Raw genomic sequence first — 57,546 nt, 5'->3', positions numbered from 1 at the left:
GCGCGCGCATGCCACGTTCGGACCGTCACCTCCGCTCAACCCCAGGCAATATCCCTCGGACCGCTCGGGGATCAGCACGGTCCCACGGGTGTCGCCCGGCGCGACGGCGACGGCCCCGGGTGTACCGCAGGGCAAGGAGAACTCCGGCGCGAACACTCCGCGCGCCCCTGTCTCCTCTTCGCTGAACTCCGCCCACCGCCGCCACGGCGCACCGAAGTGCTCCGGGTTCACCGCATAGGTCCCCGGCTCGACGAGCAAGGGCATCAGCTCGTGCCCGTAGTGCTGGTGGGTGTGCGCGGGCAGCGCGACCCGCGACACCGGAACGGTGAGCACCGCATCGCAGCGTGCGCACGCGAAGACGACCATGCGTCCTCCCCCGGACACACGAATGATCCGGTCTCGGTGGCCGCTTGCCAACCCCCTTTCGAAAAGGATTGGTCGGCGATATTCCTCCGCGCGCGGTACCAGGTATGCGAGCAACCCTGTCCGCATTAATGTGGATTGCCGTTGCCCCAACGGTTTTCGCTGGCCGCGGGCCGTCGAGAATGGGTCGGCGGGTCCGGTAACGTGGGGCCGCGCGCGAACGACAGGGTGGGTGATCACCGGCCGCCGAATTCGACGGCGCGGGGGTTTTCCAGCGTTCGCACGACCGCCGCGGAGGAATCCTTTTCATGGGTGGTGCCTTGTCCGCTGTGTTCGGCACGGGCGGGATCAGCCGGCTGCTCGTGCTGACCGGGCTCGTGCTCGGCGTGGTGGGCGCGATCGGGTTCCTGCGCGGGTCGGCACGGCTGCGGGTCTCGGCGGTGGGATCGATGGACCCGACCGCGGTGTGGTGGCGGCGGTGGGCGACCGGGCCGGGGCTGGTCCTGGTGTGGCCGTTGTTCCTGGTGTGGGCGGGTTTCTGGGTCGGCTCGGACACCAAGAACCTCCCCTACAGCACGGCCGTGGGCCTCCCGCTCGCACTGCTGGTGGTGTGCGCGGTGCAGTTGCTGCGGCGGGCGCACGCCCGTCGAGGGGATCACCACGTGGCGCCGGCCGCGTTGGCCGCGGTGCTGACCGGCGGGCTGCTGTTGGAGTTCGGGCTGCTGCTGGCGGTCCGGCTGGTCGTCCTGCGCGACCCGGACGCGGAGTTCGGCACGGCACTCGGGGGCGACGCCTTCACCGCAGCGCGCAGCGCGGTGCTGTTACCCCTGGTGCTGCTGCTCGTGCTGCTGGCCGTGCCTCTGGCGGTCGGTGTCACAAGGCTGTCTGGTGCGCGGCGCGCGACCACCAATGCTCTCAAGACCACGACCGGGTGGATCTCGGCCATGCCCTCGCGGCTGCGGTGGTGGGGCTCGGTCGTGCTGGTGTTCGGGGTGTTCTTCGTGGCCTGGTTCGACCGGCCGGACCGCCTGGTGTTCGCGGGGATCGCCGCCTCGGAGTACGGCAAGGTCGTCTACCTCGGGCTGCTCGCGGTCGTGCTGGCCGGGTTCGCGCACCGGTTCGGGCGGCCCGAGCAGCATTTGCGCAGCCAAGAGCACCTGCTGTTCCCGATCGCCCTGTTCGCGGCGGTGTGCGCGGGCAGCGTGTTCCGCAGTGACCTCGGACCGTTGATCGGCCTGTTCGCGGTGACCTTGGTCCTCATGCTGTTCCTGGTCGCCGACGGCGTCCGTCGCTCCTCGTTGCGGCACAGCGGCAGCCGGTGGCGGCGGTGGGCGGAACTGGCCGTGCACACCCGCTGGTACCTGGTCGCCCTCGCGGGCACGGTGCTGGTCGGGGTCTTCGCGCTGACCGTCGTGGACAAGGCCACCGACCGGGTCGAGGGCATGGTGCGGCCGTGGGAGTACGGGTGGACGCCCACGTGCGTCGAGCCGCCCGTGGGCACGGTCCTGGAGGACGCGCCCGAAGGTGCGGCGGTGTGTCGGCTCGCGGTGGACGGCGGCGCGGCCAACCGGCGTTCGCAGATCGCGCAGGGCATGGCCGCGATCGCCGACGGCGGGCTGTGGGGCCGGGGTCTGGCCGACACGGCGTCCGGTCAGGTGCCGCTGGGGGAGAGCGACCTGGTGATCGCGGTGATCTGGGCCAAGCTCGGCGGGGTCGTGGTGCTGCTGCTGGGCGTGCTGCTGGCGCTGCTGGCGACCGCGCTGACCCTGGTGGCGCGCGACGCCGAACGGCGGTCCGGGGCGCGCGGGCCGACCGCGGCGCGGCTGTTCGCGATCGGGGTGGCCACGCTGCTGGTGGCGCAGTTCGGGTACGTCTTCCTGGCCACGATCGGGTGGGTGCCGCACTCCGGTTTCACCGTGCCGTTCCTGTCGCGCGGCGGGCAGTCGACGGTGGCGTTGGGCGCGGCCGTGGTGCTGGCGCTGTGGTGGAGCTACCGCCCTGCGGACACCCACACCTCGCGCCGGACCCGACCGGCCCCGCCGGCTCCCAAGGCACGCGTGCTGTCCGCGCCGGTCGTGCTGGTGGTGGTGCTGTGCCTGGCGGGCGGCACGGTGATCACCGCCTGGCCCTACCGCGGCTACCCGACCGACCGCCCGTACTGCCGGGCCGAACAGCCGCGCGCGAACCCGGATGAGTGCTCCACCGACCGGATCGCGATGCGCCGCAACACGGTCGTCCTGAGCGTCGGTGGCGTTCCGCAGTACAAGCGCAACCGCGCGGAGGGCCGGTGGGACAAGATCGTGGAGGACCCGGTGATCTCGCTGGAAGACCTCCACGGGCTGGTCCAGAACGACGCCGGGTCCGGCGCGGTGGACGGCGCGCTGGGTGAACTGGTCTCGGGCGGCAGCGGTCTGAGCAACCCGTTGCTGCCCGCCGGCGAGGCCGAACCCGGTGTCGTGGAACTGACCGTCGACCCGGAACTCCAGCGCGCGGCGACCGCCGCGTTGCGCACCGAAGGCGGCGGGAGCGGGCCGCTCGCGGGCGGGATCGTGGTCCTCGACCCGGCCACCGGGCGCGTCCTCGCCGCCGCGACCGCGCCGGGCCACTTCGCCGAACCCGAGACCGAGGCCCCGAAACCCGACCCCGCCCAGCGCGCGGAGTTCGAACGGCGACACCCGCCCGGCGTCCTCGACGGGGACCGCATCGACGAGGGCCGCGCGGCCGAGTGCCGCCCGGACGACGAGGTCGACAACACCTGCTGGCAGTGGGTGATCGGGTCCGGTCGCGACCCGGAGTCCGAGGAGTCCGAGGACGACCGGCGGCGCTACGTCGACGGCCGTGACGACGTGGCGCTGCCGGACCGGACGAACAACCGGGTGTTGCGCGACTACGGGCTGGGCTCGACGTTCAAGGTCGTCGTGGCGGCGGCCTACCTGCGCCAGCCGGGCAAGCACATCACCGACCGGGTCCGGGCCCCCGCCGAACTCCCGGTCCGCGGGCGTGCCGAGCCGGTGAAGAACTCGCCGCGCGGCACGTGCGAGCGCGGCGAGTCCGGGGTGATCACGGTGGCCGACGCGCTGGCCGTGTCCTGCAACACCGCGTTCGTGCGGCTGGCGATGGACATGCCGTGGGAGCTGATCCGGGACACCGCCGAGGACTTCGGCTTCACCGCCGCGCCGGACCCCGACCTCCCGGCGTGGGTGGCCGGCACGGAGTTGGGCGTGGCCTCGCGGGTGCCGGCCGAGTCGTCGGGCGCGGAGCTGGCCAACAGCGTCCTGGGCGGCGGGGCCGTCGAGGGCACCCCGTTGCACCTGGCCGCCGTGCTGGGCGGCATCGCCCACGGCGGCCGGCTCGTCCAGCCGCGCCTGGTGGACGCCACGACCCAGCCGCTCGGCCGGCCGCGCACCGAGGTGGTGCCGGAGGTCCGTCAGGTCCTGACACCGGAACAGGCGGGGGAGCTGATGGTGGGACTGGCGGGCACGGTCGAGTTCGGCACGGCCGACCGGCTGACCGAGCGGCCCGGTCACGACCTGCGGGTCAAGACCGGCACGCACGACATGCACGGCGGGGACGACCCGCCGCCCGGCGAGTTCGCCCGCCAGATCGCGTGGCTGGTGGGTTCGGTGTCCACGGCGAGCGGGCCGGTGGCCTTCGCGGTGGCGGTGGAGACGGCGGACGAGGTGCGGGGCGCGGCGCGGGCCCGGTGGCTCGCCGACGCGGTGATCGGCGCGATCGTGGAGGGACGCGGATGAGCGACCATGCGCGCGAGGACGACCGGCGGGAGGCGGCGCTGGGCCGCGAGGTGCGGCGGGAGTTGAGCAGGTGGTTGGCGCACCACGCCTCGGGCGCGCCGACCGCGGTGGACGTGGTGGTCCGGGTGGCCCGGTCGCTGTCCGCCGTGGCCGAGGACGAGCTGCGCGCCTCCGTGGACGACCAGCGGCGCGAGTACCCCGGCGCGATCCCGCGCCTGGCGATCACCGTGGACCGGGACCTGCCCGCGCCCGGCTTCACCGTGGAGATCGTGCCCGTGGTCGCCGCCGCCGAAGAACCCAGCGCGCCCATCACCGATGAAGAACCCGACGAGGACCAGGACGAGGACCAACTCGTGCTGACCCTGAAGCTCGGCCGGTTCCGGTTCCCGCACGTGCTGCGCCCGTCGGCGGGCTGGGTGCCGGTGTCGCGGCGCGGCCCCGGCGGCATCGTCTTCCCCGACGAGGCGGAAGCGGTGCCCAGGGCGGCACTGGTCGAGCTGCGCAACGTCGCCGGCAACCTGCACGTCCGGCGCACCGGCCAGGACCGCCGCTACATCGTCGCCGTGGGCGGCCAGCGCGTCGAGCACGGCCGGCCGACCGGCATCGGGGTCTCCCCGCGCGGCCGGATCGTGATCCGCGAGGCGACCGGCGACGCGGTCGCGACCATCGACTACGAGCTGCACGACCGGTTCACCGAGCTGCGCACCGGCGGCGCCACCGACACCGGCGACGGCACCGGCATCGCGGCGTGGGTGACCGGCGGCGGCTCCTTCAAGCGGATCCACGTCGAAGCCCCGCCGGCGGGCGTGGTGCCCAGCGCGCGGGAGTTCACCGGCCGCTCCGCGCGCGGCGAGCCGCACCAGCTCCGCGTGCGCGTCCTCTACACCCGGGCCGAGGCGCTCGAACCCGGCGGCGAGGAGGTGTGGCACGTCAAGGTCTACCGCTGCGACACCCCCGAGGACGCGGCGATGCTGCGCGCCTTCCTGGAAGCCCAGATCGGCAACGTCGAGCGGGCCAACGGCGCGGTCGGCGGGTCGAACCGGGTGCCGCCGTGGGTGATCGCCCCGGTGCACCTGCTGTCGCTCGCGCGGCCCGCGGCCCCGCGGACCCGACTGGCGGACAAGGGCGAGCGCATCCCCGAGGGCGTCGCGGCGCGGCTGGCGGGCTGGTTCGGTGTCGCCGACCAGCCCGACGTGGACACGTGCGTCCTGGTCGCCTCCCCGTGGGTGAGCGAGGTCGGCTGGGTGCGCCAGGAGATGCGCCCGGTGCCCGGCCGCGGCCCGCTGGAGCACCTGCGCAGGCTCGCCCGGGGCCTGGACCTGATGCACGGCCCGCTGGGCATCGCGCACGGCGACATCAAGCCCGCCAACGTGTGTCGCCTGGCCCGCGCCGACGGGCACGACGGCTACGTCCTCATCGACGCCGACTCGATCGGCCCGGTGCGCTGCCCGGCGCGCGACGCCCGCCCCACCGACGAGTACACCTCCGCCGACTACCGCGCCCAGTGGGAGAACGGCGACGTCGTCGACCTGAGGGCGTTGGACCGCTTCGGTTTCGTGCTGGTCACCATCGCCGCGGTGGCCAGCCCCGACCGGTTGCGCGGCCTGCTGGACAAGCAGGGCGGCCGGGAGCGCGTCGTCGACTCGCACCCGCGGGTGGTGGAGTACCTGACCAACTGGTGGTCGCGGTCGCCGCGCTGGCAGCCGTTCGCCGAGGAGTTGGCCGCCCCGTTCGCCAAGGGCGTGTTCGCCGACCCGGACTTCAGCCTGGAGGAGTGGGTCGACCGGCTGATCGCCGCCCACGACCGGCCGGGCCCGCAGTGCGGGCACCCGGGGTGCCCGCCCGCCGAGTGCGTGGCGGGCCGGCCGCGGGACGACCACTACGACCCGCCGTACGCGGAGCAGTTGCGGCGCATCCGCGACGAGGTCCGCAGTTCGCACCACATCGCCGGCGGCACGCGGGAAGCGGTCATCCGCGAGCTGCGCGCGCAGCAGGCCGCGCTGGCGCTCGCCGCCTACCGCGGCGCGTCCCGCTCGGTGCTGGCCGCCGTGACCGTGTTCCTGCTGATCGTCGTCGTGAGCCTGAAGCTGGGAGGGGTGCTGTGAGCGATCCCGAGGTGGCGGCGTCCCTGCCCCGGAGCCTGCGGGCGCGGATGCGGCCGGTGTGGCACGGCGACACCGTCGTCGACAGCGCCGAGCAGGAGAACCTGCCCGTGCTGGTGGCGGACTGGGGTTCGCACGCCCAGCCGCAGAGCAGGCGCGCCAAACCCGTCGCCGAGCCCTACCTGCGCCGGCACCTGGCCCGCGCCCGCGCGGTGGGCCGCGAACAGGGCCTGCGGGCCGGCCTCCTGTGGTCGGTCCCGGTCGCCGTCGGGCTCGTGGTCCTCGCCCTGCTGCTCCCCGAGATCGGATGACCCCGCGATGACCGAACCGCGCAACCTCGGCCCGTTCGACGCCTGCCCGGCGTGCGGCCACGACTTCGGCGTCGCGCCCACCCAGGGGCCGCCGAGCCTGCACCTGGCCATCGCACCCGGCCCCGCCGGCCGGCCGCAGTGGCGGCTGAGCCTGTTCGACGACCACGGCGCGCCCGGCAAGCACTGGCAGTCCCCGGACTACGACCCCGCGCAGGCGCAGGACGTCTACTGGCTGTGCGGCGACGGCCACCTGTTCTTCGACCACCACCTCCAGGGCGTGCGCCGCACCACCGCCCGGATCGACCGGTTCAGCAGCGCGGCGGCGGTCGGCGCGGTCGCCGCGGGCAAGAGCTACCTGCTGCTGCGCACCCTCAACCAGGACCTGACCCTCCCGCCCGCGAGCCGGGACGCCGGCACCGGCGCGCCGCCGGTGAAGATGAGCGGCACGGCGTTCGAGGAACGGCCGATGAAGGCGCTGCGCCGCGAGTACGACTCGACCGTCTACGACAACGTCCCGCTGGACCCGACGAGCCTCCAGGAGATGGTGCCCGCGCAGTTCCTCGCCGAGGTGCTCGGCGGCGACCTGGTGGACCAGATCCGGCAGATCCACGTGGAGCTGCTCGGCGCCGGCCCGGCCCGCTGGGGCACCGTGGTGCGCCAGCCGATCGTGCAGCGCTACAACGCGCGCGGCCGGGTCGTGATCACCTCGGTGGCCGACCTGCCCGGCGAGTTCTTCAACGCCGAGACCTACGACCAGGAGTACCGGCAGCGCGCGCTGGCCAAGTACGACAGCCTGGTCTGGACGATCGACCCGATCGTGGAGCCCGCGTTCACCCGGTTCCTGCCCCCGGCCGACGCCGAGCGGCTCACCATGAGCAGCGTCCGCCCCGACCAGCACACCCTGGCCGACCTCAACCGGGCCCGGTCCCGGCGGCGCGTGCAGCAGCGCGACATCGCCGACCGGCTCACCGCGCAGGGCGACTTCGGCAAGGACGACGGCGCCATGCGCAAGCTGCTGGTGTGCCTGACCAAGGCCGACCTGATCACGCACGCGGTGCGCGGCGGCAAGCGGCTGGCCGAACTCGGGCCGGTCGACGCGGTGGTGACCGGGGTGGCCGACTACCTGGTGGACGTGTCCAACCGGTGCGCCGGCCGCATCGGGCACGAGGGGGTGGTGGAGCGGTCGGTGTGGAACGGGCTGGTCCGCGACCTGACCCAGGACCTCGACGTGCCCGAGATCCGCGAGGAGATCGCCCGGCACGTGGCCCGCGAGGTGGTCGCCCACTACAGCGACGGCGAACGGCTGTGGAACCTCATCCACTTCGGCGGCGAGGACCGGATCTCGGTGGACGCGGGCAGCTCGGAGACCGAGCTGACCCGCCGGCTCGCGGTGCCCTCCATCGACCGGCACGTGGCCGCGTCGCTCACCCCGGGCGAGGGCGGTCTGCTGCGCCAACGCGACCTGGTGATGTCGGCGCTGACGTGCGGCCTGGTCTACGGGCTGGGCATGGGCCAGGTCGTGCGGCAGCTGTTCGAGCAGCGGTGGCGGGAGGTCCGGTTCTACCTGTGCTCGCCGTTCGGGGACGTGCCGGTGCTCTCGCCGGGCACGCTGGACCGGTTCGAGCTGGACGGCGGGCACGAGTTCCCGGCGGCCGGCGACCCGTCGGCCGCGCTCGTCCAGCTCAAGCTGGGTCTGCTGTCGGGGGTGCAGCTGTGATCCCGGTGGAGCTGGTGCAGTGGGGCGGGGTGGCGGGCAGCGGGTTCAGCCCGGTCGACGACGGCGGATTGCGGCGCGCGTCCAACGACTTCCGGTCCGTGGCGCAGGAACTGGTGCACGTGCCCGATGGCGTTCCGCAGCCCACGCCGGACCTGGAGGCGCGGTCGGCGCTGGGGCTGCGGGTGGTGCAGGTGCCCGGTTCGGGGCTGTGCTGGTGCTTCTCGGTGCAGGTGTGCGGCGGGCGGTTCGGGCGGACCGGGGTGTGCCAGTTCCTGTTCGCCCCGGTGGACGGGACCGAGGCGTGGCGGCTGTGGGAGAGCTGCGTGGCCGCCGTGGAGTCCGGTGAGGGGCTGCTGCCGTGGTCGCTCGCGACCACCGGGCTGGCCGGCGATCCCGCGCCGATCGGCGGCAACGCGGACACCGCGACCGTGGCGGAGGTGCTGACCGGGCTGGTCGAGGGGCATGACGCGGTCCGGGTGTCCGGGGCGGAGGCCGAGGTGGCCGCGGCGATCGCGGGCGCGCTGCGGGTGCTGCCGGACGCGGTGGCGCGGGAGCGGGTGTGGACCACGTTCCTGGCGGCGACCCCGGCGAACCCGCGCTTGCCCCGGGTCACCGGGGCGTGGCCGGAGTCGCTGCGCGGGACTCCAATGGCGGAACGGGTCGACCGGTGGCTGGACCGGAAGGCTGTGTCGTTCGAGGACGATGGCCTCGGCGACAAGGCTGCGGCCGTGCGGTGGCTGGCGGCACGCGTGCGCGAACCCGCTTCGGTGGACCGCTACCGCTCGCTGCCGACGATCAGGGCGTTGGTGTCGTCGGTGGTGGAGCACGAGTTGTGGCGGCTGGCGGCCGACCAGGTGTGGCCGGCGCTGCAACGGGGTGACGAGCGGGTCCTGCGTGCGGAGAACGAGCCGCTGCTGGTGTCGTGGCTGGTCGGGAACGCGGCGCCGGCCGTGGAGTGGTTGTGCGGGACGTCGGTGGGGTTGCCGGCGGAGTTCGCCGACACCGTGTTCGGGTTGCTGGTGCGGGAGAACGGCCTCGGGCTGCCGACCTCGGACCCGGTGTGGTTCGACCGGTCGGCGGAGCTGGCGCGCCGGCGCTGCCCGACCCGCGCCGACCTGGTGAAGCTGGCGCGGGCGCTCGCGGTGGGCGACGTGCGCGCGACGGGGCCGTGGTTCGAGGCGCTGGGCCTGGACCGGCGTGATCCCGACCTGGCGGACCTGTTCCCGGTCACCGAGGAGGCCGTGGTCGAGGAGGTCACGGCCGTCGGTGACCTGGGGCCGTTGGGTGAGCGGCTGCTGGCCGGGTCCGCTTCGCCCGCCGAGGTGTTGGCGCGCCTGGTGGCGGCTGTTCCGCCGTTGGCGCCGGCGGTGGCGGTGTCGTGGTTGGGTCGGGTGGGGGCGGAGTCCGAGCGGCGGCAGCTGTTCCGGGCGGTGCTGGGGCGGCACCGGTTCGCCGGGCAGGCTTCGGAGTGGCTGCTCGCGGCTGTCGAGTCCACAGAGGACGGTGAGATCCGGGACGTCGTCGCCTCGCTGGGAGCGAGCGCGTTCGGGCGCGAGGAGCGGCCGTCGCTGGAGTTGTCGTTGGTGTGCTTGGAGATCGGGGCGCGGTCGGTGGAGCCCGCGAGTTGTTTCGCGGTGTTCTGGGACGTGGTGCGGGCGTCGATCGGCGAGTTGCGGCGGCAGGTGGCCGAGCGGGACCGGTGGCCGGCGCGGGAGGCCGAGTTGCAGGAGGCCCTGGCCGGGCTGGCGGAGGAGCACGAGGCGCTGGAACGGGACCACCGGGCGTTGATCGAGGAACACCGGGCGGTCGTCAAACGGGCCAAGCGGCGCGCGGAGCCCGGGGAACGCCCGTCGCGCGACCGGAGGGCCAAGCACGCCGCGGACTACGGACGCCGGATCCTGCGGCGGCGCAACGCGACCATCGGGCTCGCCCTGGCCGCCTTCCTGGCGCTCGTGGTGGCCCTGATCGTGCTCGTCCAGCAGATCTTCCACCCATGAGCCGGGGGAACCATGGATGCCGCTGACGCCGCCCGCCAGGTCGAGTACCTCACCGACCGGGCCGTGATCGAGTTGACCGGGGTGCATGGGGCCAAGGGCGTGCGGCCCGCCCACTTGGCGCACCTCGTGGCGCTGTTCGGCGTCGCCAAGCAGCAGGCGGCGCAGGTGGTGGCCGGTGAGCCCGTGGAGCGGGACGCCGAGCTGTGGCGGCTGCGCGAACCGGGGGTGTTGCGTGCGGTGTGCGATGTGCCGGTCCCGCAGCCCGGCGGGGTGCTGGCGCTGCTGCCGGTGGCGTTCACCTGGGGCCTGCTGGGCGTGGCCGAGGTCATGTACCTGACCGGCGACCTCAGCTCCGACGTGGGGCAGCGGCCGCCGTTCTTCGCCTACTGGCTGAGCCTGCCGCCGCTGCTGAGCCCGCTCGTGCTGTCGGTGCTGATCGTGGTCACCGTGCTGGTGCTGATGTTCCGGTACGTCGGACCGGCCCGGATGCGCCGACGCGCCGACCGCACCGACCGGATCGTGCACCGGTTGGAGGCCGACCTGGTGGAGCCGGTGGCCGCGCTGTGGGCCGCCCGCACCCTGACCGACCAGGGCGAGCAGACCCGGCGGCTCGCGGTGGAGCTGACGTCGGCGGCGCGCCGGTTCGGCGGGGCGGCCGAGCGGTTGGACGCGGCGGTGTCGACCGTGGAACGGCTGGGTGACGCGGTGTCCCGACTGCTCGACGGCCTGCCGCACCTGGGCGCGCACGTGACCCGGCTGGCCGACGTGGAGCAGCGCATCGGGCGGGGCGCGGAGGTGCTGGAGGTCGCGGTGCGGCCGGTGGCCGAACTGGTGGACGAGGTCGAGCGGGCGGTGTCGTCGGCGGGTGCGGCGGTGGTGCGGGCCGAGGACGTGCTGGCGCGGGCGGACGCGGTGGCGGGGGAGGCGCGCGAGGTGTCCGCGGTGACGGCGGGGCAGCGGGAGGCGGTCGGGGCGGCGGAGAAGCCGTTCGCCGAAGCGGCGGCGCTGGTGGAGTCGGCGGCGCGCGACCTGGGTGCCGCCACGGGGACGTTGCACGACACCAGCACGCACCTGCGGGCCGCGATCCGGGAGGCGAACTGGATCACGATGGTGGTCGACGGCCTGCGGGCGACGAACGGGGCGGACGAGTTCCCGCCCGAGGCGCCGACCGCGGAACCGGCCGAGCCGACGCCGGCCGGCGCGGGGCAGAGCGGCGCAGGTCAGGGCGGGCCGGGGCAGGGCAGTGAGCGGCCGGCAGGGGAGCGTCCGGTTGGGGAGCGGCCGGAGTGAGGCGGCGGTATCGGCGTGAGGGGGATGGCGGGCTCGGGTCGGCGGGCTGGTTGTTCGCCGAGCTGGCGCTGGTCCTGGTCGTGATCGCCTTCGGCTCCGAGCTGCACCCGTCCCGAGATGCGCTCCCGACACCCTCGCCGACACCAGCCAGTACGACTCCGCCGACGACCGGGGTGCAGCAAGAGGGTCTGGTGCTGGAGTCGGTGGTGTTCTTCGTGGACGTCCCGGCCGGCGGCGCGGGCGTGCTCGAAGCGTTCCGGAATCAGATGGACGCCCGCGTGCTGCCCAACCAGCGAGTCGGCCTGGTGCAGCTGTTCGGCGTGCCGAGGGGCGCGACCAGCGGCCCGGACGTGTCGCGCGAACTCATGCGGGCCGTGGTCGGGCAAGTTCCGAAGCTGCCGCGTGAGCAGCAGATCCGGCCGTTCCTCGGCGACGAGGGCGGCCCGGGGACGGTCAAGGTCGAGCTGTTCCTGATGACGGGGTCCGCGTGATCGGCGTCCTCGACGGCTACGGCGGGCCGCTGGCCGGTCGCATCGTCGCCGCCCTGGGACCGCACGCCCGCGCCGCCGCGCCCCGCGAGATCACCGCCGGGTTCGACTGCCTCGTGGTCGTGCTGCCCCTGGGCACCCGGGAGGTCGACGACACCACCTCGACCGCGTTGTCGACGCTGGGCTCGGTGGCGGCCGACCGGTCGATGGCATCCTCGTTCCGGACGGGGATCGTGCTGGTGTGGGCGGCGCTGGCCGAACACCGGGTGGAACTGTCCGCGCCCCGGGTGGTCGCGGGCTCGACCCTCGTCGAGGCGTGGAACGCCGCCCCGCTGCTGCTGGGCACCGCGTGGTCCCGCGAACGCGCCCGCCACCCCGACGACCTCTCGGCGGCCCGTGCCCGCGGCGACGCCATCCGCCGCATGATCCACACGACCACCCACCAGAACGTCGACGGCGTGTCCCTGCCCGACGTGTGCACCCAGGTGGCCGTCCTCGACCCGCACCACGTGCACGCCCTGGCCGTCCGCCTCGACGACCGGCGCTGGTCGGGTGCCGCCTCCGTTGCCGCCGCCGTGGCACTAAGATGTTCCCTCTGACGCACCTGGCACCCGGCGGCTCGTACACCGACCCGGGCAACGGCAAGATCCTCACCGGCACCAACTTCGGCGCGGTCGGCGTCACGGTCAGCGACGCGGGCACCTACCAGGAGATCGAGACGTCCTCGGTCGTGCTCCGGGCCTACAAGACCCCGCTGAAGTTCGCCCTCTACAAGAAGGACAACACCACGCTGATCTGGTTGGAGTCGTCCGGCCTGTCGTGGGGCGACGGCCAGGCCCGCCAGCGGCTGACCCGCCAGACCGACGAGCAGTTCTACGGCACCGGACTGCGCCTGGGCACGTGGGCGCTGCGCGACCTGACCGTCCCGGTGGCCATCGACAACAGACGGTGACCTCGTTGAAGGGCAAGGGTTTCCAGACCGGTCTGTGGACGCAGCGGTCGTTGTCCAACATCGCCTGGCAGGTCGGCACGGCCGGCACCCGGATGGTCAAGACCGACGTGGCGTGGGTCGGCGGCGGCTACCAGGGCGCGTTCGACGGCGTGAACTCCGCGGTGCAGGGCATCGAGAACAAGGCGTGGACAACCAGAGGTGGCGGATCAGCGGGACGGCCGATGGCTACGCGGTCAAGGCAAAGCACAGCGGGCTGAGCATGGCGCCCACCGGGACCGGGTCGACCAACGGCCTGGTGCAGGTGGTCGACGGCGGGGTGGCACTGCAGAGGTGGACCCCGCGGTGATTGATCGGACGGCGGGCGGTCCCCCGTCCCGCCCGCCGTCCTCCGGGGCGTTGCCGGCGGCCGATACCTAGAAGTACTATGCATCAGACATCTAGGGTGGAGGTTTGGTGAAAGTCGCCAAAGATCTTGTGGCTGCGTCGGCGACGCCGATGGTGTTGGGCATCCTCGCCGAGGCCGACAGCTACGGGTACGCGATCCTGCGGCGGATCAACGAGCTGTCCGGCGGGGAGTTGGACTGGACGGAGGGGCTGCTCTACCCCCTGCTCCACCGGCTGGAACGGCTGGGGCACGTGGAGTCCAGCTGGCAGTCGGTGGCCGGTGAGCGGCGGCGCAAGTACTACCGGATCACCGACAGCGGGTTGGCCGAGCTGGCCGAGCAGCGCCGGCAGTGGGACACGGTGGTCGGTGCTTTGAAGGAGATCTGGCGCGGGGACTCGCAGGCGGTCGTCCTGGGGGTGCCGGGATGAGCGAGGGGCTGGAGGCGCAGTTCGCGCAGTGGCGGTCCTACGTGCAGCGCCGGAAGGAGTTGCGGGGGACCGACGTCGAGGAGCTCGAGGACCACCTGCGGGGGTCGGTGGAGGAGTTGGTCGCCGCCGGGCTCCGGGACGACGAGGCGTTCCTGGTCGCGGTCAAGCGGATGGGCAGCCTGGACGAGTTGTCGCGCGAGTTCGCGCGGGAGCACTCCGAGCGGCTGTGGAAGCAGTTGGTGCTGACCGGGGACGTCGACGGGGCGGCGGATCCCGGCAAACGGCGTGAGCTGGTCGCGTTGGTGGCGTGCGCGGTGGGCGCGGCGCTCTCGGTGAAGCTGCCGGAGGTGTTCGGGCTCGACCTGGACCGGGACGGCGCGTTCTACGCGACCAACGCGAGCCTGTTCGCCCTGCCGTGGCTGGCCGGGTTCCTGGCCTGGCGGCGTCGGGCGGGCGCGGCGGTGATCGGCGTGCTGGTCGGGTTGTTCGCGGTCGGCGCGGTGGCCGCGAACGTGTACCCGTTGGCGGAGACGTCGATGTCGGTCGTGCTGACCAGCATCCACCTGCCGATCGCGCTGTGGTTCGCGGTCGGGCTCGCCTACGTGTCCGACGACCTGCGCTCGCCGCGCCGGCGCATGGACTTCGTGCGGTTCACCGGCGAGTGGTTCGTCTACTACGTCCTCATCGGACTCGGCGGCGGTGTGCTGATCGCGTTCGTGTTCGGCACGTTCGAGGCGATCGGGACCTCGCCGGAGACCTTCGTCTCGCAGTGGCTCGCGCCGTGCGGCGCGGCGGCGGCGGTCGTGGTGGCGGGGTGGCTGGTCGAGGCCAAGCAGAGCGTGGTGGAGAACATCGCGCCCGTGCTGACCCGGCTCTTCACCCCGCTGTTCACCGCTGTGCTGCTGGGTTTCCTGATCACGCTCGTGGTCACCACGTCGGGCATCGACGTGGAGCGCGAGGCGCTGATCCTGTTCGACCTGCTGCTGGTGGTGGTGCTGGGGCTGCTGCTCTACTCGATCTCGGCGCGCGACCCGCTGGCCCCGGCGGGGTTGTTCGACAAGCTGCAACTGGCGCTGGTGGTGAGCGCGCTGCTCATCGACGTGCTGGTGCTGCTGGAGATCACCGGGCGGATCAGCGAGTACGGCACGACGCCGAACAAGGCGGCGGCGCTGGGCGAGAACGTGATCCTGCTGGCCAACCTGGCGTGGTCGGCGTGGCTCCTGCTGGGCCAGGTGCGGCGGAAGACGCCGTTCGCGGCGCTGGAGCGGTGGCAGACCAACTACCTGCCGGTGTACGCGGGGTGGGCGTGGGTCGTGGTGCTGATCTTCCCGCCGATCTTCGGCTACCGGTAAGCGCCGGTCATCAAGGCCCGCGTCCACTGGGCGCGGGCCTTCTCGGTCGTGCGGCATGATGCGCGGGTGGGATTGGACGACGACCCGTTCGACTGGCGGGTGACCAAGGACGGCCAGGTGCTGGTGTCGAGGGGCGGCCGTGTGGTGACGACGGTGCGGGGCCGGTCGGCGGCCCGCCTGATCACCGCCCTGGACCGCGCGGACGACGAGGGCGCCCAACAACTCCTGGCCCGCGCCACCGGCAACTACAAACGCGGCAACGAACGCTGACCGCCTGCCGCCGGTCGGGACCCGGCGCGGAAGCGGTTCCGCCTGGACCGCGCGGGTCGGTTGCCGGCTCGCCTGCCGACCTGCGTGATCGTGTTCGCGTGACCAGCGCCGCCCGGACGGCCCGCCCGATCGGGTGACTCATGTACTCCGGGGGCCGTGGGCCGCACTTGTCGTGGTGAAGACCGAGGGGAGAACGGCCGATCGGGGGACCGGCCGTCGGTGGTGGTGAACCGGGCGGGGTCCGGGCCGGCTGGGGGCGGTCCGGACCCCGTGCGCGTCCTCGCCGGTCCGGACCTCGTGCGCGTCCGGGCCGGCGACAACAGGCCCCGGGCTGTGCGAGAGTTGCCACGCGACATCGACTACCACGACCGGAGTCCGAGCCGATGGGGGACACCTGGCCGAGCCGCAGCCTCCTGGGCCGGCTCACGGAGGGCACGCGCCGACTGGTGCTGACCCTCGGGACGCCCGTCACCTACCCCGCGAACCACCTGGTGATCCGGGAGGGCGACGACGACGGCTTCGCCGTGCTCGTGCTCGACGGGGCGGTCAAGGTGCTGGCCACCGACACCGCGGGCGACACGGGCCTGCTGAGCCTGAAGGCCCGAGGCGACCTGGTGGGCGAGATGGCCGCCCTGGACGGCAAGCCCCGTTCGGCGAGCGTCGTGACCTGCGGCCCGGTCGACGGCCGCCGGATCCCGCCCGAAGACCTGACCCGCTTCCTGACCCGGCACGACGAGGTGCTGGTCGAGCTGGTCAGGATCGGCAACGAACACCTCCGGTGGGCCAACGACCTGCGCCGCGAGATGTCACTCCCGGCGGCCGCCCGGGTCGCTCGCGTGCTGCTTCACCTGGTCGACCTCCACGGACTCCACACCCCGCGCGGTTGGGCCTTGGGTTATCCGTTGACCAAGATCGAGCTGGCGTCGATCGCGGGGATGAAGCCGCGGACGGCGGAGAAGGCCTTCTCGGAGCTGCGGACGGCGGGAGTCGTCGAGACGAGCCCGCGGCGCGGCGTCCTGATCCCGGACCTGCAACACCTCCACGACTTCGCCGACGACTCCATGCCCACGAGCCGCCCTTGACCCACCACGCCACCGGCGCGGCGTCGTCGGGGCTCAGCGGCGACCGCTGCCCTCGGGTTCGCCGTCCAGCGGTGCCGACCGGGGGTCCAGCTGGATGTGCACGTGGCCCTTGCCCGCCTCGATGTTGATCACGTCCAGCTGCAACGCCGCCACCGACCAGGCCTGCAACGCCAGCGTCCGCTGTTCCGCCGCCAACCCGACCAACCGCCCGCGCTGCGGGTCCGGCGCGTTCAAAGCGGCCTCGAATCCACCCACCGCCACCGCCAACTGCCGCACCGACGTGGTCAACGCGGTTCGGGCCACGTTCACACCGTTCCCCGCCGACGGCGTCTCCGAGTACCGGCGCAGTTCGGCCGTCACCACGTCACGCCACCCGGCGACTTCCTCCGCGGTCGGCACGGCCCCGCTCGACGCGTCCGCCGGAGCCGCCTTGGACATCCCCGTCAACACCGGAGCCAGCCGGTCGCGGCTGCCCCTGGCCAGATCGGTCAGCACGACGATCTGCTCGACGTCCCGGCGCGCCTCCGCCTCCCGCAGCTCGGCGATCCGCCGCTCGGTCTTGTCCGGCCCCGACGTCCAGGCACCCAGCAGGAACGCGACGGCCACCCCCAGCACGAACGCGGTCACGGCGCCGGCTGTGGCGGGTTTCCAGTTCGCTTCCGGGCGCTTCGGTTCCGGGCGTTTGACGGTCTTGGCCACGACACCTCTCGTTCCGCTCGACGCAAGCCCCCACCAGACTGCACCGATCCACCACGATCCATCGTGGCGACTACCGGACACACGACCGCACCACGGGGTCTTGACCTACTTCTTGCGGGCCCGGTATGCGGCGACGGCGACGCGGTTGCCGCACGTGGTGCTGCAGTAGCGGCGGGAGCGGTTGCGGGACAGGTCCAGGACTATGCCGTCGCAGGTCTCGTCGGCGCACACCGCGAGCCGGCTCATCTCGTCGGACCTGATGACGTCGATCATCGCCATGGCGGTCTCGGCCGCGATCCGGTCGGCGAACGGGGTGTCCGGGTCGACCACGTGGATGTGGTAGTCCAGCCCGTCGTGCCGCACCAGCTGGGGGACGGCGCGGTGGGCGGCGAGGGTTTCGTTGACCAGCCGAGCGGCGGTGTCGCGGTCGCTGGTCAGCAGGCGGCGCAGTGGGGCGCGCAGGGCGCGGACGGCGGCGAGTTCGGTGGCGTCCCTGGTGCGGGCACCCGTGTAGCCGTGGCGGGCGAAGAAGGCGTCGACCTGGGACTGGTCGGTCATGGTGTCCGGCTCGACGGCGGAGTTCACCAGCTCGACCGCCGCGAGCAGGGACGCCACCGTGTCATGAGTGAAAACCACGTTGACAGATTACCAAGCCGCTCCATAGTGTCATGAGTCATGGCCACCATGACTCATGACAGACGTGCCGCTCGACTCGGTCCCGGGATCGGCCTCGCGGTGCTGTCCGCGTCGTCGTTCGGCCTGTCGGGACCGCTGGGGCGCGGTCTCATGGAGGCGGGCTGGAGTTCGGCGGCGGCGGTGTCGGCGCGGGTGCTGATCGCGGGGCTGGTGCTGTTGCCGGCGGCTGTGGCGCGGCTGCGCGGTGACTGGGGGCTGCTGCGGCGCAACCTGCCGCTGGTCACGGCGTACGGGCTGGTCGCGGTCGCGGGGTGCCAGCTGGCGTATTTCAACGCGGTGGCGCGGATGGACGTCGGTGTCGCGCTGCTGGTCGAGTACACGGCACCGGTCGCGGTGGTGGTGTGGTTGTGGTTGCGGCACGGGCAGCGGCCCGGGCGGTTGACCGTGCTGGGGGCGGTGCTCGCGTTGGCGGGGCTAGTGCTGGTGCTTGACCTGCTGTCGGGCGCGGACGTCGACGCGGCGGGCGTGCTGTGGGCGCTCGGGGCGATGGTCGGTGCGGCGGTGTACTTCGTGCTGTCGGCGCGGGACCAGGACGGTCTGCCGGGTACCGCCCTGGCGGCGGGCGGGCTGTTGCTGGGTGGGGTGGCGCTGCTCGTGGCGGGTGCGCTCGGGGCGGTTCCGTTGAGGGCGACCACTCGGGACGTGGCGTTCGACGGGTTCACCGTGTCGTGGTGGGTGCCCGTGGTGGTCCTGGGCGTGGTGACGGCGGCGCTGGGTTACGTCACCGGGATCGCGGCGACGCGGCGGTTGGGGTCGCGGCTGGCGTCGTTCGTGGCGTTGACCGAGGTGCTGATGGCGCTGGTGTTCGCGTGGCTGCTGCTGGCCCAGGCGCCGCGGCCGGTCCAGTTGGCCGGTGGGGTGCTGACCCTGCTCGGCGTGGTCACCGTGCGGCTCGGCGAGCGCACGACCCAAACCACCGATGATTCACACGTCAAAACGACGTGAAATGGGAAAACTTTCTCGTTGCGCCGTTTCGGGTAGCCGGACCCGCCGCCGGTCGGCGGTCTTCACGGATTTCACGGAATCGCCTACGCCAATGGTGTGCGGTGCGAGTTTGCTCACCTTGAAAGCGCGTTGTCGGCATTTCTAACCTCGGCGGCGGACCCGGCCCGACCGGTCGGGTCGACAACAAGATTCCGTTCGAGGGAGAACCATGTCCCGCATGTTGCCAGCCCTGCTCGCGACCACCGCCGCGGCACTGGCCGGCGTGTCCATGCCGGCCTCGGCGTCCGCCGCCACGACCGCGCCGACCGTTCGACTGCTGCTGAGCGTCTCCCACTCCGAGGCTGACCCGGTGCACGCCGGCACCCGTTACGGCTACTTGACCTGCGAGCCCGTTGGCGGGCTGCACGACAACCCCGCCGCGGCCTGCGCGGAACTGTTCGCGGCGGACGGTGACCTGAGCGCGACCGACCACGAGAGCAGCGTCGCCTGCACCTTGCAGTACGCGCCCGTGACGGTCCGCGCGGTCGGGTGGTACGGCGACAAGCCGGTGAACTACACGACGACGTACGGGAACAACTGCGTTTTCGCGGCGACCGCCGGCGAAATCTGGAACATCTGAATCGAATGATTCGGCGAGGGGCCTGCTGAAGACCCCTCGCCGTCATTGTTCGGAAAGCATGCGGCCGATGACGCGGGTGCCGTCGGGGAAGCGGTCCGGGTCAGGACCGGCGAAGTTGAGGCGGATGTACGCGCCCGACGGCTCCGCCGGGAACCACTCCGTGCCCGCCGCGATCAACACGCCCGCCGCCTCGCAGTCGGCCGCCAAGCGCTCCAGGTCGGTCTCGTCGGGCAGGCGCACCCACAGGTTCAGCCCGCCCGGCGGCACGTGGTCCAGGTGGGCCTGCGGCACGTTTTCGGCCAGGCTCGCCACCATCAGGTCGCGGCGGGTGCGGAGCTGGTGGCGCAGCGAGCGCAGGTGGGTGCGCCAACCCGGGTCGGTGACCACGTCCAGCGCGGCGGCCTGCAAGAACCCGCTCACGTACATGGACTCCGCCCCGCGGTCGGCCAGGATCCGGTCCCGGGCCGGGCCACGGGCGATCACGGCGGCGACCCGGATCGACGGGGACACGTTCTTGGTCAAAGACCGCAGGTAGACGACGTGCCCGGCGTCGTCCTGCACCGCCACGGGCCGCGCGGTGCTGTCGATGCCGAAGTCGTGCGCCCAGTCGTCCTCCACCAGGAACGCCGCGTGCGCCCGGACCACGTCCAAGACCCGCTGCGCCACCTCCGGCGACCACTGCGCCCCGGTCGGGTTGGCGTAGTTGGGCTGGGCGTAGAACAGCCGCGCCCCGGTCTCCTCGAACGCCCGCGCCAGCTCGTCGGGGTCCGGACCGGCCGGCCCGCCGGGCACCGGCACCACCCGCACGCCGGCCTGTACGGCGGCCAGGATCGCGCCCCAGTATGTGGGCGACTCGACCAGCACGGGCTGCCCGAACCCGGCCAGCGCCCGGAAGATCGAGCTGAGACCGCTCTGGCTGCCGGGCACCACCACGACGTCGCGCGGCGCGGGCGGGGCGACGCCGACCGGGGTGGCGCTACCCAGTTCGGTGGCGAACCACGCCCGCAGCTCGGGGTGCCCGGCCGGCTCGGACCGGGCCAGCGCGGCCTCGGACCGGGCGGCGCGGGTGAGGGCGGTGCGGACCAGGCGTTCGGGCAGCAGGGTGCGGTCCGGGTAGCCGGAGTGCAGGGCGATCGCGTCGGCCGGACCGGTGCGCATCGCGGCCGACATGGTCGGGACGCGGGCGTGCGGGGCGCGCAGTGCGCCGGTCTGCCAGCCGAAGTCGGGCGGCCGGGCGGTGCGGGCCGCGCGGACGAACGTGCCGACCCCGGGCCTGCTCTCCACCAGCCCCAACGCGCCCAGCGCCCGCAGCGCCTTCTGCACGGTCACCGGGCTCGCCCCGTACTCGGCCACCAGCGCCCGCGTGGGCGGCACCTGCGCGCCCGGCGGCGCTTGGGCGATCCACGCGCGCAGGCCGGCCACGATCCGCCCGGTGCTATCGTTGGACATGTCAGAGAACAGTAGCGCTACTCTCGTCAGAGCGACACCGCTATCCACCGGGTTGGGGTGGGGACTGCTGGGGGTGGCGGCGTTCTCGTTCACCGTCCCGTTCACCCGGATCGCCGTCGGCGCGTTCTCGCCCCTGTTCATCGGGGCGGGCCGGGCGGTCGTCGCGGCGGTGCTCGCGGCCGGGGCGTTGCTGCTGACCGGCCAGCGCCTGCCCACGGGCGTGCAGTGGGCGCGGCTGGCCGTCGTCGCGGGCGGCGTGGTGGCGGGGTTCCCGCTGCTGACCTCGTTCGCGCTCACCACCGCCCCGGCCAGCCACGGCGCGGTCGTGATCGCCCTGCTCCCGGCGGCCACCGCGGTGATGGCCGTGGTCCGGGGCAAGGAGCACCCGCCGGTGTCGTTCTGGGTCACCGCCGGGCTGGGCGCCGTGGCCGCGCTGGCGTTCGCCTCGGTGCAGGCCGGTGGTTTCGGGCGGCTGCACTGGTCGGACGCGCTGCTGTTCGGCGCGGTCCTCGCCGCCGCGATCGGGTACGCCGAGGGCGGGCTGCTGGCGCGCGAACTGGGGTCCTGGCAGACGGTGTCGTGGGCGCTGGTGCTGTCCGCGCCGCTGATGGTCGCGTTGACCGTGGTGTCGGCGGTGCGGCAGCCGCCGTCCGGGACGCCGGTGGAGTGGGCGGCGTTCGCCTACCTAGCGGTGGTCAGCATGTTCCTGGGCTTCTTCGCCTGGTACCGGGGGCTGGCGATCGGGCCGATGGCCCAGGTCAGCCAGGTGCAGTTGGTGCAGCCGGTGCTGACGATCCTGTGGGCGGCCTGGCTGCTGGGGGAGGAGTTGACGTGGCCGACCGTGGTCGGCGGCCTCGCCGTCATCGTGTGCGCGGGCACCGCCGTCCGCCGCCGAACGTCCACGAAGGACACTCGATGAGGCGGCCCGGGCCGGTGTGGAACGGCCCGGGCGGGTCGGGTCAGGCTTCGTTGGGCTTGTAGCAGTCCTTGAAACCGTCCGGCTTGGGCTGGTTGCCCGCCAGCAGGGTCACCACGTCGGACTGCTTGAGGTTCTCCGGGTAGCCGGGCCAGTCCGGCTCCTGGCCGTTGACGTGCAGTTCGTCCAGCCAGTAGCCGGACTGCCCGGCCACCTTCTCGAACTCCAGGTCGCAGCCCTTGACCCGCACGGTGGCCTCGAGGATCTTGTCGGACGTCTTGACGGTGCGCTTGCCGACCTTCTTGGACTTCTTCTTCTTGCTGTCGGACTCGCTGCGCACCTCGCCGACGTTGCTGAAGCCGGCCGCCTTCAGCTCCTCGGCGAACTTGTCGTCACTGCTGGAGCACGCCGCCAGCGCGGCGGCGCAGCCCAGGGCCAGCAGCACGGACGTGACCTTCTTGTTCATGGCGCACAGCAAACATCGGCGACCGATACGCCGTGCCCGGCTCGGCCAACCGTTACGGCGCTGTGACCGACGCGAACCGCTGCGGAGGTCGCGAACGCCAGGATCTCGGGGGCTGTCCGAGGCGGCGTAGCGGGGGCTACGCGGCGACGGGCCGTCCACAATGGGCTTGAGCTTGACGTGACTGGAAGGTCTAGCTTCGCCGGCATGACGATCACGGTGCTGGACACCTACCCGGCCATGCGCGAGATCCTGCACGCCCCGCGCGAGCAGCGGGCCGCCCTCCTCAAGGACATGCTGGAGCCGGCCGCCGGCATGTACCGGTACTTCCCCGGCGAGGTCGACCTGGTCGCGATGCACGGGATGGGCTCGGGCTTCCCGCTCGACCGCGACGAGCAGCGGTGCCTGGAGGCGTTGGCGGCGCTGCACGACGCCGACGCGTGGGGACGGATCGAACGGGCGCTGGAACGGGCGGTGGCCGTGCAACTCGCTGCCACGCCGGGGATCGCGGTGCCGGACCTGACCGTGCTCATCGTCCTCGGCGACCCCGGTGACGACCACTTCATGGGGCCGGCCCTCGGCATGACGGCCAACGGCAGCGTGACCGGGTACCTGTACCTGAACTTCTGGCCCTACCCGGAGAACCTGGCCCGGCTGGAGGCCACGGCGGTCCACGAGCTGAACCACAACCTGCGCTACGCGCCCGGCGGGGTGGTGTGGAACCCGGCGACGGTCACGGTGGGGGAGCAGGTCGTGTCCGAAGGCCTGGCCGACGCCTTCGCCCGCCGGCTCTACGGCGACGAGTTGGGCTACGCGCGCCTGGGTGTGCCGCACCTGCACGACGACGCCGTCTTCGACAAGGTCCTTTCCGGACTCGACGTGACCGGGATGCAGAACTTCGCCGCCTGGGTGCACGGTGACGCGACCGCCCTGCGCTACGGCGGCACCCCGGTGGGCCTGCCGACCGGCGCCGGCTACGCCGCGGGCAACCGCCTGGTCGACGCCTACCTCGCCGCCACCGGCCAGACCGCGGCGCAGGCCCTGCTCGCGGACAGCCGTGAGGTCATCGACACCGCGCTCCGCTCCCTCTGACCAAGAGGTTTGCGCGTCCACGAAGGTCCCGTTGGAAGTCGCGCCGGAGTTCCTGGTATTCGCGCGAGAGCGCATCGACAAATGTTCGGGAGTCCGTACGAGAAGATTTTCACAGATTCTTCGCCGACCTGGAACGACCACCTGCCGAGAATGCTTCGTCGGGCCGAACGGGCCGTGTTGACACGGTTCGAAGTGCGCTTTTAGAGTCGCTGGCATCGGGGGAAATGCGACTCGCTGGGGGACATTGCGCAATGGCGCGTACACCGGAACACGGCCGCTCGCCCCGGCCTTTCGGTCACCTCCGGGGAACTCCCTCCTCCCGCGCCCACTGCCGCGGAGCTGACGCGGTGCCGTTGTCGGCGCGTTTATCGCGTCCGTGACCGCGCGGGTCGCACCGCGCCCAGGCAGCAGTTCCACTCAAGACCCGGAGGTCGGCATGTCACTGGACGAGTACGTGCTCTCGGTCCTCGGACCGGCGACGGACAGGGCGGGGTTCGCCAGCCACAGCTTCATCGCGCTCGGCGGTGACTCGCTGCGGGCCATGCGGTTGACCGCCCTGGCCCAGGAACAGCTCGGGCTGCGGCTGTCCGTGGCGGAACTGCTGTCGTCCACCCCGCTGGGCACCGTCCTGGCCAACGCGGTCGGCGACGCGCGGCCCGCGCCGGCGGCCGAAGCGCCGACAGCGGCGCTGACCCCGACGCAGCGCGGCATGTGGCTGATCGAGAACGTCCTGGGCGGCTCGACCTACAACCTGGTCTTCACGTCCCACGTGGACAGCGGCACGCTGGACCGCGAGGTCTTCGCCCGGGCCGCCCAGGCCACCACGGCCCGCCACGCCACCCTCCGCACCGTGCTGCGCGAGCAGGACGGCGAGGTCAAACCGGTCGTGCTGGACGAGACCGTGCCGGACATCGTCGACATCGCCCACGACGGCCCCGACTTCGCCGAGTTCGTCCGCGCCACCGCCGCCGACCACGGCCGCGTCCCCTTCGACCTCACCGCCGCGCCCCCGGTGCGCTACCTGTTCATCAGCGGCGCTCGGGAGCAGGCAGTCGTGCTGGTCGCCCACCACGTCCTGCTCGACGGCTGGGCGGTCGGCCTGCTGCTGACCGAGCTGTTCGACAACTACAAAGCCCTCAAGGCCGGCGAACCGCTCAACACGACACCCGCGCCGACCACGGAAGCGCTGCTTCGCCGCCACGAGCAGGACCGCGCGAGCGGCGAGTGGGACCGCCTCGCCGAGTTCTGGCTCAAGCACCTCGACGGCGTGCCCACCGTGCTCGAAGTCCCCACCGACGCGCCCCGCCCGACCGTGCAGGACCCGGCGGGCGAACGCATCCCGCTCGACCTCGACGCCGAGCTGAGCACCCTGGTCGAGGCCCGCGCCAAGGACCTGGGCATCACCACGTTCGCCCTGCTCCTGGGCTCGTACGGCCTCGCGCTGAGCCGCTGGACCGGCGTGGACCGGCTGCTGGTCGGCGTGTCGCTCTACGGCCGCGACACCGCCGAGCTGGCCGACCTGGTCGCGGTCGCGGGCAACCTGGTGCCGGTCCTGGTCGAGGTCGACGACGACGCGCCGGCGGCGGACTACCTGCGCGCGGTGCAGGACTCGCTGGCGCGCAGCATCGAGGCGGGCGCGCTGCCGTTCGACGAGCTGGTCACCCGGCTGGGCGTGGAGCGCGGGCTGAGCGCGCACCCGCTGGTGCAGGTGTCCTTCGGCATGCACGACCAGCTCGTGCCGCAGCGCGTCGAGGCCGGTGACGTGGTGCTGCGGGTCGAGGAGGGCCACGGCGGCGGCGCCCAGTTCGACCTGTCGCTGCTGTTCGGCCGGTCCCGCCCGACGCTGGGCGCGCAGCTGGAGTTCGCCACCGCGCTGTGGGACGCCGCCGACGCGCGGGCGTTCCTCGACGACTACACCACCGCCGTCCGGGAACTGGCCACGGCCACCGGTCGCCTGGAGGACCTGCGCTGCCTGTCAGCCGACCGCAAGGCCGTGCTCGACGCGGTCAACCAGACCCGCCGTGAGTTCCCGGAGACCACCGCGGACGGCCTGTTCCGTGCGGCCGTGCAACGCACGCCGGACGCCATTGCGGTCCGGGCAGGCGATCTGGAGCTGACGTACGCGCAGCTCGCGGGCGCGGCGGCCGAGCAGGCCCGGCGGCTGCGGGAACTCGGCGTCGGCCGCGGTGACCGGGTGCTGGTGGCGCTGGACCGGTCGATCGCCGAGGTCGTGGCCGTGCTGGGCATCGCGTGGGCGGGCGCGGCGTACGTCGGCGTGGACCTGGGGCAGCCCGAGGCGCAGGTCCGGCACATCCTGGCCAAGGCCGCGCCCAAGGCCGTCCTGGCCACCGCGGACGTCTCCCACTTGGGCGTGCCGACCTGCGCGACCTGGGAGCCCACCTGGGAGTCCTCCGACGCCGAGCCCGCCGAGACCGGGCCGGACGACCTGGCCTACATCGCCTTCACCTCCGGCTCCACCGGCCTGCCCAAGGGCGTCGCCGTGCCGCACCGGGCGGTCGTGCGGCTGGTGCACGAGCCCGACTTCGTCCACTTCGGACCCGAGGACCGGGTGCTGCGGCTGTCCCCGCTGGCCTTCGACGCCTCCACGCTGGAGCTGTGGGGGCCGCTCGCGGGTGGCGCGGCGCTGGAGGTGCACCCGGCCGGGCTGCCCTCGCCCAGCGAGCTGAGCGGGTTCCTGCTGGAACGCGGCGTCACCGTCGCGTGGCTCACCGCGGGCCTGTTCCGGCTGGTCGAGGAGTTCGCGCCGGCCGGGCTGGGCGGGCTGCGGCAGCTGATCACCGGCGGCGACGTCGTCCCGCACGCCCACGTGGCGCGGGTGCTGGAACGCCACCCCGGCATCGTGGTGACCAACGGCTACGGCCCCACCGAGAACACCACGTTCACCACCACGCACTCGGTGACGTCGCTGGCGGAGGTGGACGGCCCGCTGCCCATCGGCACCCCGTTGCCCGGCACGCGCGTGCACGTCCTGGACCGGCGCCACCGCGTCGTGCCGCCGGGCGCGGTCGGCGAGCTGTACGCGGCCGGCGAGGGCTTGGCGCACGGCTACGTGGACGACGAGGCCGAGTCGGCGCGCGGGTTCGGCCACTTCTCCCCGGACGTCCCGGACCGCCTCTACCGCACCGGTGACCTGGTCCGGATCGACCGGGCGGGCCGGCTGCGCTTCCTGGGCCGCCGCGACGACCAGGTGAAGCTGCGCGGGTTCCGGATCGAGCTGTCCGCGATCGCCGACGTGCTGGTCGCCGACCCGCGGGTGCGCGACGCGGCCGTGGTGGTCACTGACGGGGACAGCGCCGACAAGCGCCTCCTGGCTGCGATCGTGCCTGCTCAGGAGGTGGGCACCGACGTGCTGCGCGACCTGGTCGCCGACCGCCTGCCCGCGTACATGGTGCCCAGCCTGTGGGCCGTGGTGGACCGGCTCCCGGTGACCGGCAACGGCAAGGTCGACCGCCGCGCCCTGGCCGCCGTCGCCGCGCCCGCCGGGCAGCGCGTCGCCACTCCTGCCGCGAACCCGCTGGGCACCGCGCCGTCGCTGTTCGCCCGGGTGCTGGACAAGCCCGTCGAGCTGACCGCCGAGACCGACTTCTTCACCGTGGGCGGCAACTCCATGGGCGCGGTGAAGCTGCTCCGGCTGATCCGCGACGAACTGGGCGTTTCGGTGCGACTGCGGGACTTCCTGCTCGCGCCGACCCCGGCCGGGCTGAACGAGCTCATCCAGGCGGCGAAGTCGTGACCGGGGCGGTCCGGGACGACGTCCGCGGCATGGAGTGGGACGACGGGCTGGAGTGCTGGGTCGTGTCCGACCCGGCCGTGGCCCGCGTCGTGCTCAACCACCAGGGGTTCTCGTCGCAGACGTCCAAGCGGCTGGGCGAGTTGTACATGACCGAGGAGTCGAGGTGGGAACACCGGGCGCTGACCGAGTTCCTGCGCCTGTGGTTCGTGCACACCGACGGCGAGGAACACGCGGCGCTGCGCAAACCGATGCAGCGCCTGTTCTCCGCGTCCTTCACGCGCTCGCTGGCCGGGCGCGTGGAGGAGATCGTGGACGCGTGCCTGGAGGACCTGGCCGCCGACCCGGCGCACGATGCCGTGCCGACCGTGGCGGAGGGCGTGTCCGGGCGGGTGATGGGTCACATCGTCGGCGTGCCGCAGGAACCCGCGGTGCTGCACACCTGGTCGAAGACGTTGTCGGGCTTCATCGCCGCCATGTACCGGCGCGACCACGCCGAGGCCGCGCACCGGGTGATGCTGGAGATGACCGAGGCCCTGTCCACGTCACCGGCGCTGGACGGCTTCCCCCGCGACACTCCCGAGGACCGCGCCCGCACCACGGCGACCTGGTCGATGATCCTGTTCGGCGGCCTGGAAACCACCGCGTCCCTGATCGGCTCGTGCCTGCTGGCCGTGCTCGACGACCCGGCCTTGTGGGAACGCGTGGTGGCCGACCGCCCAGGCGAAGTCGAGTCGTTGGTCGAATCCGTGCTGGAGAAACGCCCTCCGCTGCGCAACGTGGGCCGTGTCGTCGCAGCGGACATGGAGTTCGAGGGCCTGTCGTTGCGGGAAGGCGACCTGGTCCTGGTCTCCCTGGCCGGCGGCGGCCTGTTCGACACCGACCTGAACGACCTGGCCCCCGTCGCCGAACGAGCCGACCGCCACCTGGTCTTCGGCCACGGCGCGCACTACTGCATCGGCGCACCCCTGGCCAGGCTGGAGGCGGCGACCGTGCTCCGCCGCTTCGCCCGCCGCTTCCCACGCGCCGCGTTGGCCGACAACGCCGTGGAATGGGGCCCGAACCTGGCGTACGTCGGCCTGGACCACCTGTTTTTGGCCGTGGACGGAAAACCGGCACCATGATCACGACCGTTCACGTGCACAGGGGAGAGGCATGAAGTATCGGAAGATCGGCACCGACCCGCAGCGCCGGCGCGAAGTCAGCGTGCTGGCGTTGGGCGCGATGCTCTTCGGCACGGTCGTCGAGGAGGAACGGGCCTTCGCGGTGCTGGACCGCTTCGTCGAGGCCGGCGGCACGTTCCTCGACACCGCCAACAACTACGCGTTCTGGGTCAACGGCACCCGGGGCGGCGAGAGCGAGGCGTTACTGGGCCGGTGGCGGCGCAGCCGGGGCATCACCGACGAGGTCGTGATCGCGACCAAGCTCGGCGGCCGGCCGAAGACCCCGGGCCGGGACTTCTTCAACCTGGAAGGCCTGACCCCCGAGGCGATCCGCACGTCGTCCGCGCGGAGCCGCGAGAACCTGGGCGTGGAGCGGCTGGACCTCCTGTACGCCCACACCGACGACCTCACCGTGCCGCAGGAGGAGATCGTCAAGACCTTCGCCGAGTTGGTGGCGGACGGGACGGTGTCCATGCTGGGCGCCAGCAACCACTGGTCGTGGCGCTTGGAACGCTGGCGTTCCCTGGCTGCGGAGGCCGGGTTGCCCTCGTACGAAGTCCTCCAGTACCACCACACCTACCTGCGGGCGCGTGGTGACATCCCGGGCCGGCGGTCGAAGGACGGCGACCAGGGCCTGTTCAGCGCGGAACTGATGACCTACCTCCGCGACCGGCCGGACCTGACCCTGGTGGCCTACACGCCTTTGCTGTCGGGTGCTTACGTGCGCGAGGACCGGCCTTTGGGCGAGTTGCACGACCACGCGGGCACCAAGGCCCGTTTGGCGGCCTTGCACGAGGTGGTCCGGGATACGGGCGCCACCGCCAACCAGGTGGTGCTGTCGTGGATGATCGGCGGGGACCTCCCGGTGATCCCGCTCATCGGCGCTTCCTCCGTGGAACAGCTGGACGAAAGCCTCGAAGCGGTCGAGCTGGAATTGACCGCGGACCAACGAGCCCTCATGGACTCTGCTCACTGACCAGCGCCGGCAAAGGCCGCCGAGGACTCCCCGGCGGCCTTTGCCGGCGCGGATCAACCGTTGATGACCACACTGTCCTCGAAGTTGAGCACGTTATCCACGACCACCGAAATCACCGAAACGCCGATGACGTTGTCGTTGAGCAACCGGCTGTTCTGGTCGGTGGCGGGTTGATCGGGGTCGGCGCCGGCGATGCCGGGGCCGGCGAGCAGGGCCAGGGCGGTCAGCCCCGTGGCCGCCGCCGTGGCGAGCATGCGTCGCATGTCAAGTCTCCTTCCCGTTGTGCCTGGCCCACCGATGGGGTAGCCGCCGGAAAGGTCGGGTATCGCCACCGACGCCTCGTCACCCGAAGGGGTACAAGAGTCGAACGCTAGCCCGGCCGCGTGTCCGTGAGCCGCGTTTCGATCGCGTTCAGCACGTGGGCCACGCCCTCGGGTGCGAAGAAGTGGCCACCGGCGATCAGGTCATGTGTGAAAGTCGAAACAGTTTCCCGGCTCCACGCCGCCATTCGTTCCGGCGACGCCTCTTCGTCATCCACGCCGGAGAACACGTGCAACGGCACGTCCAAAGCCGGCCGGGGCGGCGGTCCGGACGTGGCCACCACCGTCAGGTCGGCGCGCAACGCGGGCAGGAACAGTTCCAGCAGGTCCGGGCGCTCGAACACGATCGGTGGGGTGCCGCCCAGGTCCCGCAGGTACTGCACCAGGGCGTCGTCCGACTCGTCCCAGCCCCGCACCCGCGTCATCAACGCGGGCGCGGCACTGGACGCCACGAACAGCGACAGCGGCAGCGGGCCGCCCAGGGCGCGCAGGGCGTGGGTCAGCCAGAGCGACACCCGTGCCCCCATGCTGTGCCCGTAGAACGCGAAAGGCACGTCCAGCACGGGCGACAGCACGTCCACCAGTTCGGCCACCAACGGACCCATGCGCGTGTGCGGGTCCTCGTCCGACCTGGTGTCCCGGCCCGGCAACTGCACCGCCACCACCGACACGTCCGCCGGCAACCGCTTCGGCCAGTCGCGGAACATCGCCGTCGTGCCGCCCGCGTAGTGGAAGCACACCAGCCGGACCCGGCCCGTGGCGGGTCCGAAGTAGCGCAACGCCCGCTCCCGGCGGGTCAGCAGGTCAGGCACGGCGCTTCGCCGTGATCGGCACGTGCTTGTAGCCGGACACGAAGTTCGACACCAGGCGTTCCGGCTTGCCGGCGGGCGCGAAGCCCTCGTACTGGGCCAAAAGCTCTTCGAACAACGTGCGCAGGGTCACCCGGGCGACGCTGTGGCCGACGCAGTAGTGCGGACCGATGCCGAACGCCAGGTGCTTGTTGGGCTTGCGCCGGATGTCGAACGTCTCGGAGTTCGGGAACTCCGCCTCGTCCCGGTTCGCCGCGCCCAGCCACACCACGACCGCCTCGCCTTCGGCGATCTTGGTGTCCCGCACCACGACGTCCTGCGTGGCGTACCGCAGCATGTGGTTGACCGGCGAGGCCCAGCGCAGCGCCTCCTCGACGGCCGTGACGCCGACCTCGGGGTCGGCCGCCCACTGGGGCAGCACGTCGGTCTCGATGAACTCGGCCATCACGTAGTTCGGGGCGTGCGGGGTGGTGACGTTCGCGCCCAGCAGGAGGCTGTAGCAGTTCGACACGATCTCTGCGGACGACATGTGCCGGCCCTCGAACCGGGTGTTGATCAGCACGCTGATCAGGTCGTCGCCGGCGTTCTCGCGGCGGAACCGGACCAGGTCCTGGAAGTAGGCGAACAGCTCGCGGTGCGCCACGTGCAGGGTCGCGTCGCGGCTGCCTTCGTCCTGGTACTCCGGGTCGTCGGCGGCGATGCAGATCGTCGTGAGGCGGCTCAGCCACGGCCAGTCCTGTTCCGGCAGGCCCATCATGGTGCCGGTCACCGACATCGGCATGGCCAGCATCGCCTGGCCCCAGTCGAACACGCCGCCGTCGCCGATCGGCGCGATCAGGTCGCCGACCAGTTCGCGGATGGTGTCGCGCTGCCGGTCCACCGCCTTGACCGCCAGGGCCTTCTTCAGGCGCGCCTGCATGATCGTGTGCCGGGGCGGGTCGGTCACCGCGAGCTGCTGGCCGCCCGCCGGGTCGTCCATGCCGAGCAGTTCCAGCATGGTGCCGCGCTCGGAGGTGAACAGATGCGTGTTGCGCAGCACGAAATCGGTTTCCTTGAAGTGCACGACGTTCCAGAAACCGCGTTCGTCGTCCACCTGGTGCCAGCTCAACCCGTCCTGCGCGCGCAGCTCCCGCCACACCGCGTGCGCGTCGCCGTCGCTGTACAGGTGGGGGTCGACCAGATCGGTGTCGGCTGCGTGCACCGGGCATCCGGAAACGGTCGCGTTGTGGACGGGCATGACCGGTGTCCTCATCGTTCGGGAGACAGCCATCCGGCGGACTCCTGGTCGGTGGGCGGTCGGCGTGAGGGCCGGGGGCGGGGTTTTCGCCGCACGCCGGCAATGGCCCCGCCGAATCCGGCGGGCGCCGCAACGCGCGATTGTCGAGGTCGTTCCCGCACTTCGACGTGCGGGACCGGGTGAACGTGCACGGCTGGAGGCCGAGCGCCTATGGACAGGCGCCGGCCACTGCCACGTCAACCCCCATGTGAACCCCTGAACGAACGCCCCAGAACGAACTCCCCAGTCCCCTCGCCGCGGGCTCGACACGTGGTCGTGCCCCACGGCAAGCCAGTCAAGCACCACGTTCGCGAAAGCGTCAACCGGGCCGGGTTCGGTACCGAAGTGTGGACGTCCAAATAGGACTTGAATTGCCGAAGCAGTGCGCTTGACGGAACTCGGCGGCTCTGCCTACGGTCCATTCGGCGGCCCGCGGAACGGGCTCGCGAACGGCACCGGGCCATTCTCGCCCGAGTGGAATCCATTGGGGGAACTCATGCGATCGTTGCCGGATGCGCGCGCCCCGGAGGCGCCTGGCGCCTGGCACCCGGCGACACCCACGCAGCAGGGCCTGTGGATTCTCGACCGGATCGAACGTCTGCGACCGAGCTATCTGTTGCCGACCGTCCTCGAATTCACCGGACCCCTCGACTGTGAAATGTTGACTGCGGCGGTGGACCGCGCGCTGGGTCGCCATCCCGCGTTGCGCTCGCGGTTCCGGCTGGACGCGGCCGCACGGCGCGTGGAGTACCGCACCGACGGGTCCCCGCCCGAGGTCGGGTTCACCGACGCGGTCGCCGACGGCTGGACCGCCGAGGAGATCGAGCGCCTGGTGGAAGCCTTGTGCTACACGCCGTTCGAGCTGGCCGAGGAAGCCCCGGCGCGGGCCGAGGTGATCCGCCTCGACGCCGACCGCACGCTGCTCGTGCTGACGGTGCACCACATCGTGTTCGACGGCGTGTCCCGGCAGTTGCTGGTGGAGGAGATCGGCACCACCTACCGGGCCTTCGCCCGCGGCGCCCAGCCGGACCTGCCGACCCCGCCCCACCCGGTGCTGGTGCAGGACGGCCCGGCCGACGACGAGGGGTTCGCCGAGCGGGTCGCGGGTGTGGTGGACCGGCTGCGCGGCGCGCCGACCACGATCGCGCTGCCCTACGACGGCGACCCGGAAGACCCCGAACTCTCCTTGATCGGCGCCACGGCGGAGACCCTGCTGGACGCCGACCTCACCGCGGCCGTGCTCGAATTGTCCACACAGGAGGGTTGCACCGCGTTCATGACCGGTGTGGCGCTGCTGGCCGCCACGTTCGCCCGCACCACCGGGCAGACCGACTTCCTGTTCGCCGTCGTCTGGCCCGGCCGCGACGACCCGGCCGCCGCCGACGTGATCGGCATGTTCATGACCACCCTGGTGCTGCGCGTCCAGCTCGGCGCCGACACCACGTGGCGGGAACTGCTGCGCACCGCGCGCACCGCGGGCATGGAGACGTTCATCGACTCGGACGTGCCGCTGGACGCGATCGCCGCCGCGCTGGACCCCGACCGCGACTTGGCCCGCCCGCCGCTGACCCCGGTCCTGGTCAACCTGGCCGAACCGGCGCAGCCGCTCGAACTGGCCCCCGGCGTGGTCGGCCGCTTCCAGCCGCTGCGCCCCGAGTACAGCAAGTGGGACCTGGCGCTGTTCGTCCGCGTGGACACCACCACCGGGCGCGACCGGCTCGAACTGTCCCTGAACCACCCGGCGGAGCTGTTCACCGCGGCCACGACGGACAAGATCCTGGCCGCCCTGCGCCGCAGCGCCGCCGACCTCGCACGCGACCCGGAGGAAAAAGTGCTGAACCAGCCCGCCGCTCCCCAGACCGACCTGGACGACCCCGCCGCGCGGCTGGGCCTGGTCCGGTCCGTCTGGCAGGAGGTCCTCGACACCGAGCACGTGGACGACGACGTCAGCTTCTTCGACGCGGGCGGCGACTCCCTGCGGCTGGTGATCCTGGTCGAGCGGCTCAGCCAGGCGTCGGGCCGGACGCTGCGCACCGTCGACCTGTTCCGCGCCGGCACCGTGCGCGGCCAGGCCGACCTGCTCGCCGCACCCGCCGAGACCGCGACCGCGGGTCGGGGCAGCAGCCGAGACCGCCTGCTGGGCGCGGCCCGCGACCGCCGCACCGACCGGAGCTGACCGGCCCGCCCCACGAGAGTGAAACCGGTGGCACGCCTGAGGATGGGGGACGAGGTGACCAACACCGAGAACGCGGTCGCGGTCGTCGGCATGGCCTGCCGGCTGCCCGGCGCGAACGACATCGGGCAGTTCTGGGAGTTGCTGCGCGACGGCGTCGAGGGCATCACCCGGTTCGACGTCGAGGACCTGGTGCGGAACAAGGGCGCCGACCCGGCCGACGTGAGACAGCCGAACTTCGTGCCGGCCAAGGGCGTCATGGCCGACTCGGCGGACTTCGACTGGTCGTTCTTCGGCTACAGCCGCGCCGAGGCCGCGGGGATCGACCCCCAGCAGCGGGTGTTCCTGCAGACCGCGATGTCCGCTTTGGACGACGCCGGCCTGGACCCGACCCGGTTCGACGGCTGGATCGGCGTCTACGCGGGTGCGGACCGCACGCACTCCGGCACCGGCGTCGAGCTGAGCCCGCTGGCCCGGCTGATCGGGCTGGAGAAGGACCACGTCGCCACCCGCGTCGCCTACAAGCTCGGCCTGCGCGGCCCGGCGGTGACCGTGCAGACGTCGTGCTCGACCTCGCTGGTCGCCATCCACATGGCGGTGCAGAGCCTGATCGCGCGCGAGTGCGACGCGGCGCTGGCCGGCGGCGTGGCCGTGTCGCCCAAGGGCGAGTGGGGTTACTGGCACGAGCCGGGCGGTCCGCTGTCCGCCGACGGGCACTGCCGGCCGTTCGACGCGAGCGCCACCGGCACCGTGCCCAGCGAGGGCGTCGGCGTGGTCGTGCTCAAGCGCCTGGCGGACGCGCTGGCCGACGGCGACCGGATCGCGGCGGTCGTGCTCGGGTCGGCGCTGAACAACGACGGCGCGGAGAAGATGGGTTACACCACCCCGTCCATCCCCGGGCAGCGCGACGTCATCCGCTATGCGCAGAAGCTCGCCGGGGTGAACGCGGCCGACATCGACTACGTCGAGGCACATGGCACCGCCACCCCGATCGGCGACCCCGTCGAGGTGCAGGCGCTGACCGAGGCGTTCCGGATGTCCACCGACGAGACCGGGTTCTGCCTGATCGGCGGGGTGAAGGGCAACCTCGGGCACACCAGCGCGGCGGCGGGCGTGGCGGCGTTCATCAAGACCGTGCTGATGCTCGAACACGGGGAAGTGGTGCCCAGCCTGCACTTCGAGTCCCCGAACCCGTTGCTGGACCTCGACGGCACGCCGTTCCGGGTGTGCACGGAGCACGGGCCGTGGCCGGACCGGGGCACGCGGATCGCGGCGGTGAGTTCGTTCGGCGTGGGCGGTACCAACGCGCACGTCGTGCTCCAGCAGGCGCCCGAACGGGAGCCGGTGGAACCGCGGTCGGGCGGGACGGTGCTGCCCCTGTCGGCGGCGACCCCGGAAGCTCTGGCCAAGCTCCGCACCGATCTGGCCGAGGCCGTGCGCACCGAACCCGACCTGCACGCCGTGGCGCGGACGTTCGCCGAACGGCGTCAGCACAAGCACCGCCAAGCGATCGCGGTGTACGGCCCCGCACAGGCCTCCGAAGCCCTGGCCACCGCCGGTGACCCGGGCGAACCGAGGCCGCTGGGCAAGGTTGCCTTCCTCTTCCCCGGCCACGGCACCCTGCGCTACAACGCCGGCGCGCCCGCCTACCGGCTGCTGCCCGGCTTCCGCCGCTGGTTCGACGAGATCCGGGACGCGGTGCGCGAGCGGTGCGGGGTGGACCTGACGCCGGTCGTGGCGGAGGTCGACGGCGGGCCGGAGTGGTTCGACGAGGGCACCAACCAGCAGCTCGGCCTGTTCGCCCTGGGCTACGCGCTGGGCCGGCAGCTCATGGACTGGGGGATCACGCCGGTCGGGTTGTTCGGCAACAGCATCGGCGAGTTCGCGCCGGCCGCGCTGGCCGGGGTGTGGTCGCCCGGCGGCGCCGCCGCCCTGGTGCACGAACGGGCGCAGGCGGTGTGGCAGGCGGCTCCGCCCGGCCGGATGGTCGCGGTCAACGGCACCGCCGAGGAGGTGCTGCGGCGGATCGGTCCGGGCAGCGCGGTCGAGGTGTCCGTGATCAGCCGCGGCGGTGTGGTGCTGTCCGGCCCGATGTCCGATGTGGACCGACTTGTGGACGGGGACGCGTTGGCAGGGCTGGATCTCCGGATGCTGGCCGTCGACCGGCCCGGGCACTGTGCGGCGATGCTACCCGCGGCGGAGATCCTGCACCGGGTGGTCGCCGGCACCGAGGCCAAACCCGCCGAGCTGCCGCTGGTGTCCAACACCACGGGCACGTGGGCCGACCCGGACGCGGTCGCCGGCCCCGACTACTGGGCCCACCAGCTCGCCCGGCCCGTCCTGCTCGACGCGGGCGTGGAAACCCTGATGGACGCGGGCGTCGACACGTTCCTGGAGTTGGGTCCCGGCGCGACGATGCTGGGCACGGTCCGCTGGAACGCGCGCTGGGACAGCACCAAGACCGGTGTGCCGCTCCTGGGTCGGGCCGAGGACGGCGAACTGGGGCTGCTGCGGGCGCTGGGCGTGCTGTGGGAGCGCGGGGTGGACGTGCTGGGCGAGACGGTGTTCGCGGGTGAGCGGCCCGTGCGCCGCTCCCTGCCGCCGCACCCGTTCCTGGGCACCGACCCCAACGCCGACCAGCCCGCCCCGGTCGTCCTGAAGGCCAAGGCACGGCCGACCCCCGTGCTCGGGGACTCGGTGCGCCCGGTGCTGGAACGGCTGTGGACCAAGGCCCTGGGTCAGCCGCCCGCCTCCGACGCCGACCACTTCTACGGGCTCGGCGGCGAGTCCCTGATCGCGCTGAACATGATGAGCCGGTTGCGCGAGGAGGCCGGGATCTCGTTGTCCCTGGCCGAGTTCTCCCGCGAACCCACGTTCGGGCGGCTGGTCGAACTCGCCGAGCGGGACCGGCCGAAGACCCCCGCCGCGCCGCTCCCAGTCCGGGCCGTGCGGCTGCGCGAGGGCATGGGACGACCGCTGTTCCTGGCCGCCGACGCCGCCGGCACCGCGATGAGCTACCAGGCACTGGCCGACGCGCTGACCACCGACCGCCCGGTGTACGGGCTGGAACCGGACTCGGGCGCCCGGTCGGTGGAGAAGTCGGCGGCGCAGCACGTGGACGCGTTGCTGGCGGTCCAGCCCGAAGGTCCGTACACGCTGGGCGGCTGGTCGTTCGGCGCGGTGGTGGCGCACGAGATGGCGCGGATCTTGGTCTCGCGCGGCTTCGAGGTGGACGTGCTGCTGTGCCTGGACGCCTTCGTGCCCGGCCGGGTCGGGGTGCCGATCGGGCTGGACCTGGAGTTCCTGTACAGCCACGCGTGGATCCAGGCGGCCGGCGCGCTGAACATCGGCGAGATCGGCCGGCAGGTGCGGCGCAACCCGGCGCTGCGCAAGCTGTTCCTGGACAAGGCCCGCGTGCTCGCCACCTACCGGCCGCGCCCGGTGGACTGCCCGGCCGTGGTGTTCAAGGTGGACACGGGCGCGCGCGGCGCGGCCAAGCTCACCGCCCGGCTGGCCCCGCTGTACCGCGGCGGCGTGCGCGTGCGGCCGGTGCCGGGGAACCACTGGTCGGTGCTGACCGAGCCGCACGTGCACCGGCTCGCCGAAGAGTTGCAAACCACGTTGCCCGGCCAGGCGCCGGCCCGGAATGAGGTCGTGGATGTCCACTGAACAACGCGAGAACACCCCGGCCGACCCGGGACCCGCGACCGCCACCACCACGGCGACCGCGGAACCGACCGAGCCGACCGCGCGCGCCGCCGAGCCGCCCGCCCCCGCCGCGGAGCCGGCCGCGCCCGACGCCACCGCGGACGCGCCCGAGAAGCCGTTGATCAAGAACCGGGACTTCCAGGCGCTGTGGAGCAGCGAGGCGTTCGCCGCGGTCGCCAAGGAGACCGCCGAGATCGCCTACCCCCTGCTGATCCTGGCCACCACCGGCTCCGCGCTCTACGCGGGCATCGTCGGCTCCGCCCAGCTGATCACGGCGAGCGTCATGTCCATCCCCGGCGGCACCCTCGCCGACCGCCTGGACCGCCGCCTGCTGCTCATCGGCTGCAACCTGGTCCGGGTCGTGCTGCTCGCCCTGTTCGGCCTGCTGATCTTCACCGACAGCGCGTCCATGCCGGTGATCTTCGGCATCGCCCTGGCCTCCGCGGTGTGCTTCGGCATCTCGCAGCCCGCCGGCCTGGCCGCGATCAAGGCCCTGGTGCCCGCCTCCCAGCTCACCCAGGCCACCGCGCAGAACCAGATCCGGTACTTCGGCGCCACCATGGCCGGCCCGCCGATCGGCGGCGCGCTGTTCGGCGTGGCGCGGGCGTTCCCGTACCTGGCGTCCGCGGTCGGCTTCCTGATCTCGACTGTCCTGCTGCTCTTCGTCCGCAAGCCGATGCAGATCGAGAACAAGGACCAGACCAAGGAGAAGCGGGGCACCGCCGAGGGGTTCCGGTTCCTGTTCAAGCAGCCGATCCTGCGCCCGCTGATCATCTGGATCATGGGGTCGAACATGGCGTTCACCCACTCCGGCATCTTCCTGGCGCTGATCGCGACCGCGCAGACCCGGGGCGCGTCGGAGTCGTTCATCGGCGCGACGCTGGCCATGGCCGGGGTCGGCGGACTGGTCGGGTCGCTGGTCGCGGGCTGGGTGTTCAAGAAGGTCAAGCCGTCGGTGATCGTGCTGTGCGGCGCGTGGGTCGGCCCGGTGGTGGCGGTCCTGCTCGCGGTGACGCCGGGCGTGATCCCGCTGGGCATCATCGTGACGCTGGTGTTCATCCGCGGCCCGATCATCAGCACGCTGTTCCTGTCCTACCTCGCCGCCGTCGCACCGGACAAGGTCCAGGGCCGGGTGCTGGGCGCGGTGTTCTTCATGTCCATGAGCGCGGCCCCGCTCGGCGTGTTCGTCGTGGGCGCGGTGTTCGACCTGGCCGGCTCGACGTGGGTGTTCGTGACGATGTGCCTGATCTCGGGGGTGGCCGCGCTGCCGACCCTGTCCAAGCGCATCCGCACCCTGCCCCGCCCGGAAGCAGTGGCCGTATGACCGTCATCGGAGGAGATGCGATGAGCACCGGAGCTTCGTCCGGCGTCGAGTACGAGAAGCTGCCGCCGGAGTTCTTCACCGAGCCCAACCCGAACCGGCACGCCGACAACGCCGCGCTGCGCTCGAAGTGCCCGGTGCACCAGGTCAACCACCCGGTCGGCGCCGAGGCGTACGTGGTCATGGACTACGAGACCGTGAGCAAGATGTTCTCCGACCCGCGGCTGTCCAAGAGCGTGTCGAAGGCGCCCGCGTGGTGGCAGGACCTGCTCAAGGACTCCAGCCCGATCCTGATCAAGAACATGCTCACCGCCGACGCCCCCGAGCACACCCGGCTGCGCAAGCTGGTGGCGCAGGCGTTCACCCCGCGCAAGATGCGGGAGCTGCGGCCGAAGATCCAGCAGACGTGCGACGAGCTGATCGACGCGTTCGGCGAGGGCGGAGCGGACCTGTTCACCGAGTTCGCGCTGCTGCTGCCGCTCAAGGTGATCTGCGAGTTCTTGGGCGTGCCCTTCGAGGACCGCGACAAGCTGCACGAGTGGGGCTTGTACCTCAGCGGCGCGCCCTACCACACCGACGAGGAGAACGCCAAGCTCAAGTGGGCCAGCGACAGCATGGAGCAGTACCTCAGCGACCTGCTGGCCCGCCGGCGCGCCGAGGGCCTGGGCGAGGACCTGGTGAGCGTGCTGATCCGCGCGGCGGACGAGGACGGCCGGTTCACCAACGACGAGCTGGTGTCCACGCTGGTCCTGCTCATCAACGCCGGCCACAAGACCACGGCGAACCTGATCTGCAACGGCATGGAGGCGCTGTTCGCGCACCCGGACCAGCTGGAGCTGCTGCGGTCCGACCCGGAGCTGGCGCCGAACGCGATCGAGGAGTTCCTGCGCTACGAGTCCCCGGTGTACCGGGGGACTTTGCGGGTGGCGGCGGAGGACATGGAGCTGCACGGGGTGCCGATCGGCAAGGAGTCCTTCGTACACCTGATGATCAGCTCCGCCAACCGCGACCCGGAGGTCTTCGAGGACCCGGACCGCCTGGACATCCGGCGGTCGAACATCCGCCACTTCTCGTTCGGGCACGGGGCGCACTTCTGCCCGGGCTCGCCGTTGTCGCGGCTGGAGGGCGAGATCGCGTTCAACACCCTGTTGCGGCGGTTGCCGGACATCGCACTCGGTGTGCCGCACGAGGAAGTCGCCTGGCTGTACGACAACTCCGTGGGGCGCGGGGTGACCAGCCTGCCGGTGACCTTCACGACGAAGCTGCCCGCCTAGCAGCCGAAGGCCGGGCGCGAAGCGCGAAGTTTTTGCGCGCAGCGCGTTCCGCGCGCCGCGCGGGGGCTCTTGCGGGGACGGCCCGGGTGGGGGTGGGTGGGTGGAACGACAAACCCCGGCCTCAGGCCGGGAGGAACAAACTCCCGAAGCCGACCCCGCAGCCCGGCCCCGAGGCCGCCGGTCCTCTCCACTGCGGAGCTGCCAAGCTGGGCCGGCCTTGATCAGCACAACCTCTTGGAGCACCACATGAGCGACACCCCCGTCACCCTGATCACCGGCGGCGGCAGCGGGATCGGCGCGGCCACCGCCCGGCAGCTGCTGGCCAAGGGGCAGCGGGTGGCCGTGGTCGGGCGCGGCAAGGAACGGCTGGACACCTTCGCCAAGGAGGCCGGCGAGCCCGACGAGCTGCTGACCATCCAGGGCGACGCCGCTGACTGGGACTTCGTCCAGAACGCCGTCCAGACGACGGTCGAGCGGTTCGGCCGGCTCGACGCCGCCGTGGGCAACGCGGGCTGGGCCTCGCACGACGACATCGCCGAGGGCGACCCGGCGAAGTGGCGCGAGATGGTCCTGACCAACGTGCTCGGCCCGGCCCTCCTCGTCCGGGCCGCGCTGCCCGCGCTCAAGGAGACCAGGGGCCGGCTCGTGCTCGTCGGCAGCGTCGCCGGGCACGTCTACGCGGCGGGCAACATCTACGGGATCACGAAGTTCGCGGTGACCGCCCTGGCGGAGAACACCCGCCGCCAGGTCACCGCCGACGGCGTCGGCGTCACCCTGATCTCGCCCGGCCGCACCGAGACCCCGTTCTGGGACGAGTACGGCGCGCTGCCCGACGGCCTGCTCCTGTCGGCCGACCAGGTCGCCGACACCATCGTCTACGCCCTGGGCCAGCCCTCCGGCGTGGACGTCAACACCATCGTCATCAGGCCCATCGGCCAACCCGTCTGAGGGGACGCGTGAAGTGAAGATCGGACTGGTGTGCCTGCCGTTCGCCGGGGCGGGAGCCTCGTTCTTCCACCCGTGGTCGGCGCACGCGGGTGACCGCCTCAAGGTGCTGCCGCTCCAGCTGCCCGGCCGGGAGCGGCGGATCGACGCCGAGCCCTACCGGGACGCGCACGTCGCGGCCGACGAGCTGCTGCCCGACCTGGTCGAGCTGCTCGACGGGCGCACGGACGTGGTCCTGTTCGGGCACAGCCTGGGCGCGGTCCTGGCCTACGAACTGGCCCACCGGGTCGTCGCCCAGCCGGGCCTGACCCTGCGGCACCTGTTCGTCAGCGGGTCGCCCGAGCCGCACACCCAGCGGGCCGCGCGGGCCACCGGTCTGTCCGACGACGAGTTCCTGGAGCGGGTCTCGCGGTTCGCGGGTTTCACCCACGAGGCGTTGCAGGACCCGGAGATGCGCGAGCTGATCCTGCCCACCCTGCGCGCCGACGTGGAGATGCACGAGAACTACCGGCCCAGCACGCACGACCGGCTGCCCGCGCCGATCACGTCCCTCCGCGGCTCGGAGGACACGCTGGTCACCGCCACGGAGGCCGCACGCTGGTCCGAGGTCGCCGGCGCCGGCTTCGAGTACGTGGAGCTGCCCGGCGGCCACATGTACCTCACCGAGTCGGCGCCGCAGTTGCTCAAGCTGATCGACACCGCGGTCTGAGGGGGACGACACCGATGCGCTTGACCGGGAAGGTCGTCGTCATCACGGGTGCGGCGCGGGGGATCGGGCGGGCCAGTGCGGTCGCCTGCGCCGCCGAGGGCGCGGACCTGGTGCTCCTGGACGTGTGCGCGGACCTGCCGGGCGTGCCCTACCCGTTGGGCTCGGCCGGCCAGTTGGAGCACACCGCCCAGTTGTGCCGGGACCGGGGCGCGTCGGTGCTCACCGCCAAGGCCGATGTGCGCGACACGACGTCGGTCCGGGACGCCGTGGCACTCGCGGCCGAGCGGTACGGCCGGATCGACGCCGTGGTCAACAACGCGGGCATCGCCGCGCCCTCGGGCAAGCGGGTCCACGAGATCACCGAGGACGAGTGGTCGCTCATGCTCGACGTCGACCTCACGGGGGCGTGGCGGCTCATCCGCGAGGTCGGGCGGATGATGAGCGACCAGCGCTCGGGCAGCATCGTCAACATCGCCTCCACCGCGGGCCTGGTCGGCTACCGGCACTTCGCCGGGTACGTGGCCGCCAAGCACGGCCTGGTCGGCCTGACCAAGGCCGCCGCGCTGGACTACGCGCCGATGAAGGTGCGGGTCAACGCGGTGTGCCCGGGCAACGTCCGCGACACCGCCGAGGCCGAGGGCCGGATGCTGCGCGAGATCGCGCGGGCCCTGGACGTCCCGGCGGACGAGCACGTGGCGGCCTTCACCCAGTCCCAGCCGATGAACCGGCTGGTCGAGCCGGACGACGTGGCCGGGGCGGTGGTGTTCCTGGCCTCCGACGACTCGGCCCAGGTCACCGGCTCCGTGCTGACCGTCGACGGCGGCTTCACCGCGCACTGAGCTACTGCCGCCCACCTCGCAACGCATTGACTAGGGGGACAAGTGTTTTCAGGTGCCCGATGCCACGCGCTGCGCGTCCGGCTCGCCGGTCCGGTGCGGCCGGAGGCGCTGACCGCGCCGACCAGGCTGTGGGTGGAGGACGTGCCCGCCACGTCCACCGAACCGCTCGCCGAGCGGCGGCGGTCGGTGGAACTGGGCCGCCCGGTCGGTGACCTGCGGTGCACCCTCCTGCGTTACCGGGACGGCGTCGCGGACCTCGTGCTGGTGGCCGACCGCGGCCACCTGGACGCGGCGGGCCTCCGGGCGGTGGCGTTGGCGCTGATGGGCGGATCGGCCGTCCCGTCAACTCCGAGGTCGGTGGTTTCCGTTGCGGCGGGCGGGGTTCCGGACTGGGCGGCTGCCCTGGAACCCGTGGAGGCCGGGTCGTTCGAGCTGTGCCTGCTGGGGTCGGAGGGCGGGACGGCGGAGTCGTGGCGGACGGCTCTGGCGATCACGCTGGTCCGGTACGCGTCCGTCGACTCGCCCGGCTGGGCGGTGATCGGCACGGACGCCGGCGCGGTGCGGGTGACGCCAGGCGGCCCGGCCGAGCCGACCGACGAACCGGCCTCGGTGGGCCTGCTGGTGTCCGATGTGGACTTCGGGGTCAACGAGTACCGACCGTGCCTGGCCGTCCCGTTCCCGCTGACGTTCTCGTTGTGGCGCAAGGGAGACACGGTCCGGCTGCGCTGCGACCACCAGGCCGGGCGGATCTCGCCGGCGCAGGTCGAGCAGTTCACCCGCCACTTGGCGCACGTCCACCGGCAGGTCGTGGCGAACCCCGAGGTGGCCGCCGACGACGTCGAGTTGCTGGACGCGGCGGAACGCGCGCGAGTGGCCGAGCTGGGCCGCCCCGCCGAGGAGCTGCGGACCACGCCGACCCGGATCGACGCGGCGTTCCGCGCGGTCGCGGCCCGCACGCCGGACCAGGTCGCGGTGACCGATGGCCAGGTGTCGCTGACCTACCACGAGCTGGACGAGCGGTCGGACGCGGTGGCGAGCGGGTTGCGCGCCCTGGGTGTGGTCGAGGGGGACCGGGTCGGGGTGTGCCTGGAGCGCACGGCCGAGCTGGTGGTGACCCTGCTGGGCGTGGTGAAGGTGGGAGCGGCTTACGTGCCCACCGATCCGGCCTACCCGGCGGAACGGCTGGCCTACACCGCCCAGGACGCCTCGCTGAAGCTGGTCGTGACGCGACTGCCGGAATTCCCCGGGGCACAGGCCGTGTCGCCGGACGACATCGTGGGTGCCGAACCGGTGTCGAGCACGGGATCGCCCGACGACCCGGCGTACGTGATCTACACGTCCGGGTCGACCGGCCGGCCCAAGGGTGTGGTGGTGCCGCACCGCAACGTGATCGCACTGGTGGACGCCACGCGGGACGAGTACCGGCTGGGGTCGGCGGACGTGTGGACGTTGTTCCACTCCAGCGCGTTCGACTTCTCGGTGTGGGAGATCTGGGGCTGCCTGCTCACCGGCGGGCGGCTGGTCGTGGTGCCGTACTTCGTGTCCCGCGAGCCGGAGCGGTTCCGGGACCTGCTGGCGGCGGAGCGGGTGACGGTGCTCAGCCAGACGCCGTCCGCCTTCAGCCAACTCCTCGACGTCCGCCACGACGACTTGGCGGTGCGGCTGGTGGTGTTCGGGGGTGAGCCGTTGGACCAGCGGGCGTTGCTGCCGTGGTTCGACGTGCACCCCGAGTCGGTGTGCCGGGTGGTGAACATGTTCGGCATCACGGAGACCACCGTGCACGTCACCCACCAGACGGTGTCGCGGGCGGACGCCCTGGCCGGGTCCCGGTCGGTCGGGCCTGCGTTGCCTGGTTGGCACCTGTACGTGGTGGACCCGCGGGGGCGCCTGCTGCCGTCGGGTGTGCCGGGTGAGATCTGGGTGGGTGGCGCCGGTGTGGCGGCGGGCTATCTGGAACGCGACGACCTGACCGCCCAGCGGTTCACCGATGACCCGGTCTTGCCGGGACGGGTCTACCACTCGGGTGACCTGGGTCGGCTGCGGCCCGATGGCGCGTTGGAGCACCTGGGCCGGATCGACAGCCAGGTGAAGGTGCGCGGCTTCCGGATCGAGCTGGACGAGATCCGGGCGGTGCTGCTGGAAGACCCGGACGTGCGGACGGCGGCAGTCGTCGTGCGGCGGGACGACCCGTACGACGCCGCCACCGCGCGGATCGACGCATACGTGGTCCTGGCCTCGGGCGATGCGGTCGGGGTGCGAAAGAGGGCCGCGGAGATCCTGCCGGACTACATGGTGCCGACGACGGTGACCGCGCTGGAGTCGTTGCCGTTGACGACAAACGGCAAGTTGGACGTGGCCAAACTGCCCGCGCCGTCGGCGGGACGGCCGGTGGAGGCCCCGGTCGGGGACGACCTGGCGTCGCGGTTGCGCGAGGTGTGGGGGTCGGTGCTGGGGGTGCCGGTCGGATTGGACGACGACTTCTTCGAGCTGGGCGGGAACTCGTTGTTCGCGGTGCGGATCGGGGCCCGGATGCGGGAGGGTGGGTTGCCCGCCTTGCAGTTGCGGGAGCTGTACCGGCACCCGACGATCCGGTCCGTGGTGTCCGCCCTCGCCGTCAAGGGAAATGGTGGGTAGTTCCACGCAAGAGATCCGGGTGCCAGACGCGCGCGATGTCGATCACGGCGTGGGCGCGGTGGCACGAGGATCGGTTGTCGTGGGCCGGGCGGCCGGCGCTGTTCGGGTTGCTGCGGCTGGGGACGCTGTTGGGGCCGGTCCGGCGGGTGCCCTGGTTGGGGTGGGTGGTCACCGATCCGGTGCTGGCGCGCGGGGTCCTGAACGACGGGGCGCACTTCACGCTGCTCGGTGAAGGTGGCGTGGGGCACCTGTGGGAGCAGGTGCTGGGCGACTACGTCAACCGGATCTTCGACGGTTTCGGGCACGCCGACCCGCGGTCCCGGGCCCGGGACCTGTTCACCGACGCCTCGCGCGGTGTTCCGGTCCGGGCGGCCGGTGGTGGTGGGGCCGCGACGGCCGGCTCGTGGGGTGCTCGTCCCGTCTTACGCGTCGTTGCCGATCCGGCTGGGTGATCGTCGGTCGAGGTGGATACCGAAAAGTCGGGTTTCCGTCACCTGAGTGGCGGCCTGCGGTCACGCTTTCGAGTAATCGACAGCCGGGGTGGCGGGTCTTGAGACTCAGGGGTCCGCCCTACGGAGAAGAGTCGACGATGTCCCGCTCAACGGTGATGGTCGCGGTGGACGCGAGTGGCGCGGTCGCGCGTGGCCAGGTGGAGGCGATCTGCGCGGAGTTGCGCGAGGAGGGGCACGACATCGTCCGGGCGCACACGGCCGAGGACGCGCTCGCGTTGACCCAGAGCCGGGCGGACCTGTCGGCCGCGCTGGTGTCGTGGCACCTCGACGAGCCCGAGACCGTCCTGCGGGCGCTGATGGGCCGGTTCACCAAGCTGCCGGTGTTCCTGGTGACCACCGCGACCTCGGTGGACGACCTGCCGTTGTGGGTGTCGGAGGCGGTGTCCGGGTACGTGTGGCTGCTGGAGGACACGCCGGACTTCATCGCCGGCCGGATCGGGGTCGCCGCCGACCGGTACCTCGACGGCGTCCTGCCGCCGTTCTTCCGCGAGCTGCGCCGGTTCGACGACACGCACGAGTACTCCTGGCACACCCCGGCGCACGCGGGCGGCGTCGCGTTCCTCAAGTCGCCGGCCGGGCGGGCGTTCTTCGACTACTACGGCGAGCGCCTGTTCCGCACCGACCTGTCGATCTCCGTGGGCGAGCTGGGTTCGCTGTTCGAGCACACCGGCCCGATCGGCGACGCCGAGCGCAACGCCGCCCGGACCTTCGGCGCGGACCTGACCTACTTCGTCCTGCACGGCGACTCCACCGCGGACCGGATCGCGTGCCACGCCAGCATCGCCACCGACGAACTTGTGCTGGTGGACCGCAACTGCCACAAGGCGATCTACCACGGGCTGACGATCACCGGGGGCAGACCGGTGTACCTGGTGCCCACGCGCAACGGGTACGGGCTCATGGGGCCGATCCCGCCGGCGGCGATGACGGCGGCGGCGGTGGCCGAGGGGGTGCGGCGCAGTCCGTTCGCGGCGGGGGCGGTCGGTGCTGATCCGGTGTACGCGGTGATCACCAACTCGACTTACGACGGGCTGTGTTACGACGTGGTCCGGGTCGCCGAGTTGCTGGGCGAGACGGTGCCGCGGCTGCACGTGGATGAGGCCTGGTTCGCGTATGCGCGGTTCAACCCGTTGTACGCGCGTCGGTACGGGATGTCGGTGGACGTGTTGCCCGAGGACACGCGGCCGACCGTGTTCTCCACGCAGTCGACGCACAAGCTGCTGGCCGCGATGTCGCAGAGTTCCATGGTGCACGTCAAGAACTCGCAGCGGTCGCCGGTGGAGCACAGGCAGTTCAACGAGACGTTCATGATGCACGCGACGACCTCCCCGCTGTACCCGATGATCGCGGGCTTGGACGTCGCGGCGGCCATGATGGACGGTCCGGGTGGGCGGTGGCTGACCGACGAGGCGATCACCGAGGCGATCCGGTTCCGGCAGGCCGTGGCCCGGTTGGGGCGGAGGATCCGGGACGCGGGGGACCGGCCGGACTGGTTCTTCGGCACCTGGCAGCCGGAGTCGGTGGCCGATCCGGCGACCGGCGAGGCGCACGCGTTCGCCGACGCGCCCTTGGACCTGCTGCGGACCTCGCCGGAGTGCTGGACGTTGGCGCCGGGGGCGCAGTGGCACGGGTTCGAGGGGATGGAGGAGGGGTACTGCCTGCTGGACCCGGTGAAGGTGACCATCACGTGCCCCGGGGTGGACGCGGCGGGCAACGTCGGCAGCACGGGGATCCCGGCGCGGGTGCTGACGATGTACCTGGAGGCGCGGGGGATCGTGGTGGAGAAGACCGACTCGTACACGTGCCTGATCCTGTTCTCGATGGGGATCACGAAGGGCAAGTGGGGGACGCTGCTGGACGCGTTGCTGGACTTCAAGTCGTTGTACGACCGGGGTGCGGCGGTGGTCGACGTGCTGCCGGAGCTGGTTCGGGCGCATCCGGACCGGTATGCGGGGTTGTCGTTGCCGGCGTTGTGCGAGCAGATGCACCTGCAGTTGAGCAAGAGCGAGCTGACGGCGTTGTTGGACGAGGCGTTCACCCATCCGACGCCGGCGGTGGCTACGCCCGCGCAGACGTACCAGAAGCTGATCCGGGGTGGGGCGGAGCCGGTGCGGTTGGCGGAGATCGCGGGGCGGACGGTGGCGACGATGGTGGTGACCACGCCGCCGGGGATTCCGGTGCTGATGCCGGGGGAGAGCACAGGCGGGGCAGGCGGGCCGGTTTTGCGGTATCTGGGGGCCTTGGAAGCCTTTGATCGGGAGTTTCCAGGCTTTCCGAGCGAGACGCACGGGGTTACCCGGGACTCTTCGGGCGACTACTGGATCTCCTGCCTGCGGTAGCGCGTAGTGGGTGGTCGCTGAACCGGGTGACGGGGTGGCTGGGCTACTTTGCGGGTCTAGCGCGGGGGTCGTGCTGGAGTCGTGGGGAGTGTCCTGTGTTGGCCGTCGCCGGGGTTCGGAAGTCCTACCGGAAGCGGGAGGTGTTGCGCGGGGTCGATCTTGACGTAGGCGGGGGTCAACTGGTCGGAGTCGTGGGGGAGAACGGGGCCGGCAAGACGACCCTGTTGCGGATCCTGTGCGGGCAACTGCGGAGTGACGCCGGGACCGTGGAGGTGTCCGGGAGGCTCGGTTATTGTCCGCAGAAGCCGGTGCTGAACAACGATCTGACCGTTGACCAGCACCTCCGGTACTTCCAGATCGCCTATCGGCTGCCGGAGCTGCGGCGGGCGGACGAGTTGATCGAGCGATTGGGATTCGGGGAGTACCGGGGGACCGCCGTCAAGGAGCTGAGCGGGGGGACCCGGCAGAAGGTCAACCTGGTGCTCGCCCTGATGCACGACCCTGCCGTGGTGTTGCTGGACGAGCCCTACCAGGGGTTCGACTGGGAGACCTACCTGCGGTTCTGGGAGATCGCGGCGGGGCTGCGGGCGGCGGGGCGGGCGGTGCTGGTGATTTCGCACCTCGCCTACGACAGCGTCCGGTTGGACACCCTGCACCGGCTGCGTGACGGCGTCCTCGACCACGCGGTTGCGGTGAGCCCTGCATGACCTCGTACGGCGTAGCGGCCCGCTTCACGCTCTTCGTGCTGGCCCGCAACCGGTTGGCGATGGTGTTCCTGGCCGTGCTCATCCCGGTCGGGGTCGCGCTCGCCTACAACGTGGTCAGCCACGACGTCCTGCCGTTCCACCACGGCAGCACGGGCTCGGTGATCCTCGGCGGCGGCGAGAAGATCACCATGATCAGCTGCGCCTTGAACGCGTCGTGCCAGCTCATCGGGTTCGCGATGTTCAGCTCGGCCAAGCACGCCGAGGACTTCGACCTCCGCCTCACCGCCGCCGGCTACTCCCGCACCGCCATCCTGCTGTCCAAGCTCACCTCCCTCACCGCCTTCGCCGCCCTGGTCGCCGCCTACGCCGCCGGGTGGATGCGCTGGTTCTGGCCCATGGAACAACCCCTGTCGATGTGGGTGGCGGTGTTCCTGGCGGGCCTGGTGTACGGGGCGATGGGGCTGTTCCTGGCGCTGTTCCTGCCAGGGCAGCTCGAAGGCATGTTCACCATCATCACCATCGCGATCACCGACCTGTTGTTGCAGAACCCGCTGATCAACAAGTCGTCGGGTGGCGGTCTGATGGAGGCATTGCCCGCGTACGGGGCGATGCAACTCGGGCTCGGGGCGGGGTTCACTTCGTCGGTGCCGGGTTCGGCGGTGGTGAGCAGTCTGCTGTGGACGGTGCTGTTCGCGGCGACCGCGTTCGTGGCGTTCATCAGGCGGACCCGGGTGGCCTGACCGGAGAAGTTGCACGGGTTGTGCAGGTTGTTCGGCTGTGGAGCCTGACGTGCGGGCTGTGATCCTTCCGCTGTCCCCGGACGTGAGGAGCGCGGAGTGGGTTCGCGGAAGTGGCGCGTCGCCGTGGTCGTGGCGGCGGTTGTCGTGGTGGGCGGGGGTGCGGCGCTGGTCGTCGACGACCACCTGCGGGCAGTGGTGTCGAAACCGGCGCGCAGGGCGGTCAGCTCCTCGGCGGTCGGCTCGTGGCCGGCGGCGACCATGCGGGACACCTCGCGGAAGTAGTCCTCGTATCCGGCGGGCGTGAGGATCATCAGGCAGCGGGCGGGCTTGCTCGTGGCGTTGCGGAAACCGTGCGCCGACCCGCGCGGCACGGCCACCGCGCCGCCCGCGCCGGACAGCGTGATCCGGTACGCGCCGCTGATGGCGGGCAGTTCCTCGACGTCCTCGGGACGCCTGACGCCCAGTGTCATGTCGCCAGCCTACGTTCCACCCGGTCGGTAAACCTTCAGCACACGACCTGGTGAACGTGTCCGCGTGTCGTTCCTCCGCCGATCCGCCGGGTAACCGACCTGCACAGCGGAGGAGTGAACGTCATGAAGCGCAGTTTCTTCGCCCGCGGCAAGGAGCGGGCGCTGGTGGCCTGTGCGGCGGCGGCGGTGTTGGCCGCGGTGACCGCTCAGCAGAGCGACGCGCAGCCGGCGAACCGGGTGTCCGCCGCCGACCGGGTCGTGGAACTGGTCAACGCCGAGCGGGCCGGTGCCGGGTGCGGTGCGGTGAAGGTGGACGGGCGGGCGCAGTCGGCCGCGCAGTCCCACGCCGACGACATGGCCGCGCGCGACTACTACGACCACGTCAGCCCCGAGGGCCGCGACGCCGGGGACCGGCTGGACGCCGCCGGCTACCCGTGGCGGCGGGTCGCCGAGAACATCCACAAAGGACCGACCACGCCCGAGGACGCCATGCGGGACTGGATGAACAGCCCCGGTCACCGCGCCAACATCCTCAACTGCGAGTTGCACGACCTGGGCGTGGGCGTGAACACCAGCGGGTCGTACTGGGTTCAGGTCTTCGCGTCTCCCTGAGTCAGCACACGTTCTGACTGCTGTTGACCAGGGTGTTGTTGCGGAAGACCGTGTTGTTGCCGCACGGGCTCTCGCGGATGGACGAGTTGGTGACGGTCAGGTTCTGGATGTAGATGTCGGAGTTGTTCGGGAACTCCGAGCGCGCGGCCAGGCGGATCTCACCGCCGCCGTAGACCGACCCGCTCTGGGTGGCGATGGTGACGTTGTAGCAGTTCTCGACGAGGATGGCGTTGTTGCCGGTGTTGGCCAGGTCGATCCGGTCGATGGCCAGGCCGCCGCTCTCCGACACGCAGAACACGCCACGCCCGCCGCCGCGCGCCTTCACCAGCCCGACCCGGATGTTGGTGGGGTAGCCGGTGCCGACGCGGCCGTTGCGGTTGGCCACCCGGAAGGCCGCGTACCCGGTGCCGGTGCCCGCGTTCTCGGCGTCGACGGTGCCGATGGTGGCGTTGATGGTGTTGTTGAGCAGCAGGCCGGAGTCCCGGGTGTTGCGGGCGGTCACGGTGCCGATGGTGAGGCCGTCCACGCCGTAGGTCTCGACGCCGTGGGTGCCGGTGCCGGAGACGTACACGTTGTCGATGCGGATGTTGCGGCTGCGGACGCTGGTGTTGCCGAGGTTGTCGATCCGGATGCCCAGGCCGGAGGACAGCCGCATGTCGATCTGGCCGAGGACGACGTTGGTGACGTTGCGCATGAAGATGCCGTAGAGCGGGGTGCCGGTCACGCGCAGGTGCTGCACCTCGACGTCGGTCGTGCCGCGCGAGTAGACCGGGGCCTGGTCGCCGGAGCCGGTGCCGGTGACGTTGATCGTGCCGCACACGTCGAGCGCGGTGTAGCTGGGCAACGAGATCCGCGATCCGGCGCTGATCGTGCCGCCCTGCCAGACGACCACGCGCTCCTTCCACGTCCGGCCCGCGGTGAGGCTGCCGATCGCGGCCTGGACCGCCGCCCGCATGTCCGAGCCCGTGTAGACGACCGCGCTGCCGCGGCGGGCGGTCCACGTGCCGCCGCTGGACCAGGCCTCCGCGTGCCAGGTGCCGGCGCCGCAGTCGGCGGTGGCCCGTGGCGGTTCGGCGGTGGCTGGGGGAGCGAGGACCAGGCCGGCCAGCAGTGATGCGGCGACCGCCCACTTGGTGTGCTTCATTGCACGTCCTTCCGGGTTGGGAGCGCTCCCAGCGCACCGTAGCGCGGGCTTCGGGCACGGCTCAAGGGATTCGCGGTGGTGTGGGGGTGTCCGGGTACGGTTCGATCACCGGGTCTTTGCGGCTGCGACGACGAGGGGGTTGGCGTGTACGGGTTCGTGGGTGCGGGCGCGTTGACGGCGGCGATCGTGGAGGGCCTCGGCGATGGGGTGGCCGAGCCGCCGGCGGTGTTCCTGTCGCCGCGGAACCGTGCGGTGGGACTGGAGTTGGCCGGGCGGTTCCCGAACGTGCGGGTGTGCGACAGCAACCAGGAGGTGCTGGACCGGGCGGCGGTGGTCGTGCTGGCGGTGCGTCCCCAGGTTGGCGCGGAGGTCGTCGGGGGGTTGGTGTTCCGGCCGGATCACGTTGTGGTCAGTGCGCTGGCCGGTGTTTCGCTGGCCCGGCTCAAGGAGTGGATCGCGCCCGCCACCGAGGTCGTTCGCACCATTCCGTTGCCGGCGGCGGCTCGGCGGCAGAGCCTGACCGTGCTCTACCCGGACCAGCCGGTGGCTCGTGAGTTGCTGGAGCGGGTCGGCGGGGTGGTCGTGCCGGGTGAGGAGTCGACGCTGGAGGCGTTCAGCGCGGCGACTGCCACCTTCGCCGCACATCTGGACTACCTGGCCACGGTCGCGGACTGGCTGGCCGCGCAAGGAGTGAAGGAAGAAGACGCGACCGGGTACATCGCGCACATCTTCGGGCAGTTGGGGCAGTCGTTGGGGCGGGCGACGTCGCTGACGGCGTTGACCGAGGAGCACATGACGCCGGGTGGGCTCAACGAGCAGGTGTTGGGTGATCTGCGTGGTGAAGGGATGCCGGACATGGTGCGGCGTGCGCTCGACCGGGTTCTGGGTCGCCTGCGCGGCTGACCTGGGGTAGCGGGTCGCACTTCGTTCGACGCGTGGCGCTACTCGTTCGGGTGGTCACCTGGTGCTGCCGTTTTTCCGTTCTGCCGCCGGGCATCCCGCCTCTGGCGTGGTCGGAGGGGCCGCGGGAGACGGGAGGTCGTGATGGCTGTCGGGGCGTTCGGGCGGGCGGTGCTCGCCGGCGGGCTGGTGCTGGGGAGCTGTGTGGTAGCCGCGCCCGGTGCGGGGGCGTTGGGACCCATGGTGCCTGATGGTGCCAGGGCGGTTGACGGTCCCAGCACCTTCAAGGCGGTGATCGACGAGAAGGTCACCAAGGAAGCCGACGGGTACGCGTTCACCGGGACGGTCGCCTGTCCGGAGCAGGAATCGCCGGTCGACTTCACCAAGGTCGTCCTCGTCGTGACGCAGGGGAAGGCCGTGGCGAAGGCCGAGGGGGACGAGGTGGAGTGCGAGGGGGAACAGGGCCGGGCCGCGGCGGACGGCAAGTGGAAGGTCCTGGTGAAGCAGGAACAGGAGTCGCGTGAGTCCGGCGGGATGAAGCCGGGCGAGGCCGACGCCTACGTGTTCATCGTGCAGGGGACGATGGTCGACATCGGCAAGGGAGCGGTGACCCTGCCGGAGTGATCATCAGTCCCACCAGAAGGCCCACGAGTGGTCGCCGACCAGGCGTTCGGCGTACGCCGACAGGGGTGTGACGCCCTGCCAGACGTTGTCGGGGCAGAACGCGAAGTGCTCGGCGGCCACCGCCAGCGCCTGGTCGTGCGTGGTGGGCGGGGCGGCGACGCTGAGCAGGAGGGTCGAGAACCCGACGCCCACGACCCGCGCGCCGAACCGGTCCTCCCAGCTGCGCAGGACGGCCGAGATCTCGGCGGTGTCCTCGGTGTAGTTGGCCGGGCCGAACCAGCCGGCGGCGGCGAGCGCGTCCGCGCCACGGTCGGCGGCCACCAGGCCCAGGCGCATCGACGGGTGGTCGGTCAGCAGCTGCCGGGCCAGGCCGTCGGCGATGCGGTCCGGGTCGGCGCCGGTGGGCGGTTGCGGCGCCAGGCCGGGCCAGGTGCGGCCGAACGGGGCGGTGTCGGGTTCGGATGTGGAGATGTCGGTGTGTTCGGCCCACCACGCCGCCAGCAGGGCGGCCGGGTCGTGCGCGCCCGGGGAGGTCATCTCGGCGGGGGCGACTTCGCCGGTGCCCCACGGGCGGTACTCCGGGTCGTGGTCGTCCAGAGCGTCCAGCAGGAGTGGCCACAGGCCCGAGCGGGGGTGTTCTTCGCGTAGTCGCGACCACAGTCCTTCGGGTGCGGGGCCGTCGCTGAGCCAGAACGCGGGTCGGCCGGCGTCGTCCTGCGGGGCGACGGGGCGGCCCGGCGGCAGCGGGACCGACAAGGACCGGCGGACAGGGTCGGCGAACAGCGCCCGCAGGTCCGGGGGCAGCGGCGGCTCGGAGGTCATGATCGGGATGGTAAGCGGTGGGTACGACAATCCGGCGGCCGGCGGACGAGAGTTCACCTGCGGGTGATCGCGCCGTGCACGGCTGACGGGCCGTGGTGCGTGTCGCCGCCGAACGCGGCCGTGTAGCCCTCCAGGAGCGTGTTCACGCCGAGGTTGAAGGGCACGCGGGAGTCGCAGGTCGCCGCGCCGAGGGCGTTGGTCGTCGCCGCGCACAACGGGCTTCCCTTGACCGTGCGGAAGTCGATGAGCTTGCCGGCGACGGGACGTCCGGTGTGGCTTTCGGTGAGCGTGGCGGTGATGCCGGTGACGGTGAGGCCGCCCCGGTTGACGATCTTGCCGGTGCCGCCGGTGAGCCGCGTCCGGGCGGGCGGGACGGCGTGGATGGCGATGCCGACCGGGTTCACGCCCACCGGGATCGTGGCTTCGACGGCGAGGGTGGCGGTGTCGACGATCGACAGGGAGTTGCCGTGGGAGTTGGTGACGTAGGCCTTGGCGCCGTCCGGGGTGAGGGCGACGCTGATCGGCCGGTCACCCACCCGGATCGTGGTGACGGGCGTCCGGTTCGCCAGGTCGAGCACGGACAGGGTGTCGCCCTCGCTGTTGGTGACGAACGCGCGGGCGCCGTCGAACGCGACGCCCACGCCGTAGGGGGAGTCGCCCTGGTTGTCGACGAGCGCGGTGGTGAGGGCGTTGGTGGCGGTGTCCAGGACGGACACCCCGCCGCCGTTGTTGGCGACGTGGGCCAGGACGCGGGTGGTCTGCGCTGCGGCCGAGGGCACCAGGAGCGTTGCGGCTGTGACGGCGGCGGCGAAGGCCGTGCCCAGCTTGCGAACCCGTCAGCTCACGGCGACCTCCACAGCCCGGTGGGATACCCGGCCCATCGCGGGCGGTGGACGGTTCGTTAGCCCGATTCGGTGACGAACTTGCCCGGCGACCGGGTGGTTACGGTGCGGTGTTCACGGCGATCTCGTCGCCCAGTCGGGCGCCGTGGAGGAGGGGGAGGTCGTCGCCGCTCCAGAAGCGGCCGGGGTCGTACCAGTTCGGTTTGCGGTCGGCGGGGAGCAGTCCCATGGCCTGGTAGGTGACGGCGACGATCTCGGCGCAGTACGCGGTTTCGAGGGCGGCGTCATGGTGCCTGCCGAGGGGGATGCGGCCGTGCAGCCAGCGGGTGGCGAGGCGGGCGGTGGAGGGGAAGGGGGTGCCGTCGAGGCGGGCGATCGTGCGCAGGACGGCGTCCTCCATGTCCCGGGTGACCTCGTGGTCGAGTTGGCGCAGCCAGGCGCGTTGGCCGTACTTGCGCGCCCACGTGAGGACGGCTTGCTGGAGGTCGTGCAGTTGAGCGCCGCGCTGCTGCTTGCCGGACCACATGTCGGGCAGGGAGCGGCCCAGTTCGGCGTGCCACATGAGGGGCGGGAGGTCTTCGATGACGACGGACATGCCGACGTGGTTGACCGGGCTGTTGGTGAGCGCCTGGATGGCCCGGTCGGCCGGGCTGCGGCCGCGGAAGACCCAGAGGTCGCCGGTGCGGGTGGTGCCGAGAGCTTCGTCCAGGGAGATGCCCGCCACGGCAGTAGCCTAGGGGCATGCGCTGGTGGAAGCTGCTCGGGTTGGCGGCCTTCGTGGGGGTTGCCGCTACCGGGGTCGCGGTGGCCCGGGCGGAACGCCGTCGTCGTGCTTTCACGCCGGACGAGGTCCGGGAACGGCTCCACGCCCGGTTGGCCGAGGCCGAGCGTGGGTCCCGTTCGTCCTGAACCGGGTCAGAGGCGGCCGGTGGGGAGTCTGCCGGCGTTCATCGCGGTCACCTGGTCGTCGCTGAACGGCGGGCTCAGCAGGGTCGTCCGTTGGGCGTGGCAGCGGAACATGTCGGCGATGTAGTGCATGCGGTCCGGCAGGTCCGACCAGTCCTGGGCGGCGGTGTCGCGCAGGGAGTCCGGGGTCGGGTCCACCTGCGTGAGCAGGGCCAGGAGTTCCGGGTCCACGAGTTCCGCCAGCAGGGGTGGGAAAGGCGCGTCCAGGTCGGTGCTCAGGTCCAGCAGTTCGTCCGGCAGGGCCAACGTCATCAGGTGCCGGGTGACGGCCTGGCGGGCCAGGGTACGGGCCTGGTCGGCCAGGCGGTCGGACGCGGCGCGGAGCCTCGATCGGCGGCCCAGGACGGTCAGCAGGGCTCGGCGCAGCCACTTCGTGACGCGGTTGCCCGGGAGGAGCAGGTCCAGGAGCCGGTGGTACAGCTCCGCCGGGTCGACGACCGGGGCCTCCATGGCCGCCTGGATCTCCGGTTGCAGGCGGGTTTGTTCGTGCAGACCCACTTCCAGGTTGGCCAGCAGGAGGAGTTCCGCCCGCTGCTTGGGGTCCGCGGTGGTCGTCGCCCGGTCGTAGTGGGTGAACGCCTGGCGGAGGTGGTGCTGGCCGTCCGGCGGGTCGCCCGGGCGCAGCGTGGCCACGAAGTCGGTCACCGGGCCCGTCCAGGCCAGGAAGCGGGCGAACTCGTGCGCGATCTCCTCGAACACCTTGAGGTTGCCGCGCGCGGCGGCCGCGCTGACCTCGTCCAGCCGGGCGGTGGCGAGCACCGCCTGTCTGGCCAGTGACGTGACCGCGGTGAAGGGCAGGGGCGCGACTCGGCGCAGTCCCGCGACCAGCAGTTCGACCGCCTCGGGGTCGGGGAGGCGTTCGAGGGTGCGGCCGAGGTCTTCGCCGCGGATGGTTTGGCCCACCTGCTTGGACGCCCACACGGCGAAGGTGCACCAGTTCGCGGAGCCACCGGTGCGGGCGGCCAACGCCTTGGAGAGCAGGTGGTAGCAGTGGGTGATGCGGAGGTTGCGCAGGACGGGGTCAGGGTCCTGGGTGATCGCGTGGACCTCGGCTGTCGTCGGTGCCACGACGTCGACATCGGATTGGTTCATCCACCTGACCTTTCCCCCGGGGGCTGCACCGATCAGATCGTTCGGGGGAGGTGGAATGTGACGCGGTCCGGCGGGTGAGCGCCGGACCGCGTCGGACGCGTCACCGCGTGAGGCCGCGTTCGATGGCCTCGATGATCTGCTTGCGCAGCTCGCCGGCGGGCACGATGGCGTCGACCGAGCCGACCTCGACCGCCCGGCGGATGCTGTGGACGCGGTCGAACTCCGCGGCCACCTCGGCCAGCTTCTCGGCCCGCACGGCGGTCCGGGTGCCGGCCAGTTCGGCGGTCAGGGCCGCGCGCTCGGCGCCCGTGGACTCCGCGACCTGGGCCTCCAGCTTGCGGACCCGCGGGTCGTTGGCGGTGCGGCCGTCGACGTCGCGGGAGAAGACCACGGCCGCGGCCGGCGCGCCGCCGATGACCGACGCGAACGAGCCCTCGACGGCCAGGACCGTCATGTTCGGGTTGAGCGCCTTGGAGAACACCACGAACGCGCCGCCGTGGTAGCGGGAGA

General features: G+C 72.0%; 53 protein-coding genes (1 of these 53 only partly in view). 39 read left to right on the top strand and 14 right to left on the bottom strand.

Going from position 1 to position 57,546, the window contains the following annotated elements; genetic code table 11:
• Positions 1-366, bottom strand: the 5' portion of a protein-coding gene (locus RIN75_RS30320; RefSeq protein WP_309115467.1) for a hypothetical protein. It extends 714 nt beyond the left edge of the window; only the first 366 of its 1,080 coding nucleotides appear in the window; its start codon is at positions 364-366; its stop codon lies off the left edge, out of view.
• Positions 367-671: 305 nt separating this feature from the next.
• Between RIN75_RS30320 and RIN75_RS30315 the strand changes: the two genes are divergently transcribed.
• The 14 genes from RIN75_RS30315 to RIN75_RS30250 all read left to right on the top strand — a co-directional run bounded on the left by RIN75_RS30315 (position 672) and on the right by RIN75_RS30250 (position 16,489).
• Positions 672-4,115, top strand: coding sequence for a penicillin-binding transpeptidase domain-containing protein (locus tag RIN75_RS30315; protein WP_309115466.1), 3,444 nt, complete (start codon positions 672-674; stop codon positions 4,113-4,115).
• A complete protein-coding gene (locus tag RIN75_RS30310; protein WP_309115465.1) occupies positions 4,112-6,220 on the top strand; it encodes a hypothetical protein in 2,109 nt (702 codons plus the stop codon). Before RIN75_RS30315 ends, RIN75_RS30310 begins: the two co-directional genes overlap by 4 nt.
• The gene (locus RIN75_RS30305) at positions 6,217-6,528 is read left to right on the top strand and encodes a hypothetical protein (protein ID WP_309115464.1); all 312 of its coding nucleotides are present in this window, start codon (positions 6,217-6,219) and stop codon (positions 6,526-6,528) included. Before RIN75_RS30310 ends, RIN75_RS30305 begins: the two co-directional genes overlap by 4 nt.
• A 7-nt stretch (positions 6,529-6,535) precedes the next feature.
• The gene (locus tag RIN75_RS30300) at positions 6,536-8,245 is read left to right on the top strand and encodes a hypothetical protein (RefSeq protein WP_309115463.1); all 1,710 of its coding nucleotides are present in this window, start codon (positions 6,536-6,538) and stop codon (positions 8,243-8,245) included.
• A complete protein-coding gene (locus RIN75_RS30295) occupies positions 8,242-10,242 on the top strand; it encodes a hypothetical protein (RefSeq protein ID WP_309115462.1) in 2,001 nt (666 codons plus the stop codon). Before RIN75_RS30300 ends, RIN75_RS30295 begins: the two co-directional genes overlap by 4 nt.
• Positions 10,243-10,254: 12 nt before the next feature.
• On the top strand, positions 10,255-11,532 hold the full coding sequence (locus RIN75_RS30290) for a hypothetical protein (protein WP_309115461.1): 1,278 nt from the start codon (positions 10,255-10,257) through the stop codon (positions 11,530-11,532).
• The gene (locus RIN75_RS30285) at positions 11,529-12,023 is read left to right on the top strand and encodes a hypothetical protein (protein WP_309115460.1); all 495 of its coding nucleotides are present in this window, start codon (positions 11,529-11,531) and stop codon (positions 12,021-12,023) included. Before RIN75_RS30290 ends, RIN75_RS30285 begins: the two co-directional genes overlap by 4 nt.
• On the top strand, positions 12,020-12,619 hold the full coding sequence (locus RIN75_RS30280; RefSeq protein WP_309115459.1) for a hypothetical protein: 600 nt from the start codon (positions 12,020-12,022) through the stop codon (positions 12,617-12,619). Before RIN75_RS30285 ends, RIN75_RS30280 begins: the two co-directional genes overlap by 4 nt.
• Positions 12,607-12,972: a hypothetical protein gene (locus RIN75_RS30275; RefSeq protein WP_309115458.1), complete on the top strand. Its 366-nt coding sequence runs from the start codon at positions 12,607-12,609 to the stop codon at positions 12,970-12,972. The genes RIN75_RS30280 and RIN75_RS30275 overlap by 13 nt, the downstream gene beginning before the upstream one ends.
• On the top strand, positions 12,969-13,229 hold the full coding sequence (locus tag RIN75_RS30270; protein WP_309115457.1) for a hypothetical protein: 261 nt from the start codon (positions 12,969-12,971) through the stop codon (positions 13,227-13,229). Before RIN75_RS30275 ends, RIN75_RS30270 begins: the two co-directional genes overlap by 4 nt.
• 196 nt (positions 13,230-13,425) lie before the next feature.
• Positions 13,426-13,785: a PadR family transcriptional regulator gene (locus RIN75_RS30265; RefSeq protein WP_309115456.1), complete on the top strand. Its 360-nt coding sequence runs from the start codon at positions 13,426-13,428 to the stop codon at positions 13,783-13,785.
• Positions 13,782-15,137 (top strand): permease prefix domain 1-containing protein, encoded by a 1,356-nt coding sequence (locus RIN75_RS30260; protein WP_309115455.1) that lies wholly within the window; start codon positions 13,782-13,784, stop codon positions 15,135-15,137. Before RIN75_RS30265 ends, RIN75_RS30260 begins: the two co-directional genes overlap by 4 nt.
• Before the next feature lie 66 nt (positions 15,138-15,203).
• Positions 15,204-15,407, top strand: coding sequence for a hypothetical protein (locus RIN75_RS30255; protein WP_309115454.1), 204 nt, complete (start codon positions 15,204-15,206; stop codon positions 15,405-15,407).
• Between the two features lie 383 nt (positions 15,408-15,790).
• Positions 15,791-16,489: a Crp/Fnr family transcriptional regulator gene (locus tag RIN75_RS30250; RefSeq protein WP_309115453.1), complete on the top strand. Its 699-nt coding sequence runs from the start codon at positions 15,791-15,793 to the stop codon at positions 16,487-16,489.
• A gap of 33 nt (positions 16,490-16,522) precedes the next feature.
• Here RIN75_RS30250 and RIN75_RS30245 read toward each other — a convergent pair whose 3' ends face one another.
• The gene (locus tag RIN75_RS30245; RefSeq protein ID WP_309115452.1) at positions 16,523-17,116 is read right to left on the bottom strand and encodes a hypothetical protein; all 594 of its coding nucleotides are present in this window, start codon (positions 17,114-17,116) and stop codon (positions 16,523-16,525) included.
• Positions 17,117-17,293: 177 nt separating this feature from the next.
• Positions 17,294-17,824, bottom strand: coding sequence for a CGNR zinc finger domain-containing protein (locus RIN75_RS30240; protein ID WP_309115451.1), 531 nt, complete (start codon positions 17,822-17,824; stop codon positions 17,294-17,296).
• A gap of 39 nt (positions 17,825-17,863) precedes the next feature.
• Here RIN75_RS30240 and RIN75_RS30235 point away from each other — a divergent pair, with 39 nt between their 5' ends.
• Positions 17,864-18,829, top strand: a complete 966-nt coding sequence (locus RIN75_RS30235) for a DMT family transporter (RefSeq protein WP_309115450.1) — start codon at positions 17,864-17,866, stop codon at positions 18,827-18,829.
• A gap of 208 nt (positions 18,830-19,037) precedes the next feature.
• Entirely contained in the window at positions 19,038-19,448 is a 411-nt protein-coding gene (locus tag RIN75_RS30230) for an SSI family serine proteinase inhibitor (RefSeq protein ID WP_309115449.1), read from the top strand.
• A gap of 42 nt (positions 19,449-19,490) precedes the next feature.
• On the opposite strand, the gene RIN75_RS30225 is transcribed toward RIN75_RS30230, so the two are convergent.
• Positions 19,491-20,897, bottom strand: coding sequence for a PLP-dependent aminotransferase family protein (locus RIN75_RS30225; protein ID WP_309115448.1), 1,407 nt, complete (start codon positions 20,895-20,897; stop codon positions 19,491-19,493).
• Here RIN75_RS30225 and RIN75_RS30220 point away from each other — a divergent pair.
• A complete protein-coding gene (locus RIN75_RS30220) occupies positions 20,896-21,816 on the top strand; it encodes a DMT family transporter (RefSeq protein ID WP_309115447.1) in 921 nt (306 codons plus the stop codon). The genes RIN75_RS30225 and RIN75_RS30220 overlap by 2 nt on opposite strands.
• A gap of 40 nt (positions 21,817-21,856) precedes the next feature.
• On the opposite strand, the gene RIN75_RS30215 is transcribed toward RIN75_RS30220, so the two are convergent.
• On the bottom strand, positions 21,857-22,279 hold the full coding sequence (locus RIN75_RS30215; RefSeq protein WP_309115446.1) for a hypothetical protein: 423 nt from the start codon (positions 22,277-22,279) through the stop codon (positions 21,857-21,859).
• Positions 22,280-22,483: 204 nt separating this feature from the next.
• Between RIN75_RS30215 and RIN75_RS30210 the strand changes: the two genes are divergently transcribed.
• From RIN75_RS30210 to RIN75_RS30195, 4 genes are all read left to right on the top strand, one after another.
• Positions 22,484-23,368 (top strand): DUF2268 domain-containing putative Zn-dependent protease, encoded by an 885-nt coding sequence (locus tag RIN75_RS30210; RefSeq protein WP_309115445.1) that lies wholly within the window; start codon positions 22,484-22,486, stop codon positions 23,366-23,368.
• 436 nt (positions 23,369-23,804) lie between these two features.
• A complete protein-coding gene (locus RIN75_RS30205) occupies positions 23,805-27,122 on the top strand; it encodes an amino acid adenylation domain-containing protein (RefSeq protein ID WP_309115444.1) in 3,318 nt (1,105 codons plus the stop codon).
• Positions 27,119-28,243: a hypothetical protein gene (locus RIN75_RS30200; protein ID WP_309115443.1), complete on the top strand. Its 1,125-nt coding sequence runs from the start codon at positions 27,119-27,121 to the stop codon at positions 28,241-28,243. The genes RIN75_RS30205 and RIN75_RS30200 overlap by 4 nt, the downstream gene beginning before the upstream one ends.
• Before the next feature lie 31 nt (positions 28,244-28,274).
• Positions 28,275-29,258 (top strand): aldo/keto reductase, encoded by a 984-nt coding sequence (locus RIN75_RS30195; RefSeq protein WP_309115442.1) that lies wholly within the window; start codon positions 28,275-28,277, stop codon positions 29,256-29,258.
• 53 nt (positions 29,259-29,311) lie between these two features.
• Here the strand turns inward: RIN75_RS30195 and RIN75_RS30190 are convergent, their stop codons facing one another.
• From RIN75_RS30190 to RIN75_RS30180, 3 genes are all read right to left on the bottom strand, one after another.
• On the bottom strand, positions 29,312-29,521 hold the full coding sequence (locus RIN75_RS30190) for a hypothetical protein (protein ID WP_309115441.1): 210 nt from the start codon (positions 29,519-29,521) through the stop codon (positions 29,312-29,314).
• A 107-nt stretch (positions 29,522-29,628) separates the two neighbouring features.
• The gene (locus RIN75_RS30185; protein ID WP_309115440.1) at positions 29,629-30,390 is read right to left on the bottom strand and encodes a thioesterase domain-containing protein; all 762 of its coding nucleotides are present in this window, start codon (positions 30,388-30,390) and stop codon (positions 29,629-29,631) included.
• Positions 30,383-31,624 (bottom strand): cytochrome P450, encoded by a 1,242-nt coding sequence (locus RIN75_RS30180; protein WP_309115439.1) that lies wholly within the window; start codon positions 31,622-31,624, stop codon positions 30,383-30,385. Before RIN75_RS30180 ends, RIN75_RS30185 begins: the two co-directional genes overlap by 8 nt.
• A gap of 535 nt (positions 31,625-32,159) precedes the next feature.
• Here RIN75_RS30180 and RIN75_RS30175 point away from each other — a divergent pair.
• From RIN75_RS30175 to RIN75_RS30105, 15 genes are all read left to right on the top strand, one after another.
• Positions 32,160-33,839, top strand: a complete 1,680-nt coding sequence (locus RIN75_RS30175) for a condensation domain-containing protein (RefSeq protein WP_309115438.1) — start codon at positions 32,160-32,162, stop codon at positions 33,837-33,839.
• A gap of 27 nt (positions 33,840-33,866) precedes the next feature.
• Complete coding sequence (locus RIN75_RS30170; protein WP_309115437.1) at positions 33,867-37,505, top strand: beta-ketoacyl synthase N-terminal-like domain-containing protein; 3,639 nt, start codon at positions 33,867-33,869, stop codon at positions 37,503-37,505.
• Complete coding sequence (locus tag RIN75_RS30165; RefSeq protein WP_309115436.1) at positions 37,495-38,868, top strand: MFS transporter; 1,374 nt, start codon at positions 37,495-37,497, stop codon at positions 38,866-38,868. The genes RIN75_RS30170 and RIN75_RS30165 overlap by 11 nt, the downstream gene beginning before the upstream one ends.
• A 20-nt stretch (positions 38,869-38,888) precedes the next feature.
• Positions 38,889-40,139, top strand: a complete 1,251-nt coding sequence (locus RIN75_RS30160; RefSeq protein WP_309115435.1) for a cytochrome P450 — start codon at positions 38,889-38,891, stop codon at positions 40,137-40,139.
• 246 nt (positions 40,140-40,385) lie between these two features.
• Positions 40,386-41,087 carry an SDR family oxidoreductase gene (locus tag RIN75_RS30155; protein WP_309115434.1) on the top strand — a complete coding sequence of 234 codons (702 nt, stop codon included), beginning with the start codon at positions 40,386-40,388 and terminating at the stop codon, positions 41,085-41,087.
• Between the two features lie 13 nt (positions 41,088-41,100).
• The gene (locus RIN75_RS30150; RefSeq protein WP_309115433.1) at positions 41,101-41,793 is read left to right on the top strand and encodes an alpha/beta fold hydrolase; all 693 of its coding nucleotides are present in this window, start codon (positions 41,101-41,103) and stop codon (positions 41,791-41,793) included.
• A gap of 14 nt (positions 41,794-41,807) precedes the next feature.
• Positions 41,808-42,632, top strand: coding sequence for an SDR family oxidoreductase (locus RIN75_RS30145; RefSeq protein ID WP_309115432.1), 825 nt, complete (start codon positions 41,808-41,810; stop codon positions 42,630-42,632).
• Positions 42,633-42,674: 42 nt separating this feature from the next.
• Positions 42,675-45,266, top strand: a complete 2,592-nt coding sequence (locus RIN75_RS30140) for an amino acid adenylation domain-containing protein (protein WP_309115431.1) — start codon at positions 42,675-42,677, stop codon at positions 45,264-45,266.
• A 35-nt stretch (positions 45,267-45,301) separates the two neighbouring features.
• Positions 45,302-45,718: a hypothetical protein gene (locus tag RIN75_RS30135; RefSeq protein WP_309115430.1), complete on the top strand. Its 417-nt coding sequence runs from the start codon at positions 45,302-45,304 to the stop codon at positions 45,716-45,718.
• A 137-nt stretch (positions 45,719-45,855) separates the two neighbouring features.
• Positions 45,856-48,117, top strand: a complete 2,262-nt coding sequence (locus RIN75_RS30130) for an Orn/Lys/Arg decarboxylase N-terminal domain-containing protein (protein WP_309115429.1) — start codon at positions 45,856-45,858, stop codon at positions 48,115-48,117.
• 95 nt (positions 48,118-48,212) lie between these two features.
• Positions 48,213-48,824 (top strand): ABC transporter ATP-binding protein, encoded by a 612-nt coding sequence (locus RIN75_RS30125; protein ID WP_309115428.1) that lies wholly within the window; start codon positions 48,213-48,215, stop codon positions 48,822-48,824.
• Positions 48,821-49,564 (top strand): hypothetical protein, encoded by a 744-nt coding sequence (locus RIN75_RS30120; protein WP_309115427.1) that lies wholly within the window; start codon positions 48,821-48,823, stop codon positions 49,562-49,564. The genes RIN75_RS30125 and RIN75_RS30120 overlap by 4 nt, the downstream gene beginning before the upstream one ends.
• Positions 49,565-49,660: 96 nt before the next feature.
• Positions 49,661-49,846: a hypothetical protein gene (locus RIN75_RS30115; RefSeq protein WP_309115426.1), complete on the top strand. Its 186-nt coding sequence runs from the start codon at positions 49,661-49,663 to the stop codon at positions 49,844-49,846.
• A gap of 18 nt (positions 49,847-49,864) precedes the next feature.
• Entirely contained in the window at positions 49,865-50,065 is a 201-nt protein-coding gene (locus RIN75_RS30110) for a hypothetical protein (RefSeq protein WP_309115425.1), read from the top strand.
• 92 nt (positions 50,066-50,157) lie between these two features.
• Complete coding sequence (locus tag RIN75_RS30105; RefSeq protein ID WP_309115424.1) at positions 50,158-50,646, top strand: CAP domain-containing protein; 489 nt, start codon at positions 50,158-50,160, stop codon at positions 50,644-50,646.
• Position 50,647: 1 nt separating this feature from the next.
• Here RIN75_RS30105 and RIN75_RS30100 read toward each other — a convergent pair whose 3' ends face one another.
• On the bottom strand, positions 50,648-51,790 hold the full coding sequence (locus tag RIN75_RS30100; RefSeq protein WP_309115423.1) for a hypothetical protein: 1,143 nt from the start codon (positions 51,788-51,790) through the stop codon (positions 50,648-50,650).
• Between the two features lie 144 nt (positions 51,791-51,934).
• Here RIN75_RS30100 and RIN75_RS30095 point away from each other — a divergent pair, with 144 nt between their 5' ends.
• Positions 51,935-52,693: an NAD(P)-binding domain-containing protein gene (locus tag RIN75_RS30095; protein WP_309115422.1), complete on the top strand. Its 759-nt coding sequence runs from the start codon at positions 51,935-51,937 to the stop codon at positions 52,691-52,693.
• Positions 52,694-52,834: 141 nt separating this feature from the next.
• On the top strand, positions 52,835-53,314 hold the full coding sequence (locus RIN75_RS30090; RefSeq protein ID WP_309115421.1) for a hypothetical protein: 480 nt from the start codon (positions 52,835-52,837) through the stop codon (positions 53,312-53,314).
• 3 nt (positions 53,315-53,317) lie between these two features.
• On the opposite strand, the gene RIN75_RS30085 is transcribed toward RIN75_RS30090, so the two are convergent.
• The 3 genes from RIN75_RS30085 to RIN75_RS30075 all read right to left on the bottom strand — a co-directional run bounded on the left by RIN75_RS30085 (position 53,318) and on the right by RIN75_RS30075 (position 55,702).
• Complete coding sequence (locus RIN75_RS30085; RefSeq protein ID WP_309115420.1) at positions 53,318-54,136, bottom strand: DUF4253 domain-containing protein; 819 nt, start codon at positions 54,134-54,136, stop codon at positions 53,318-53,320.
• 53 nt (positions 54,137-54,189) lie between these two features.
• Positions 54,190-54,915 (bottom strand): hypothetical protein, encoded by a 726-nt coding sequence (locus tag RIN75_RS30080; RefSeq protein WP_309115419.1) that lies wholly within the window; start codon positions 54,913-54,915, stop codon positions 54,190-54,192.
• 163 nt (positions 54,916-55,078) lie between these two features.
• Complete coding sequence (locus RIN75_RS30075) at positions 55,079-55,702, bottom strand: hypothetical protein (protein WP_309115418.1); 624 nt, start codon at positions 55,700-55,702, stop codon at positions 55,079-55,081.
• Between the two features lie 17 nt (positions 55,703-55,719).
• Here RIN75_RS30075 and RIN75_RS30070 point away from each other — a divergent pair, with 17 nt between their 5' ends.
• The gene (locus RIN75_RS30070; RefSeq protein ID WP_309115417.1) at positions 55,720-55,887 is read left to right on the top strand and encodes a hypothetical protein; all 168 of its coding nucleotides are present in this window, start codon (positions 55,720-55,722) and stop codon (positions 55,885-55,887) included.
• Positions 55,888-55,893: 6 nt separating this feature from the next.
• On the opposite strand, the gene RIN75_RS30065 is transcribed toward RIN75_RS30070, so the two are convergent.
• Complete coding sequence (locus tag RIN75_RS30065; protein ID WP_309115416.1) at positions 55,894-57,036, bottom strand: hypothetical protein; 1,143 nt, start codon at positions 57,034-57,036, stop codon at positions 55,894-55,896.
• A gap of 100 nt (positions 57,037-57,136) precedes the next feature.
• A partial coding sequence (locus tag RIN75_RS30060) for a carboxyl transferase domain-containing protein (RefSeq protein WP_309115415.1) occupies positions 57,137-57,546 on the bottom strand: 410 nt, incomplete at its 5' end.

The organism is Saccharothrix sp., assembly GCF_031180885.1.
Classification (GTDB): Bacteria; Actinomycetota; Actinomycetes; order Mycobacteriales; family Pseudonocardiaceae; genus Actinosynnema.
The sequence above is the reverse complement of the archived record's forward strand: the minus strand, read 5'-3'. Positions and strand labels throughout refer to the sequence as shown.

Bases quoted from the DNA above. Each gene is read 5' to 3' on its own strand.
- RIN75_RS30315 (WP_309115466.1), top strand. From the start codon at position 672: ATGGGTGGTGCCTTGTCCGCTGTGTTCGGCACGGGCGGGATCAGCCGG.
- RIN75_RS30310 (WP_309115465.1), top strand. From the start codon at position 4,112: ATGAGCGACCATGCGCGCGAGGACGACCGGCGGGAGGCGGCGCTGGGC.
- RIN75_RS30300 (WP_309115463.1), top strand. From the start codon at position 6,536: ATGACCGAACCGCGCAACCTCGGCCCGTTCGACGCCTGCCCGGCGTGC.
- RIN75_RS30290 (WP_309115461.1), top strand. From the start codon at position 10,255: ATGGATGCCGCTGACGCCGCCCGCCAGGTCGAGTACCTCACCGACCGG.
- RIN75_RS30275 (WP_309115458.1), top strand. From the start codon at position 12,607: ATGTTCCCTCTGACGCACCTGGCACCCGGCGGCTCGTACACCGACCCG.
- RIN75_RS30260 (WP_309115455.1), top strand. From the start codon at position 13,782: ATGAGCGAGGGGCTGGAGGCGCAGTTCGCGCAGTGGCGGTCCTACGTG.
- RIN75_RS30250 (WP_309115453.1), top strand. From the start codon at position 15,791: ATGGGGGACACCTGGCCGAGCCGCAGCCTCCTGGGCCGGCTCACGGAG.
- RIN75_RS30235 (WP_309115450.1), top strand. From the start codon at position 17,864: ATGGCCACCATGACTCATGACAGACGTGCCGCTCGACTCGGTCCCGGG.
- RIN75_RS30230 (WP_309115449.1), top strand. From the start codon at position 19,038: ATGTCCCGCATGTTGCCAGCCCTGCTCGCGACCACCGCCGCGGCACTG.
- RIN75_RS30220 (WP_309115447.1), top strand. From the start codon at position 20,896: ATGTCAGAGAACAGTAGCGCTACTCTCGTCAGAGCGACACCGCTATCC.
- RIN75_RS30225 (WP_309115448.1), bottom strand. From the start codon at position 20,897: ATGTCCAACGATAGCACCGGGCGGATCGTGGCCGGCCTGCGCGCGTGG.
- RIN75_RS30215 (WP_309115446.1), bottom strand. From the start codon at position 22,279: ATGAACAAGAAGGTCACGTCCGTGCTGCTGGCCCTGGGCTGCGCCGCC.
- RIN75_RS30210 (WP_309115445.1), top strand. From the start codon at position 22,484: ATGACGATCACGGTGCTGGACACCTACCCGGCCATGCGCGAGATCCTG.
- RIN75_RS30205 (WP_309115444.1), top strand. From the start codon at position 23,805: ATGTCACTGGACGAGTACGTGCTCTCGGTCCTCGGACCGGCGACGGAC.
- RIN75_RS30195 (WP_309115442.1), top strand. From the start codon at position 28,275: ATGAAGTATCGGAAGATCGGCACCGACCCGCAGCGCCGGCGCGAAGTC.
- RIN75_RS30190 (WP_309115441.1), bottom strand. From the start codon at position 29,521: ATGCGACGCATGCTCGCCACGGCGGCGGCCACGGGGCTGACCGCCCTG.
- RIN75_RS30180 (WP_309115439.1), bottom strand. From the start codon at position 31,624: ATGCCCGTCCACAACGCGACCGTTTCCGGATGCCCGGTGCACGCAGCC.
- RIN75_RS30175 (WP_309115438.1), top strand. From the start codon at position 32,160: ATGCGATCGTTGCCGGATGCGCGCGCCCCGGAGGCGCCTGGCGCCTGG.
- RIN75_RS30165 (WP_309115436.1), top strand. From the start codon at position 37,495: ATGTCCACTGAACAACGCGAGAACACCCCGGCCGACCCGGGACCCGCG.
- RIN75_RS30160 (WP_309115435.1), top strand. From the start codon at position 38,889: ATGAGCACCGGAGCTTCGTCCGGCGTCGAGTACGAGAAGCTGCCGCCG.
- RIN75_RS30155 (WP_309115434.1), top strand. From the start codon at position 40,386: ATGAGCGACACCCCCGTCACCCTGATCACCGGCGGCGGCAGCGGGATC.
- RIN75_RS30145 (WP_309115432.1), top strand. From the start codon at position 41,808: ATGCGCTTGACCGGGAAGGTCGTCGTCATCACGGGTGCGGCGCGGGGG.
- RIN75_RS30135 (WP_309115430.1), top strand. From the start codon at position 45,302: ATGTCGATCACGGCGTGGGCGCGGTGGCACGAGGATCGGTTGTCGTGG.
- RIN75_RS30130 (WP_309115429.1), top strand. From the start codon at position 45,856: ATGTCCCGCTCAACGGTGATGGTCGCGGTGGACGCGAGTGGCGCGGTC.
- RIN75_RS30120 (WP_309115427.1), top strand. From the start codon at position 48,821: ATGACCTCGTACGGCGTAGCGGCCCGCTTCACGCTCTTCGTGCTGGCC.
- RIN75_RS30105 (WP_309115424.1), top strand. From the start codon at position 50,158: ATGAAGCGCAGTTTCTTCGCCCGCGGCAAGGAGCGGGCGCTGGTGGCC.
- RIN75_RS30100 (WP_309115423.1), bottom strand. From the start codon at position 51,790: ATGAAGCACACCAAGTGGGCGGTCGCCGCATCACTGCTGGCCGGCCTG.
- RIN75_RS30090 (WP_309115421.1), top strand. From the start codon at position 52,835: ATGGCTGTCGGGGCGTTCGGGCGGGCGGTGCTCGCCGGCGGGCTGGTG.
- RIN75_RS30085 (WP_309115420.1), bottom strand. From the start codon at position 54,136: ATGACCTCCGAGCCGCCGCTGCCCCCGGACCTGCGGGCGCTGTTCGCC.
- RIN75_RS30070 (WP_309115417.1), top strand. From the start codon at position 55,720: ATGCGCTGGTGGAAGCTGCTCGGGTTGGCGGCCTTCGTGGGGGTTGCC.
- RIN75_RS30065 (WP_309115416.1), bottom strand. From the start codon at position 57,036: ATGAACCAATCCGATGTCGACGTCGTGGCACCGACGACAGCCGAGGTC.